The 55,709-nt window shown below is 73.7% G+C and carries 54 protein-coding genes (2 of these 54 cut by a window edge); 20 read left to right on the plus strand and 34 right to left on the minus strand.

The features are described 5' to 3' along the window. From IH45_RS0110755 to IH45_RS0110775, 5 genes are all read left to right on the plus strand, one after another. A protein-coding gene (locus tag IH45_RS0110755) for a Tat pathway signal sequence domain protein (protein ID WP_394298667.1) crosses the window boundary here: on the plus strand, window positions 1–420 show its 3' portion. It extends 372 nt beyond the left edge of the window; the window shows 420 of its 792 coding nt (coding positions 373–792); its start codon lies beyond the left edge, outside the window; its stop codon occupies window positions 418–420. A gap of 139 nt (window positions 421–559) precedes the next feature. Next, window positions 560–1,939 (plus strand): copper amine oxidase, encoded by a 1,380-nt coding sequence (locus tag IH45_RS0110760; protein ID WP_234440496.1) that lies wholly within the window; start codon window positions 560–562, stop codon window positions 1,937–1,939. A gap of 102 nt (window positions 1,940–2,041) precedes the next feature. After that, window positions 2,042–3,307: an SAV2148 family HEPN domain-containing protein gene (locus IH45_RS0110765; protein ID WP_030665129.1), complete on the plus strand. Its 1,266-nt coding sequence runs from the start codon at window positions 2,042–2,044 to the stop codon at window positions 3,305–3,307. Window positions 3,308–3,476: 169 nt separating this feature from the next. Then, a complete protein-coding gene (locus IH45_RS0110770; protein WP_030665132.1) occupies window positions 3,477–6,905 on the plus strand; it encodes an AfsR/SARP family transcriptional regulator in 3,429 nt (1,142 codons plus the stop codon). A gap of 169 nt (window positions 6,906–7,074) precedes the next feature. Further along, window positions 7,075–7,845: an exonuclease domain-containing protein gene (locus IH45_RS0110775; protein WP_030665135.1), complete on the plus strand. Its 771-nt coding sequence runs from the start codon at window positions 7,075–7,077 to the stop codon at window positions 7,843–7,845. 73 nt (window positions 7,846–7,918) lie between these two features. On the opposite strand, the gene IH45_RS0110780 is transcribed toward IH45_RS0110775, so the two are convergent. After that, entirely contained in the window at window positions 7,919–8,809 is an 891-nt protein-coding gene (locus IH45_RS0110780; protein ID WP_030665138.1) for an aminoglycoside phosphotransferase family protein, read from the minus strand. Between the two features lie 299 nt (window positions 8,810–9,108). On the opposite strand from IH45_RS0110780, the gene IH45_RS0110785 reads away from it, so the two are divergent. The 5 genes from IH45_RS0110785 (at window position 9,109) to IH45_RS0110805 (ending at window position 15,497) form a co-directional block, all read left to right on the plus strand. Further along, window positions 9,109–10,053, plus strand: a complete 945-nt coding sequence (locus tag IH45_RS0110785; RefSeq protein WP_030665141.1) for a carbohydrate ABC transporter permease — start codon at window positions 9,109–9,111, stop codon at window positions 10,051–10,053. Window positions 10,054–10,064: 11 nt separating this feature from the next. Further along, window positions 10,065–10,934 carry a carbohydrate ABC transporter permease gene (locus tag IH45_RS0110790; RefSeq protein WP_050514726.1) on the plus strand — a complete coding sequence of 290 codons (870 nt, stop codon included), beginning with the start codon at window positions 10,065–10,067 and terminating at the stop codon, window positions 10,932–10,934. After that, window positions 10,934–12,331, plus strand: a complete 1,398-nt coding sequence (locus IH45_RS0110795) for an ABC transporter substrate-binding protein (protein WP_107058612.1) — start codon at window positions 10,934–10,936, stop codon at window positions 12,329–12,331. Before IH45_RS0110790 ends, IH45_RS0110795 begins: the two co-directional genes overlap by 1 nt. A 114-nt stretch (window positions 12,332–12,445) precedes the next feature. Next, window positions 12,446–13,696, plus strand: coding sequence for a macrolide family glycosyltransferase (locus tag IH45_RS0110800; RefSeq protein ID WP_050514716.1), 1,251 nt, complete (start codon window positions 12,446–12,448; stop codon window positions 13,694–13,696). Window positions 13,697–14,258: 562 nt separating this feature from the next. Beyond that, the gene (locus tag IH45_RS0110805; protein WP_030665152.1) at window positions 14,259–15,497 is read left to right on the plus strand and encodes a S8 family peptidase; all 1,239 of its coding nucleotides are present in this window, start codon (window positions 14,259–14,261) and stop codon (window positions 15,495–15,497) included. Window positions 15,498–15,585: 88 nt separating this feature from the next. Here IH45_RS0110805 and IH45_RS0110810 read toward each other — a convergent pair whose 3' ends face one another. The 13 genes from IH45_RS0110810 to IH45_RS0110870 all read right to left on the minus strand — a co-directional run bounded on the left by IH45_RS0110810 (window position 15,586) and on the right by IH45_RS0110870 (window position 30,079). Beyond that, window positions 15,586–16,530 (minus strand): glycosyltransferase family 2 protein, encoded by a 945-nt coding sequence (locus IH45_RS0110810; protein ID WP_030665155.1) that lies wholly within the window; start codon window positions 16,528–16,530, stop codon window positions 15,586–15,588. A 134-nt stretch (window positions 16,531–16,664) separates the two neighbouring features. Further along, window positions 16,665–17,555, minus strand: coding sequence for a glycosyltransferase family 2 protein (locus IH45_RS0110815; protein ID WP_030665158.1), 891 nt, complete (start codon window positions 17,553–17,555; stop codon window positions 16,665–16,667). Window positions 17,556–17,584: 29 nt separating this feature from the next. Next, complete coding sequence (rfaE2, locus tag IH45_RS0110820; protein ID WP_030665163.1) at window positions 17,585–18,988, minus strand: D-glycero-beta-D-manno-heptose 1-phosphate adenylyltransferase; 1,404 nt, start codon at window positions 18,986–18,988, stop codon at window positions 17,585–17,587. A gap of 34 nt (window positions 18,989–19,022) precedes the next feature. Then, window positions 19,023–19,670, minus strand: a complete 648-nt coding sequence (locus IH45_RS0110825) for a D-sedoheptulose-7-phosphate isomerase (protein ID WP_030665166.1) — start codon at window positions 19,668–19,670, stop codon at window positions 19,023–19,025. Between the two features lie 115 nt (window positions 19,671–19,785). Then, on the minus strand, window positions 19,786–21,027 hold the full coding sequence (locus IH45_RS0110830; RefSeq protein ID WP_030665168.1) for a glycosyltransferase: 1,242 nt from the start codon (window positions 21,025–21,027) through the stop codon (window positions 19,786–19,788). Further along, on the minus strand, window positions 21,024–21,989 hold the full coding sequence (locus IH45_RS0110835) for a glycosyltransferase (RefSeq protein ID WP_030665171.1): 966 nt from the start codon (window positions 21,987–21,989) through the stop codon (window positions 21,024–21,026). The genes IH45_RS0110830 and IH45_RS0110835 overlap by 4 nt, the downstream gene beginning before the upstream one ends. Beyond that, window positions 21,986–23,083, minus strand: coding sequence for a glycosyltransferase family 9 protein (locus IH45_RS0110840; RefSeq protein ID WP_050514717.1), 1,098 nt, complete (start codon window positions 23,081–23,083; stop codon window positions 21,986–21,988). The genes IH45_RS0110835 and IH45_RS0110840 overlap by 4 nt, the downstream gene beginning before the upstream one ends. Further along, window positions 23,080–23,784 carry a D-glycero-alpha-D-manno-heptose-1,7-bisphosphate 7-phosphatase gene (locus IH45_RS0110845; RefSeq protein ID WP_030665176.1) on the minus strand — a complete coding sequence of 235 codons (705 nt, stop codon included), beginning with the start codon at window positions 23,782–23,784 and terminating at the stop codon, window positions 23,080–23,082. Before IH45_RS0110845 ends, IH45_RS0110840 begins: the two co-directional genes overlap by 4 nt. Window positions 23,785–23,832: 48 nt before the next feature. Then, window positions 23,833–24,885 (minus strand): glycosyltransferase family 2 protein, encoded by a 1,053-nt coding sequence (locus IH45_RS0110850; RefSeq protein WP_030665179.1) that lies wholly within the window; start codon window positions 24,883–24,885, stop codon window positions 23,833–23,835. Beyond that, complete coding sequence (locus tag IH45_RS0110855; RefSeq protein WP_030665182.1) at window positions 24,882–26,678, minus strand: carbamoyltransferase family protein; 1,797 nt, start codon at window positions 26,676–26,678, stop codon at window positions 24,882–24,884. Before IH45_RS0110855 ends, IH45_RS0110850 begins: the two co-directional genes overlap by 4 nt. 101 nt (window positions 26,679–26,779) lie before the next feature. Next, window positions 26,780–27,742 carry a UDP-glucuronic acid decarboxylase family protein gene (locus IH45_RS0110860; RefSeq protein ID WP_030665184.1) on the minus strand — a complete coding sequence of 321 codons (963 nt, stop codon included), beginning with the start codon at window positions 27,740–27,742 and terminating at the stop codon, window positions 26,780–26,782. A 244-nt stretch (window positions 27,743–27,986) separates the two neighbouring features. Next, complete coding sequence (locus IH45_RS0110865; RefSeq protein WP_030665187.1) at window positions 27,987–28,949, minus strand: polysaccharide pyruvyl transferase family protein; 963 nt, start codon at window positions 28,947–28,949, stop codon at window positions 27,987–27,989. Then, entirely contained in the window at window positions 28,946–30,079 is a 1,134-nt protein-coding gene (locus IH45_RS0110870; protein WP_234440497.1) for a glycosyltransferase family 9 protein, read from the minus strand. Before IH45_RS0110870 ends, IH45_RS0110865 begins: the two co-directional genes overlap by 4 nt. 264 nt (window positions 30,080–30,343) lie before the next feature. Here IH45_RS0110870 and IH45_RS0110875 point away from each other — a divergent pair, with 264 nt between their 5' ends. From IH45_RS0110875 to IH45_RS0110885, 3 genes are all read left to right on the plus strand, one after another. Continuing rightward, window positions 30,344–30,601, plus strand: coding sequence for a hypothetical protein (locus tag IH45_RS0110875; protein WP_030665191.1), 258 nt, complete (start codon window positions 30,344–30,346; stop codon window positions 30,599–30,601). Between the two features lie 8 nt (window positions 30,602–30,609). Further along, entirely contained in the window at window positions 30,610–30,978 is a 369-nt protein-coding gene (locus tag IH45_RS0110880; protein WP_032917182.1) for a PIN domain-containing protein, read from the plus strand. 524 nt (window positions 30,979–31,502) lie between these two features. Beyond that, the gene (locus IH45_RS0110885; protein WP_050514718.1) at window positions 31,503–32,771 is read left to right on the plus strand and encodes an MFS transporter; all 1,269 of its coding nucleotides are present in this window, start codon (window positions 31,503–31,505) and stop codon (window positions 32,769–32,771) included. Window positions 32,772–32,852: 81 nt separating this feature from the next. Here IH45_RS0110885 and IH45_RS0110890 read toward each other — a convergent pair whose 3' ends face one another. Continuing rightward, window positions 32,853–33,047: a DUF2795 domain-containing protein gene (locus IH45_RS0110890; RefSeq protein ID WP_030665199.1), complete on the minus strand. Its 195-nt coding sequence runs from the start codon at window positions 33,045–33,047 to the stop codon at window positions 32,853–32,855. Between the two features lie 221 nt (window positions 33,048–33,268). On the opposite strand from IH45_RS0110890, the gene IH45_RS0110895 reads away from it, so the two are divergent. The 3 genes from IH45_RS0110895 (at window position 33,269) to IH45_RS0110905 (ending at window position 37,211) form a co-directional block, all read left to right on the plus strand. Then, window positions 33,269–34,567, plus strand: coding sequence for an ATP-grasp domain-containing protein (locus IH45_RS0110895; RefSeq protein ID WP_030665202.1), 1,299 nt, complete (start codon window positions 33,269–33,271; stop codon window positions 34,565–34,567). A gap of 61 nt (window positions 34,568–34,628) precedes the next feature. Next, window positions 34,629–36,662, plus strand: coding sequence for a CocE/NonD family hydrolase (locus tag IH45_RS0110900; RefSeq protein WP_030665205.1), 2,034 nt, complete (start codon window positions 34,629–34,631; stop codon window positions 36,660–36,662). Between the two features lie 42 nt (window positions 36,663–36,704). After that, on the plus strand, window positions 36,705–37,211 hold the full coding sequence (locus IH45_RS0110905) for a metallophosphoesterase family protein (RefSeq protein WP_030665207.1): 507 nt from the start codon (window positions 36,705–36,707) through the stop codon (window positions 37,209–37,211). Window positions 37,212–37,229: 18 nt separating this feature from the next. Here IH45_RS0110905 and IH45_RS0110910 read toward each other — a convergent pair whose 3' ends face one another. From IH45_RS0110910 to IH45_RS0110965, 13 genes are all read right to left on the minus strand, one after another. Next, window positions 37,230–37,988 carry a sirohydrochlorin chelatase gene (locus tag IH45_RS0110910; protein WP_030665210.1) on the minus strand — a complete coding sequence of 253 codons (759 nt, stop codon included), beginning with the start codon at window positions 37,986–37,988 and terminating at the stop codon, window positions 37,230–37,232. A gap of 3 nt (window positions 37,989–37,991) precedes the next feature. Then, window positions 37,992–38,951, minus strand: a complete 960-nt coding sequence (locus IH45_RS0110915) for an ABC transporter permease (RefSeq protein WP_030665213.1) — start codon at window positions 38,949–38,951, stop codon at window positions 37,992–37,994. Further along, window positions 38,938–39,780, minus strand: a complete 843-nt coding sequence (locus IH45_RS0110920) for an ABC transporter ATP-binding protein (protein WP_030665216.1) — start codon at window positions 39,778–39,780, stop codon at window positions 38,938–38,940. The genes IH45_RS0110915 and IH45_RS0110920 overlap by 14 nt, the downstream gene beginning before the upstream one ends. A 32-nt stretch (window positions 39,781–39,812) precedes the next feature. Beyond that, on the minus strand, window positions 39,813–40,919 hold the full coding sequence (locus tag IH45_RS0110925; RefSeq protein ID WP_030665219.1) for an ABC transporter substrate-binding protein: 1,107 nt from the start codon (window positions 40,917–40,919) through the stop codon (window positions 39,813–39,815). A gap of 93 nt (window positions 40,920–41,012) precedes the next feature. After that, window positions 41,013–41,150: a hypothetical protein gene (locus IH45_RS1000000146365; RefSeq protein ID WP_078897437.1), complete on the minus strand. Its 138-nt coding sequence runs from the start codon at window positions 41,148–41,150 to the stop codon at window positions 41,013–41,015. Window position 41,151: 1 nt separating this feature from the next. Continuing rightward, window positions 41,152–42,510 carry a sulfate adenylyltransferase subunit 1 gene (locus IH45_RS0110935; protein WP_030665226.1) on the minus strand — a complete coding sequence of 453 codons (1,359 nt, stop codon included), beginning with the start codon at window positions 42,508–42,510 and terminating at the stop codon, window positions 41,152–41,154. 2 nt (window positions 42,511–42,512) lie between these two features. After that, the gene (cysD, locus tag IH45_RS0110940; protein ID WP_030665229.1) at window positions 42,513–43,466 is read right to left on the minus strand and encodes a sulfate adenylyltransferase subunit CysD; all 954 of its coding nucleotides are present in this window, start codon (window positions 43,464–43,466) and stop codon (window positions 42,513–42,515) included. After that, the gene (gene cysC, locus IH45_RS0110945) at window positions 43,463–43,996 is read right to left on the minus strand and encodes an adenylyl-sulfate kinase (RefSeq protein ID WP_030665232.1); all 534 of its coding nucleotides are present in this window, start codon (window positions 43,994–43,996) and stop codon (window positions 43,463–43,465) included. The genes cysD and cysC overlap by 4 nt, the downstream gene beginning before the upstream one ends. Window positions 43,997–44,064: 68 nt before the next feature. Next, window positions 44,065–44,772: a phosphoadenylyl-sulfate reductase gene (locus tag IH45_RS0110950; protein WP_030665236.1), complete on the minus strand. Its 708-nt coding sequence runs from the start codon at window positions 44,770–44,772 to the stop codon at window positions 44,065–44,067. Continuing rightward, a complete protein-coding gene (locus IH45_RS0110955) occupies window positions 44,769–44,966 on the minus strand; it encodes a hypothetical protein (protein WP_030665238.1) in 198 nt (65 codons plus the stop codon). Before IH45_RS0110955 ends, IH45_RS0110950 begins: the two co-directional genes overlap by 4 nt. After that, window positions 44,963–46,660, minus strand: a complete 1,698-nt coding sequence (locus IH45_RS0110960) for a nitrite/sulfite reductase (RefSeq protein WP_030665241.1) — start codon at window positions 46,658–46,660, stop codon at window positions 44,963–44,965. The genes IH45_RS0110955 and IH45_RS0110960 overlap by 4 nt, the downstream gene beginning before the upstream one ends. 193 nt (window positions 46,661–46,853) lie before the next feature. Further along, window positions 46,854–46,937, minus strand: coding sequence for a putative leader peptide (locus tag IH45_RS1000000150775; RefSeq protein ID WP_312024626.1), 84 nt, complete (start codon window positions 46,935–46,937; stop codon window positions 46,854–46,856). A gap of 161 nt (window positions 46,938–47,098) precedes the next feature. Next, entirely contained in the window at window positions 47,099–47,665 is a 567-nt protein-coding gene (locus IH45_RS0110965) for a GNAT family N-acetyltransferase (protein WP_030665245.1), read from the minus strand. Window positions 47,666–47,696: 31 nt separating this feature from the next. Here IH45_RS0110965 and IH45_RS0110970 point away from each other — a divergent pair, with 31 nt between their 5' ends. Further along, on the plus strand, window positions 47,697–47,987 hold the full coding sequence (locus tag IH45_RS0110970) for a hypothetical protein (RefSeq protein WP_030665249.1): 291 nt from the start codon (window positions 47,697–47,699) through the stop codon (window positions 47,985–47,987). Here the strand turns inward: IH45_RS0110970 and IH45_RS0110975 are convergent. From IH45_RS0110975 to IH45_RS0110985, 3 genes are all read right to left on the minus strand, one after another. After that, window positions 47,930–48,781, minus strand: coding sequence for an LLM class flavin-dependent oxidoreductase (locus tag IH45_RS0110975; RefSeq protein ID WP_030665250.1), 852 nt, complete (start codon window positions 48,779–48,781; stop codon window positions 47,930–47,932). The genes IH45_RS0110970 and IH45_RS0110975 overlap by 58 nt on opposite strands. Before the next feature lie 331 nt (window positions 48,782–49,112). Next, window positions 49,113–50,393 carry a GAF domain-containing protein gene (locus IH45_RS0110980; RefSeq protein WP_030665253.1) on the minus strand — a complete coding sequence of 427 codons (1,281 nt, stop codon included), beginning with the start codon at window positions 50,391–50,393 and terminating at the stop codon, window positions 49,113–49,115. 519 nt (window positions 50,394–50,912) lie between these two features. Next, a complete protein-coding gene (locus IH45_RS0110985; protein WP_030665256.1) occupies window positions 50,913–52,595 on the minus strand; it encodes an acyl-CoA dehydrogenase family protein in 1,683 nt (560 codons plus the stop codon). 18 nt (window positions 52,596–52,613) lie between these two features. On the opposite strand from IH45_RS0110985, the gene IH45_RS0110990 reads away from it, so the two are divergent. Next, the gene (locus tag IH45_RS0110990; protein WP_032917156.1) at window positions 52,614–53,792 is read left to right on the plus strand and encodes a YihY/virulence factor BrkB family protein; all 1,179 of its coding nucleotides are present in this window, start codon (window positions 52,614–52,616) and stop codon (window positions 53,790–53,792) included. Window positions 53,793–53,838: 46 nt separating this feature from the next. Here the strand turns inward: IH45_RS0110990 and IH45_RS0110995 are convergent, their stop codons facing one another. Beyond that, window positions 53,839–54,069, minus strand: coding sequence for a DUF7848 domain-containing protein (locus IH45_RS0110995; RefSeq protein WP_030665262.1), 231 nt, complete (start codon window positions 54,067–54,069; stop codon window positions 53,839–53,841). Continuing rightward, window positions 54,066–54,263: a hypothetical protein gene (locus IH45_RS0111000; protein WP_030665265.1), complete on the minus strand. Its 198-nt coding sequence runs from the start codon at window positions 54,261–54,263 to the stop codon at window positions 54,066–54,068. The genes IH45_RS0110995 and IH45_RS0111000 overlap by 4 nt, the downstream gene beginning before the upstream one ends. 109 nt (window positions 54,264–54,372) lie before the next feature. Here IH45_RS0111000 and IH45_RS01000000143455 point away from each other — a divergent pair, with 109 nt between their 5' ends. Beyond that, window positions 54,373–55,128, plus strand: coding sequence for a hypothetical protein (locus IH45_RS01000000143455; protein ID WP_030665267.1), 756 nt, complete (start codon window positions 54,373–54,375; stop codon window positions 55,126–55,128). 13 nt (window positions 55,129–55,141) lie between these two features. Here the strand turns inward: IH45_RS01000000143455 and IH45_RS0111010 are convergent, their stop codons facing one another. Then, a complete protein-coding gene (locus IH45_RS0111010) occupies window positions 55,142–55,486 on the minus strand; it encodes an ArsR/SmtB family transcription factor (protein ID WP_032917158.1) in 345 nt (114 codons plus the stop codon). A gap of 85 nt (window positions 55,487–55,571) precedes the next feature. Here IH45_RS0111010 and IH45_RS0111015 point away from each other — a divergent pair, with 85 nt between their 5' ends. Next, window positions 55,572–55,709 carry the beginning of an MFS transporter gene (locus IH45_RS0111015; RefSeq protein ID WP_050514719.1) on the plus strand. 1,146 nt of this gene lie beyond the right edge of the window, so 138 of the gene's 1,284 nt are visible here — the first part of the coding sequence; the start codon lies at window positions 55,572–55,574; its stop codon lies off the right edge, out of view.

Here is a 55,709-nt window from a genome sequence, read left to right on the forward strand (position 1 = left end):
CCGCCGCGCCGGGCGAACGTGTCGTTCTACGACTACCGGTCCGACGCGTACGTGACCAAGACCGTCAACCTCACCACCGGGAAGGTGGAGAAGACCGACAGCCGGCACGGCGTGCAGCCGCCGCCCGACCGGGCGGAGAGCGAGGCGGCGGCCGGTCTGCTGATCGCCGCGCCCGAGGGGGAGGGCCTGCGGAAGGACTACAAGCACGCCACCGGAAAGGACCTCACCGGCCCCGGCCAGCTGGCCGTGTCCGGCTTCGTCTACCGAGGAGCGGCGGAGGGACCGGCTCCGGAGAAGCTGCGCGCCTGTGGGCAGCACCGCTGCGTGCGGCTCTTCACGAAGGTGCGCAACGGCCAGTGGATCGACACCCGGCGCTACGTGATCGACCTCAGCGCGCGCACGGTCGGCCGGCTGGACTGAGCCGCCCGGCGGTGTCCCGGTACGGCGCCCCGGCCCGACCCGGCCTTCCCGCCGTCCGGCGGCAGCCGTGCGGCACCCCGCACCCGCGTCCTCGGAAGCCTCCGCGGCTTCCGTATCACCGTCGTACAGGAGCGTTTCCATGCACGAAAGATCCTTCCGCCGTGCCCGCGTCCACCACGGACCCGCCCGTGTGCCTGCCCGTTCCCCCGTCCTTGCCCGCCGGGCACGTGCCCGGCGCGTCGCGCTGCTCGCCGCGCCGCTGCTGCTCGGTACGGCGGCGCTGACGGCCGGACCGGCCGCCGCCCAGGCCGCGCCGGCGGCCCCCGCCCCCACCGCCGCTGGGTGCAGTACCCCGTACAGCATCACGCAGACTCTCGAAGGCGGCACCACTTGGCGCATGTGCTGGCACTACGAGGCCAACGCCGGGCTGGTCCTGGACAACGTCTCGTACCAGCCCAAGGGCGAGCCCCGGCCGATCCAGGTGCTGACCACCGCGAAGCTGGCCCAGATCCACGTCCCGTACGACGACGGGGGCAACGAGTACGACGACCTCACCGGGCAGAGCTTCGCCCAGGGTCTGCAGACGCTGGACCCGGGCGAGTGTCCCGGCGGCACCATCAAGTCGGTCAAGGTGCCGGGCGCCTGGGACCCGGAGCACCCGTACGTCAACGGCCTGTGCGTCACCACGCGCGCCCGCGGCCACGCCTACCGCCTGGGCCGCTACCCCGGCGAGACCACGAAGATCCAGCAGGTCCAGGGCAAGGACCTGCTCGTGTACACGGTCAACAAGACCGGGTGGTACGAATACATCGTCGAGTGGCGCTTCTCCGGAGACGGCACGATGAACATGCAGGTCGGCGCCACCGGCACGCTCTCGCCGGCGGACTACGACGCGGGCGACGGCCGCGGCTGGCCGATCGGCAAGGGCGCCAAGAGCTACGCCACCAGCCACAGCCACAACGTCTTCTGGCGCCTGAACTTCGGCCTGGACGGCTCGTCGGCCAACCGCGTCGAGCAGTTCGACTCGACCACCACCCCGGGGGGCGCCGGGCAGGTCCCCAAGACGAAGACGGTCCGCACGCCGGTGGCCAAGGAGCTGGCGGGGGACGCCGGGCCGGCCCGCTGGTGGCGGGTGGTCAGCAATGTCGGCAAGAACAAGGACGGCCACCCCCGGTCGTACGAGATCGTCCCCGGCCGCTCCAGCAAGTACACCGGACGCGCCTTCACCAAGCACGACGTGTACTTCACCGAGTACAACACGTGCGAACAGTTCGCCAGCAACAACCTGGCGAACTGCGGCACCGGCGCGGGCAACAGCGTCGACCGATGGGTCAACGGCCAGCCGCTCCGCCACCCCATCGCGTGGGTCAACATCGGCTACCACCACATCGCCCGGGACGAGGACCAGGAGCCCATGCCTGTCCACTGGCAGGGCTTCCAGCTCGCCCCGCGCGATGTGACCGCTATGAATCCGCTCACTCCGCCCGAGCTTTCCGGACACAACGGTCACGTCGAATAAGGGGAGTTGGCGCGGGACTCGATCCATCCTGCTGCACCGCCTCCCGGACCCGCAGTAGTCTGCCTTGATCGTTGGCACGGGGGTTCGGAAGGCGGTGTGCGGGTGAGCTCGGGCGGGCTGGAGTTGCCCCCTGGTGACGACGGCCATGAAGGCCAGGACGGTCATGAGGGACCCGACGGCGGCTCCGCCGACGTCCCGCCCGGGGCGGTGTCCCTGGCCCGGCCGATGGAGATCGGCGCGGAGCTGGACTGGGGCGCCGAGGCCTGGAGCGAGGTGCGCACGCGCGCGCGGCGGGCCGGGCGCGCCTACATCTGGCTGAACCTCGTCGAACAGCGGCTGCGGGCCGTGGTGGCGGCGGTGCTGTGCCCCGTCTACGAGCCGGTGCACGGCGACGAGTGGGTGATCGCCGCCGCCGGGCCCACCGGCCAGGAGTGGGTCCAGCGCGCTGTGGCGGTCCGCGAGGTCAGCCGCCGCAAGGGCTATCTGCTGGACCCCGCCGACGACAACATCCTCAGCTTTCTGACGCTCCCGCAGCTGCGCGAGCTGATGGTGCAGCACTGGCCCTGTTTCGAGCCGTACTTCGACGACCGGCGGGAGGTGGAGCTGGCCCTGGACGAACTGGAGGTGGCCCGCAACATCGTCTCCCGCAACCGTGCCCTGACCCCCACCGTCCTCGCCCAGGCGGAGAGGGCCTCCGCCCGGCTGCTGGACATACTGGGCTCCGGCATCGGCACCCGCACCGCCGGACGGCTGCCCATCGACGCCGTCGAGGACCTGGTCGGCGACCGGTACGCGGACGTCGTCGGCGTACACACCGACCGGGTGCGCCTCCAGCGGCAGCTGCCCGCCGAGGACCTGTTCGGCGGCGCCCGCCGCCTGGACGCCATCGGCATCGGCCTCAACCTCCTCGTGCAGAACTACTCCGGCCGCCGCATGGTCCGCCTCGCGGAGTCCGGCTGCCGCGTCCGCCTGCTCTTCCTCAACCCCGCCAGCAGCGCGGTCCGCCGCCGCGAGCGGGAACTGGGCCTGAAGAAGAGCGAGATGAGCCGCTCCATCGAGATGAACATCCTGCACATGCGGCGCGTGCGGGCCCGGCTGCACGACCCCGGCGCCTTCGAGATCCAGGTCTTCGACGAGACCCCGCGCTTCACGGCCTACCTGGTGGACGGCGACGGCCCGGACGGCGTGGCCGTCGTCCAGTCGTACCTGCGCCGCAGCCGCGGCATGGAGTCCCCGGTCCTGGTCCTGCGCGGCGGCGGCCGCGAGGTGCTGCGCCAGGGAGCGGACCGGGAGGACGATCACGGCCTTTTCGAGACGTACCGGGAGGAGTTCGAGAACGTTTGGGCGGACAGCCGGCCGGTTTCCTGAGGGGGCCGGCTGGGCCGGGGGCCTCAGGGGCAGGAGGCGTGCTTCCGTTGCGGGAGGGGTTCCGGTGTCGTCCATGGCACTGGCGTAGCAGACGGGGCGGGCATGTCACCACTGCGGCAGCCGCGCAGGTGGCGGCCGGTGCGGGCGGGTGGCCGGGTACCGTTGCGGCATGCGATTCGGCGTGCTCGGGCCGGTGGAAGTGCGGGCGGCGGACGGACGGCCCGTACGGGTACCCGAACGGAAAGTGCGGGCCCTCCTGGCCGCGCTGCTCGCCCACCAGGGGCGGGCCGTCGGCGCCGCCCGGCTCATCGACGCCCTGTGGGACGAACGGTTGCCGGCCCATCCCACCGGCGCTCTTCAGGCCAAGGTTTCGCAGCTGCGCCGCGCGCTGGAAACGGCCGAACCCGGCGGCCGCCTGCTGGTCGCCGCCCGCCCGCCCGGCTACCAGCTGGATGTCGCCGCCGACGCGGTGGACGCCGGCCGGTTCGCCGCGCTGACGGCCCGCGCGTACGAAAGCCCGGACCCGGCAGAGCGCGCCGCGCTGCTCACCGAGGCGCTGGGCCTGTGGCGCGGTCCGGCCTTCGCCGGGTTCGAGGAGGCGCCCTTCGCGCGGGCCGCGGCCGACCGCCTGGAGGAACAGCGGCTTACGGCGCTGGAGGAACGGGCCGCGGCGCGGCTGGAGCTGGGCGAGCACGGCCCGCTGACCGGCGAACTGGCAGAGCTGGTGGCCCGTCATCCACTGCGTGAACGTTTGTGCGCGCTGCACCTGCGTGCCCTGTACGGCGCGGGGCGCCAGAGCGAGGCGCTGGCCGCGTACGCCACCCTGCGCGAGCGGCTGGCGGAGGAGCTGGGTGTCGATCCGGGGCCCGAGCTGACCGCCGTCCACCAGGCGATATTGGAGCAGGACCCCGGGGTGGCGGGCGTGAGGTCCATCGGACGGGAGGTGGGACATCACCCTCCGGCCCGCTCCAGCATGATTGCCCACTCCACTGCTCACCTCACCGTTGCCCACCCCTCTGCTCACCTCACCGTTTCCCGCCCCGCCGCTGCTGCTTCCCCCACCGTTTCCCGTCCCGCCGCTGCTCCCCGCACCAATCTCCCCGCCGCTCTCACCGAACTCGTCGGGCGGGACGCCGCGGTACGTGACGTATGCGCGCTCCTGGAGGCGGGCCGGCTGGTGACGCTGACGGGGCCGGGCGGGGTGGGCAAGACGCGGCTGGCGCTGGAGGCCGCGCAGCGGCTCGCGGACGACTCCGACGGGTTCCGGGACGGCGTCCTGCTGGTTGAGCTGGCGGGGCTCGGGCGGCCGGGCGGCGCGGACGGGGACCGTACGGCGGCGTGCACGGCCGCGGAACTGGCCGAGGCGGTGCTCGCGGTGCTGGGCGTACGCGAGGGCGCGGCCTCCGGCCCGGTCGGCGAGCGCCTGGCGGGTGCGGTGCGCGACAAGCGGCTGCTTCTGCTGCTCGACAACTGCGAACACGTCGTCGACGCGGTCGCCGAGGTCACGGCGGGCCTGCTGGCAGCCGCGCCCGGCCTGCGGGTGCTGGCGACCAGCCAGGAACTGCTCGGGCTGGCAGGCGAGCGGGTCTGGCCGGTGCCGCCCCTGGAACAGGCCGACGCCATCGCCCTCTTCGCAGCGCGCGCGGCGGCCACCGCCCCCGGCTTCGCCCTGGACGCACTGGACGCACTGGATGCCCTGGACCCTCGGGGCGAGAGCAACGCGGCGGCGGTCGCGGACATCTGCCGCCGCCTCGACGGCATTCCGCTCGCGCTGGAACTGGCCGCGACCCGCGTACGGGCCCTCGGCGTGCGGGAGCTGAGCGCGCGGCTGGACGACCGGTTCCGGCTGCTGGGCGCGGGCCGCCGCGGGGCGCCGCCGCGTCAGCAGACCCTGCGCGCGATGATCGACTGGAGCTGGGAGCTGCTGTCCGCCGACGAACGGACCGTCCTGCGGCGGCTCGCCGTGCACGCTGACGGCTGCACGCTCCGGGCGGCCGAGGAGGTGTGCGCGGGCGGCGGCGTACGGTCAGGGGACGTGGCAGCTCTGCTGGCGCGGCTGGTGGACCGCTCCCTGGTGGTGGTTGCGGAGGGCCCGCGCCGCCCGCGTTACCGGCTGCTGGAGTCGGTGGCCGCGTACAGCCTCGAACGGCTCCGCGAGGCGGGCGAGTGGGAGGCGGTACGGCGGCGCCACAGCGTCCACCACACCGCGCTGGCCGAACGCGCGGAACCCTTCCTGTACGGCACAGGGCAGCGCGAATGGCTGGCACGGCTCGACGCGGAGACCGCCAACCTGCGTGCGGCCCTGGACAACGCGGTCCAGGAGGGTGCGGCGGAGCGCGCGCTGCGCCTGGTCAACGCCCTGTCCTGGTACTGGTTCCTGCGCGGCCGCCTCGGCGAGGCGGGTCGCGCGCTGGCGACGGCGCTGGACGCGGCGGCCTCCTCCTCCGTACCCGACGGGCTGCGCCTGCGGGCCATGGTCTGGCAGGTCGGCATGGCCTCGCTGGCAGGCAGCGACACCGATCCGGTGGCCCGGGCCGACGCCGTACTGAAGCAGTACGCGCCTGAGGCCGGCGACCAGGCGACCGTCGACCCGGCCGGTCACGCCTGGGCCCTGTGGTTCCTGACCTACGCCCAGGTCGGTCTGGGGGACCCGGCAGTCGCCCGCGAACGGCTGTCGCGCGCGCTGACGGCCTTCCGGGCGCTGGGCGACCGCTGGGGGACGGCAGCCGTCCTCAGCAGCCGCGCCCAGGGCCAGTACGCGGCTCCCGGCGCCGTGCGTGAAGGGCTTGCGGCGCGCCGGCGGGATGCCGAGGAAAGCGCGGTCCTCTTCCGGGAACTGGGCGACCGGTGGGGCCAGTTGCAGGCGGCCGAAGTGCTCGGGACGCTCGCCGAGATCAGCGGCGACTACGGCCGCGCCGCCCGGCTGCACCGGGACGGCCTGTGCGGCGCCGAGGAACTGGGCCTGTGGATCCAGGCGTCGTACAAGCACTCCGGCCTCGGCCGCATCGCCCTGCTGACCGGCGACCTGGAGGCGGCGCGCGAACACCACGAACGGGGACTGCGGCTGGCCGCCGAGCAGTCGCACCGGCGCGGCGAGATGTTCGCCGAGACGGGCCTGGGCATCGGCGCCCGGCGCGCGGGCCGCCTCGACGACGCCGAACGGCACCACGCGCGCTGGCTGGAGTGGTGCCGCAGCCGGGACGGCGACCCGGGTACGGCCCTGATCCTGGCCGAATTGGGCTTCACGGCCGAACTGCGCGGTGACGCCGAAGCGGCCCGCCGCCTCCACCTCGACGGCTACGAGGCGGCCCGCGCCACCGGCGACCCACGTGCGGTGGCCCTCGCCCTGGAAGGCCTGGCCGGCGCCCGATCCCTCTCCGGCCACCCCACCCACGCCGCCCGCCTCCTGGGCCACGCCACCGCCATCCGCGCAGGCGCGGGCACCCCGCTGCCACCCGCCGAACGCTGGGACGTGGACCGCATCACGGCCCGCATACGCCAAGGCCTGGGGAGCGGCACGGCCTTCACCACGGCCTTCGAAGAAGGCACCGCGATGACGGCCGAGGAACTGGTGCGAGGGGTGGACAGGGGTGCGTGAGGTGCCGTTGCCCGGCGGCTCGGTGCACGCGGTCGTACGGGTGGGGCGCACGGTACGCGGTCCCGGGACAATGCTGCACCGGTTCCCGGGCCGGGCGGGGGCGGGGCGTTGTCAGTGTCGCGTGGGAGAGTAGGGGAACACGGGGGAAGCAACACCGAAGGAGGCCGTCATGGGCTGGCATCAAGGGCTGCTCGTCAGCTTCGACTTGGAGACCACCGGCACGGACGTCGAGCACGACCGCATCGTCACCGCCGCGCTCATAAGGCTGGAGGCGGACGGCCGGGAGGCCCTGCGGGAGACCTGGCTGCTCGACCCCGGCGTACCGGTTCCCGAGGAGGCCGCGGCCATACACGGCATGACGACCGCTCACGTCCGGGCACACGGCCGGTCGGCGGCGGACGGCATAGAGGAGATCACCCGGTCCCTCGCCGGAGCGCTGGAGGCGGGCATACCGCTGGTGGTGATGAACGCGCGGTACGACCTCTCGCTGCTGGACCGCGAGTGCCGCCGGTACGGCCTGCGGACGCTCGCCGAGCGGCTCGGCCGCCGGCCCGCGCCGGTCATCGACCCCCTGGTGCTGGACAAGCACGTCGACCGCTACCGCAAGGGCAAGCGCACGCTCCAGGCCCTCTGCCTGCATTACGGCGTCCCGCTGGAGGCCGCGCACGAAGCGGGCGCGGACGCGGTGGCCGCGGCCGGCGTGGCCCGGCGGATCGGCGAGCGTCACCCGGCGGTGGCCGCACAGGCGCCGGCGGCGCTGCACGCCCTCCAGGAGAAGGCGGCGGCCGAACAGGCCGCTTCGTTCCAGCGGTATCTGCGGCGCTCCGGTGACCCGGCGGCGACAGTCGAGGCGGCCTGGCCGCTGATCCCGTACCAGCAGTCGCGCGACCGGGCCGCGGAGCGGCCGGCGCAGGCGTCGCCCTCACGCGGCGGTGTGTGAGGCGGGGGACCGGACCGGGCCGCCGGTACGTCAGGTCGGCACGCACGTGGGACCGGCACGGCAGACCGGAGCGTCAGAAGGGATACCACCGCACGGTCGTGTCGCCCTCGCGGAGGGAGGCGATACGGCGGCGGAATTCGTCGAGGGCGGCGGGGTTGCCGGGGGCGTGCTGGGAGACCCAGGCACAGCTGGCCGTCTCCCGGGAGCCGCGCAGCACCGCACAGCCCTCCCAGTCGCGCACGTCCCAGCCGTAGACCCGCACGAACGTGTCGTACGCCGCGGCGGGCAGGCCGTAGCGGTCGCGGCTGAGGGCCATCACGACGAGATCGTGTTCCCGCAGATCGGAGGAGAAGGTTTCGAGATCGACGAGCACCGGGCCCTCGGGGCCCACATGGACGTTACGGGTCAGCGCGTCACCGTGGACGGGGCCGCGCGGCAGATGCGGTTCCAGCGCGGTGGCGGCAGCGGCGAACGCGTCGCGGCGGCCCCGCAGATACTCGGCGTCCCGCGCCGAGACCGCGTCGCCGGCCAGCCGCAGCCAGCGCTCCACACCGCCCAGCAGATCCCGCCGGGGCAGGGTGAACGGCGGCTCGGGCAGCGCGTGCACCAGGCGCAGCAGGGCGGCCAGATCGGCCGGTTCGGCGGGGCGTACCGGCTCCGGCAGCCGCTCCCAGAACGTGACCGGGTGGCCGTTCACCAGCCGGGCCGTCGGCTCGGCCGCGCGTACCGCCGGCACGCCCTGCTCCGCCAGCCACACGGCGACGCCCAGTTCCCGCTCGGCGCGCTCCAGGAGTTCGGCGCTGCGCCCGACCCGTACGACCGGACCGCTGTCGCCCACGGCGAACACCGCGTTCTCGCCGAGTGACAGCAGCCGGGCGTCGGCGGCGGCTTCGGGCCGTCCGGCCGCGGCCAGGATGCCCCGGGCGTGCGCCTCCGTGAACGGGGTGGTGCTCGGTGCGGTCATGCGGGCGGCCTCCTGCGGTCCGTGATCGCCACCAGTGTCGCAGGTCCCGCCCCCGGGCAGCCGGGGGCGCCCGGTGCTTGACTGCGGCGGGTGCCGTCATGACGATGACGGCGGCCACCTGCGCCGTTCCGCCCGGCGAGGCGTGGTCCGTTCGTGGTGGTCGGTGGCGTCCTGGGCGGAATCGTTCGCGGTCGGCGGTGCCGTCCGGGTGAGCAGACGGGGGAGACGCGTTGGATCCAGAGGGTCCCGGTCGGAAGCGAGGGCGTACGGGGACGAGAGGGGGGACGGGGACGAAGGGGGTGGCGGCGCCCGGCGGGCCGTGGTCGGGGCCCGGCCGCGGCCGGGTCACGCCGGGGAGCGGACACCCGTCCGCCCGCGGTACGTGGTTCCTGGTGGCGCCCGCGCTCATCCCGATCCTCGTGCTGAGCGTGGGCCCGCTGCTGTACGGGATCGGGCTGGCGTTCACCGACGCGCAGTCGGGGCGTACGGAGTCCACGCAGTGGGTCGGCCTGCTGAACTTCTCCGACCTGCTCCAGGACACCCTGTTCTGGGACTCGTTCCGGGTCGGCCTGGTGTGGGCGGTGGGCGTCACGGTCCCGCAGTTCTTCCTCGCCCTCGGGCTGGCGCTGCTGCTCGGCCAGGACCTGCGCATGCGCTGGCTGGCCCGCGCCCTGGCGATCATCCCCTGGGCGATGCCCGAGGTGGTGGTGGGCATCATGTGGCGGCTGGTCTACCACCCGGACGCGGGCGTTCTGAACGAGACGCTGCGCAGCCTCGGACTCGGTTCGGACGAGGGGCCGGACTGGCTGAGCGGTACGGCCACCGCCCTGCTCGCCGTGGTCGTCGTCGGTGTCTGGGCGGGCATGCCGCAGACCACCGTCACACTCCTCGCCGGCCTCCAGAACGTGCCGCGCGAACTGCACGAGGCCGCCGCGATGGACGGCGCCGGGGCCTGGCGCCGCTTCCGTACGGTCACCTGGCCCGCGATCAGGCCGGTGGCGCTGGCCATCTCGGCGCTCAACTTCATCTGGAACTTCAATTCCTTCGCGCTGGTCTTCGTGCTGACCGACGGCGGCCCCGGTGGCCGCACCCGGCTGCCGATGCTGTTCGCGTACGAGGAGGCGTTCCGGTACGGACAGTTCGGTTACGCCGCCGCGATGGGGCTGGCCATGGTCGCGGTCATCGCCGTCCTGCTGGCCGTCTACCTCTCACGGCGGCTGAGGGGCGAGGAGGAGGACCGGTGAGCCACGATTTCCTGTCCCGCAAGACCCCGCCCTCCGGGCGCCGCCCCGTCACCCGCCGTACCGCCGGCCGGGCCGGGCAGTATCTGGCCCTGTTCTGCTACCTGGTCTTCCTCGCCTTCCCCTTCCTCTGGCTGGTCTCCACCGCCTTCAAACCGCCGCGCGAACTGGGCAGCCTGCACCCCACCTGGATCCCCCGGGCGCCGACGCTGGACAACTTCCGTACGGCCTTCGACGAGCAGCCGCTGCTCCAGGCCGCCGCCAACAGCCTGCTCGCCGCCGTGGTCTCGGCGCTGGTCGCGGTCGTCCTGGCGACCCCGATGGCGTACGTCCTCGCGCGCCACCGCACCCGTTTCGCGCGGGCGGCGACCGGGTGGGTCGTGGTCAGCCAGGCGTTTCCGCTGGTCCTGCTGATCATCCCGCTGTTCCTGGTGCTGAAGACCCTGCACCTCGTGGACTCCCGGGCCGGGCTGGTCCTGGTGTACGTGGTGTGGTCGCTGCCGTTCGCGCTGTGGATGCTGACCGGTTACGTACGGGCCGTACCGCCGGAGCTGGAGGAGGCCGCGGCGGTGGACGGCGCGGGCCGGCTGCGCACCCTGGTCTCGGTCACCGGGCCGCTGCTGGCGCCCGGCATCGTGGCCACGGGCCTGTTCGCGTTCATCACCGCATGGAACGAGTTCTTCTTCGCGCTCGTCCTGCTCAAGTCGCCGGAGCAGCAGACGATGCCGGTCGTGCTGACCCACTTCCTCGGGGCCGAGGGCGTCGCCGACCTCGGCCCGCTCGCCGCGGCGGCCCTGCTCGCCACGCTGCCCAGCCTGCTGCTGTTCGCCGTCATCCAGCGCCGGATCACCGGCGGCATGCTGGCCGGGGCGGTGAAGAACTGATGCGTACGCCCAGTGGCGGCGGCCCCGGATCCCGCACCGAACCCGTCAGCAGCAGCTCCGGCAGCAGCATCTCCGTCAGCAGCAGCTCCGGCAGCACCGGCCCCCGCCGCCGCACCCTCCTCGCCGCCGCCGCGGCCGTGCCCGCCGCCGCCCTGCTGCCCGGCTGCTCGGCCGGCGGTGGCCGGCGCGATGACACGGGCCGGCGCGTGCTCCGTTTCCAGTCCTTGGCCTGGCAGAAGGAGTCCGTGGACGCCAACAAGCAACTGGTCGCGGAGTGGAACCGGCTGCATCCGGACATTCCCGTCCAGTACGTGCAAGGGGCCTGGCCCACCGTCCACGACCAGCTGCTCACCTCCTTCGAGGCCGGCGAGGCGCCGGACATCATCCACGACGCCTCCGACGACCTCGCGGACTTCGCCTACGGCGGCTACCTCGCCGACCTGACCGGCCTTCTCCCGCGGCGCCTCAAGGACGACATCCCGGCCCGCAGCTGGGAGTCGGGGACCTTCGGCGGCCGGGTGTACGGCATCCCCTTCCTCCAGGAGCCGCGCGTCCTGATCGCCGACGGGGTGAAGCTGCGGCGCTCCGGGGTCCGCGTGCCGTCCGCCGACGCGCCCTGGACATGGGAGGAGTTCGGGGAGGTGGCGAAGGAGCTGACGGGCGGCGGTGGCTACGGGGTCGCCTGGCCGCTGAAGGAACCGGTCTCCGTCACGCTCAACCTCGCCCTGTCCACCGGCGGCCGGATCGTCGGGCGCCGCCCGGACGGCCGGGCGGAGGTCCGGTTCGACGCCGCCGACCAGGCGGTGCCGCGCATCATCCACGACCAGGTCAACGTCGTCCGCAGCGCGGCCCGTACGACCCTGGGCATGGGCGGCGCCGACACGCTGCCCGGTTTCTTCGCCGGCCGGTACGCGATCCTGCCGCTCGGCTTCTCCTACCGGCAGCAGATCGCCCAGCAGGCGCCGAAGGACTTCGAGTGGACGGTGCTGCCCGCGCCCCGGGGGCCCGGCGGCGCGGACCAGGGCGTCAGCCCGCAGACCCTGTCGATCGCGGCGGACTGCCCCCGCAAGGAGGAGGCGATGGCCTTCGCCGACTTCCTCCTCAGGCCGCCCAACATGGTCCGGCTCGCCCTCGGGGACTGGATGCTGCCGACCGGGCGGGAGGCCCTGAAGGCGCCGGAGCTGCACGAGGACCGGCACGGCTGGGCGACGGGCACGGCGCTCGCGGACACACTGCGGGCCGCGCCCGCGCAGTCGGTGCGCGGCTACCCGGAGTGGAAGGACAAGATCGCGACGCCGGGGTTCCAGGAGTACTACAGCGGCGCGATCGACCTGGACGAGCTGCGCCAACGCCTCGTCCACGACGGGAACCTGGTGCTGGCCCGGTATCAGCGCTGACGGCCGCGTACGGGGCCGCACGGCCCCGTACCGGCGCCGCACCCCCCCCTATTCGCACCAGTATCCTTCTGCACCGATTGCCCGAGACGCACCGTCTCGCTTACGGTTCCGGGCATGAGTCCTTTACCGTCCCCCGCCCGCACCCACCGGCCCGCCCACATCGCGATGTTCAGCATCCCCGCCCACGGGCACGTCAACCCGAGCCTGGAGGTCATCCGGGAGCTCGTCGCCCGCGGGCACCGCGTCACCTACGCCATCCCCCCGTCCTTCGCCGAGACCGTCGCCGCGACCGGGGCCGAGCCGAAGTGCTGGAACTCGACGCTGCCCACCGACGAGGACCCGGCGTCGTGGGGCGCCGACATGCTCAGCGCCATGGACCTGTTCCTCGACGACGCCATCCAGGCTCTGCCGCAGCTCGCCGCGGCCTACGAGGGCGACGAGCCGGACCTCGTCCTGCACGACACCACCGCCTATCCCGCGCAGGTCCTCGCCCACCGCTGGGGCGTGCCCGCCGTGCAGCTCGCTCCGCACATGGTCGTCTGGGAGGGCTTCGAGGCGGATATGGGCGAGCAGATGAGCGTCGATCTGCACGGCTCCGAGCGCGGCCGGGCGTACTACGGGCGCTTTTGCCGCTGGCTCGAAGAGCAGGGCATGGCAGAGGTCACCGACCCCGAACGGATCGCGACCGCACCCGCCCGCGGCATCGCCCTGATCCCGCGCGCCATGCAGCCGCACGCCGACCGCGTCGACCACACCCGGTTCGCCTTCGTCGGCGCCTGCCACGGCGACCGCAGCCACCAGGGCGACTGGCGGCGGCCGGACGGCCTGGCCGCGGACGCCAAGGTGCTCCTCGTCTCGCTCGGCTCCTCCTTCACCAAGGAGCCCGGTTTCTACCGGGAGTGCATCGAGGCGTTCGGCGGCCTGCCGGGCTGGCATGTGGTGCTTCAGGTCGGCAAGCACGTGGACGTGTCCGAACTCGGCACGATCCCGGACAACTTCGAGGTGCACCACTGGGTGCCGCAGCTCGCCGTGCTGCGGCAGGCGGACGCCTTCATCACCCATGCGGGGATGGGCGGCAGCCAGGAAGGGCTGGCCAACGGGGTGCCGATGGTGTGCGTACCGCAGGCCGTCGACCAGTTCATGAACGCGGACATCCTCCAGGGGCTCGGGGTCGCCCGGCACGTCCCGAAGGAGGAGGCCACGGCGCGGGTCCTGCGTGAAGCGGTGCTGGGCCTGGTGAACGATGCGCAGGTCGCGGCCGTTTCGGAACGGATACGGCGGGAAGTGGCGGCGGAGGGCGGCGCGCAGCGCGCGGCGGATCTCATCGAGAACGAGCTGCCCCGGGGTGAAGTGGGTGTTCTGTAACGGAATATCGCCGCATTCCCAATAAGTAGGGCGAGTGGTACAGGCTTTTCGTCGCATGGCGTACCGGAGGAAATGCGGTGCGTTAATGGCGGATTGGGCCGGGGGTGGCGCAAAGTGAGTGGCGTCACCCCCGGCGGGCACCGCGACGGGGATTGAGGCGTGCGCGGACCGGGGATTGTTGACCCGTAAAGAAATCGGTGGCGAAACCGGTGCCGTGCCATCGACCGCCTCCGTGCCGCAACGCCGGGCGGGGGCGCGGCATTCGGCCGGAGGTCGCCGTACCGAGGGTAACTGGGCGACCCTAACCGCCTCTGACCTGCGCCATGTTGCCGGAATGTAAACGGAGTTGACCCGTCGTCCGGTGGTGCGGGGGCGCATTTGACCCCTTCTGCGGTCCTTTGCAATTACGCAACGTTGTTGTCTATCTCACAACGCCCGGTCGGCCTTGAATTGGTCGCGTCAATCCGACAGGGTTTCGAGCCAGCCCGGCGGAGATCTTGTTCTCCGTCCGGGCTGTTGCGCAACGTTTTCCCCCCACACCCCGAACGAGGAGAACCCTCGAATGGCTCACGCTCACAAGCGTTCCAGCAAGAAGCGGCTCGTCACCGCGATATCCGCGGTGGTCGCGGCCGGCGGCATCGCCACCGTCACCGCGGTCACCGCGGGCGCGTCGCCCGCCGAGGGCAAGGTGTACGGCGCCGAGGCCAAGGGCGCCGTCAGCGGCAGCTACATCGTCATGCTCAAGAACTCGGTCCGCGGCGCCGCGGCGTCAGGCGAGCAGAACGCTGAGCAGAACAAGGACCTGGCCGGCAAGTACGGCGGCGAGGTCAAGCGGACCTACTCCGCCGCGCTGAACGGCTTCTCCGCCACCGGCCTCAGCGCCGAGGAGGCCCGCCGCCTGGCCGCCGACCCGGCCGTCGACAAGGTCGTGCAGAACAAGAAGTTCCACGTCAACGCCACCCAGGACAACCCGCCGTCGTGGGGCCTGGACCGCATCGACCAGGCGGACACCCAGGGCGACAAGAAGTACACCTACCCCGACAGCGCGGGTGAGGGCGTCACCGCGTACGTCATCGACACCGGCGTGCGCACCTCGCACCAGGACTTCGAGGGCCGCGCGTCCTCCGGCTTCGACGCGGTGGACGGCGACAACGACGCCACCGACGGCAACGGCCACGGCACCCATGTCGCGGGCACCATCGCCGGCAAGGCGCACGGCGTCGCCAAGAAGGCCAAGATCGTGGCCGTGCGCGTGCTGGACGACCAGGGCTCCGGCTCCACCGAGCAGGTCGTCGCCGGCATCGACTGGGTGACCAAGAACCACAAGGGCCCGTCGGTGGCCAACATGTCGCTGGGCGGCGGCGCCGACGAGGCGCTGGACGCGGCGGTGCAGAAGGCGGTCGCCTCCGGCGTCACCTTCGCCGTGGCGGCGGGCAACGAGTCCACCGACGCGGGCCAGGGCTCCCCGGCGCGGGTCAAGGAGGCCATCACCGTCGCCTCCAGCACCAACACCGACGAGCAGTCCGACTTCTCCAACTACGGCAGCGCCGTGGACCTCTACGCGCCGGGTTCGGACATCACCTCGGACTGGAACGACAGCGACCAGGGCACCAAGACCATCTCCGGTACGTCCATGGCCACCCCGCACGTCGCGGGCGCCGCCGCGGTCTACCTGGGCGCCCACAAGGACGCCAAGCCGGACGCGGTCGCCAAGGCGCTGACCGACGGCGCCACGGCCGACAAGATCAAGAACGCGAGCCAGGGCACGCCCAACAAGCTGCTGAAGGTCGGCGAGAAGTAACCTCCCCGACCGTTCGGCTCCGGCCGCCGGCCGTCGCGCTCGCCCCCACGGGGCGCGACGGCCGGCGTCGTGCTCGCCGCCGGGCGGCTCAGCCGCAGTAGCGCCGCGCCGTGGACTCCCGCTGCGGTGCCTCCAGCAGCCGCAGCCGGCCCTCCACCTCCCGCGGCACCGGGCGCCGTTCCCGCAGCACCCACGGCAGACCGCCGACCGCCTCGGCGAACGCCCGTACCGACACCGCGTCGCGGGGCACCGTCGCCACGAGCGTCCGTGTCCGGCGCACGGCGGCCGGCAGCGGTCTGCGCAGCCAGGTGAACCACAGCGTGTTGCGGATGCCCTGGCGCCGGCGCAGCGTCGCGTCGCGGTGCGGCGACGCCCGGTGGTGGACGGTCAGCCGGTCGGCGTACGCGAGCCACCAGCCGTCGGCCGCCAGGTCCGCGGCGAGCAGCTCCTCCTCGCCGCCCAGGACCAGCCGGGGCGAGAAGCCGCCCGCCGCCCGGAAGGCGTCCGCGCGCAGCACGGTCGCCGCCGCGAGGAAGGAGCCGAGCGCGGGCCCGGGCAGCCAGGAGGGCGCGGGCAGCGGCGAGTGCCGCAGCTCCTGGACGATCGGGTCCTCGAACGGTTCGCCGGGACCTCCGTCGGCCGCGGCGCCCGCCTCGGGGGCGTCCGGATGCGGATGGACCATGATGCGGGCGGTCACCGCGCCCAGCCGCCCGTGCGCGTCCAGCAGGTCGGCGGCCCCGGCCAGCGCGCCGGGCTCCCACCACGAGTCGTCGTCGCAGAACGCCAGGTACGGCGTGGCCGCCACCCGCGCTGCCAGATTGCGCCCCACCGCCCCGGTGTTGTGCGCCAGCGGGATCAGCCGCGGCGCGAGGGGGTGGCGTCGGACGGCGGACGCGCTGCCGTCCGTGGAGCCGTTGTCCACCACGATGACCGGTGGCTTTTCGGGCAGTTCGGCGAGCCGGTCCAAAGTGTGCAGCAGGTCGTCGCTGCGGTTGTGGGTGATGACGATGACGGTGGTGCGGGAATCGGTCACGGGAGGCTTCCTCGGGTCGGTGCGCGAACCCGGCTCGACGGGCGCGCCGGTGCGGCGGTCCGTTCCGTCCGGAGGCGGGCCCGCGCGGCGGTCGGTTCCGTCCGGCGGCGGGCCCGCGCGGCTACGGCTCCCGGTCACCGCGCCGTCTCCAGCGTGCGTACGCGGGCTTCCACCGGTGCGGGCAGCGGCCGGCGGCGCGCGAGTGCGGCCGGCAGGCGGCGTACGGCTTCGGCCAGGGCCCGTCGCGCCTCCGGCTCCGTACGGCCGTCGAGCGCCAGCCGTACGGTGCGCGCGAGGGCATGTCGCAGCGGGCGGCGCAGCCACGCGGTGAGCAGGACGTTGCGGTGCACCCGGGCGGCGCGGCCCGGACGCGGCGCGCCGCCCGCGCCGTCGGGCTCGTGCCGGGCGACGAGCGCGGGGCAGTAGGCGACGCCCCAGCCGGCCGCTTCCAGATCCAGGGCCAGCAGCGATTCCTCGGCACCGAAGTGGAGTACGGGGTGGTAGCCGCCGACCTCCAGGAAGGCGTCACGGCGGGCGACGGCGGCGCAGCCCAGGAAGCCGAGCACGGACGGCCCCGGCAGGTCGGGTTCGCGGCCCAGCGGGGAGGCGGCGAGCACGTCGTTGAGCGGGTCGGGTCCGGCGTCCGGACCGACCAGCGTCGCGGCGGCGGCCAGCCCCAGCCGCGGATGCGCCGCGAACACCTCGGCGGCCCGCGCCAGGGCGCCGGGCTCCCACCAGGAGTCGTCGTCGCTGAACGCCACGAGCGGCGTGCCGAGCGCGGCGGCTCCGTACGTACGGCCGACCGCGCCGAGATTGCGGCCGGGGGTGAGGACCCGTACGGAGGGGAAGCGGGCGCGGACGGCGCTCGCGGTGCCGTCCGACGAGCCGTTGTCCACGACCACGACGGGCGGCTCCTCGGGCAGCCGCGTGATCCGCTCCAGCGTCCCGAGCAGACGCTCGCGCCGGTCCCGGGTGATCATGACGATGCCCACCCGCGGGACGCGCGGGGCGACCGGCGCGGCCATGGTGCCGGACAGCCTCTCCGTCCGCGCGGTCACGACCGGACCTCCGGCCCCGGCGCGGCGGCGCGGGCCGCGCGCCGGGCCAGCGCGGTGGTGGACCTGCCGTCCAGGTACGGCAGGACGAGCGCCTGGCCGCCCCACTCGCGCAGCGTGGCCGCCTCCGGCAGCGCGTCCACCGAGTAGTCGCCGCCCTTGACCCATACGTCGGGCCGCAGCCGCCGCAGCAGTTCGACGGGGGAGTCCTCCTCGAACACCGCGACCGCGTCGACGCTGCCCAGTCCGGCCAGGACGCGGGTGCGGTCCGCCGCCCGGGTCAGCGGCCGTCCCGGCCCCTTGAGCCGGGTGACGGACGCGTCGGAATTGACGCACACGATGAGGCAGTCACCGATCCGCCGGGCGCTCTCCAGCAGGCCGACGTGCCCGGCGTGCAGCAGGTCGAAGCAGCCGCCGGTGGCGACCACCGTGCCGCCCCTGGCCTGTACGGTCCGGGCCAGCTCGAACGGGTCGGCGGGCCGTACTTCCGCCGGCCGGTCCGCCGGTGGCGCGGTGTGCCACAGGGCCCGGTTGCCGGCGCCGCCCGCCGCGACGAAGGCGGCGGCCTCGGCGACGGCCCGTTGCACGGCTTCCTCGGGCAGCGCGCCATCGGCCAGTGCGGCGGCCGCCGTGGCGGCGAAGCAGTCGCCCGCCCCGCACGGGTCGCCGTCGGCCCGGTAGGGCGCGGGCACCAGCATCGGCGAGTCACTGCCCGCCCTGGCCAGCAGCGCGCCGCGCGCGCCGAGCGTCACCGCGACGGCCGCGGCCTGCCATTCGGCGGCCAGTTGCGCACCCCGTACAGCACAGGCGTGCAGCGACCGGTCCTCGCCGGAGGTCAGCGCGCGCGCTTCGGACGCGTTGGGCGTGACCAGCCGCGCGCCCGGCACGGGCGGGTCGCCCTTCGGATGCGGGTCCCACAGCAGCGGGACGCGGTGCGCCACGTCGGCGAGCAGGTCGCGCACCGCCGCCGCGGTGCCCCGTCCGTAGTCGGCGACGAGGACCGCGCGTGCCCCGGCGAGTGCCTCGCGCACCTCGGGCCCGGGCCCGCCCGGCCGCCCGCCACCGCAGTCGTAACGCACCAGGGGGCGTCCGGACGCCATCACCCGTGTCTTCTGCGGCAGTTGACCGTCCAGGGGGATCTCCGCCAGGCGTACGACGCCGCGCAGCGACCGCCGTACCGCCTCGCTCGCCGGGTCGCTCCCCAGCGCGGTCACCAGGACCACGTCCCGCCCGGAACGCGCGGCGAGCGCCGCGGCGAGTCCGGCGCCGCCCGGCCGGCTGCGGTCGTCGGCCACGTCCACCACCGGGGCGGGCGCGTCCGGCGCCAGCCGCGAGGACTCCCCGTCGATGTCGCGGTCCAGCAGTACGTCGCCCACGACGACCAGCGGCTGACGGGTACTCACGGTCGCCTCCTGGCACCTGCGCCACGGCGGGCGTTCACAGCGCACCGTCCCGGTCCGCCACCGCGACTTCCAGCGGGACGCCCGCGGCGGACGTCGCGGGCGGCGGCGCGGCGCTGACGGCGTCGAAGTGCTCGCACAGGATGTGCACCGCGATCAGGTGCGCTTCCTGCACCGTCGCGCTGCTGGGGGCGTCCACGCACAGCGCCTCGTCGGCGGCGTCGGCCAGCGGGTTCGGCCGGGGCCCGGTCAGCGCCCATACGCGCAGTTCGGCGTCGCGCGCGGTCTCGGCGGCGGCCAGCAGGTTGTCGCTGTGGCCGGAGGTGGACAGCAGCAGGAGCACGTCACCGGGGCGGCCGTGCGCGGCCACCTGCCGGGCGAAGACCTGGTCGAAGCCGTAGTCGTTGCCGATGGCGGTGACGCTGGAGGTCTCGGCGTGCAGCGAGATCGCCGAGTAGGCGGGGCGGTCGTGCTGGTAGCGGCCGACGAGCTCGGCCGTCAGGTGCTGGGCCTGGGCGGCGCTGCCGCCGTTGCCCGCGGCGAGCAGCCGGCCGCCCACCGGCAGCACGGCGCCGAGATGGTCCCCCCACTCGGCTATCCGGCGCAGATGGTGGCAGCGCAGCTGGTGCACCGCCTTCTGGAGCGACTGGCAGTGGCGGTGCGCGTCATCGAGGGGATAGGTCATGATCGTCGGGCTCCCGAAGCGCGCCGGTGGGCGCCGGGTGCCCGCACCTCCTTCACACGTCTGCGGCGGGGTCAGGGCGTAGGACGGCAGGCCGGGGCGGGGCCGCGGGCGGCGGTCAGGCCACCTCGGTGACGGCGGGCCGCGGGCTCAGCACACCGCGGTAGACGACTTCGGTGCCGGCCGCGACCTGGTCCCAGCCGTACCGGGCCAGCACGCGCCGGCGTCCCGCGGCGCCGCAGGCGGCCCGCAGCTCGCCGTCCAGGAGCAGTTCGCCGACCGCGTGGGCCAGCGCGGCCGGGTCGCGCGGCGGCACCAGCCGCCCGCAGTCCGGGTCGGCCACGGTGTCCAGCTGTCCGCCGACGGCGGTGGCCACCACCGGTGTCCCGCAGGCCATCGCCTCCAGCGGCACGATGCCGAACGGCTCGTAGTCCGCCGGGCACAGCACCACATCGGCGGCGCGCAGCAGCGGCGGTACGTCCTCGCAGGGCACGCCCCCGATGAAGCTCACCCGGTCCGCCACCCCGGCGGCGCGGGCCAGTTCGCGCAGCCGCCGTACCTCCGGGTCCGCGTCGATCCGGTCCGCGGGCGGCCCGCCGGCGATGACGAGCCGGGCCTCGGGCAGCCGGGCCAGCGCGGCGACGGACACCTCCGCGCCCTTGCGCGGGACGAGCCGGCCGAGCTGGAGCAGCAGCGGGTGGTGCGCACTGTGGTCGGCGACCGGCCCGTCCGGTGTGAAGCGCACGGTGTCCACACCGCACGGCACCACGCTGACCTTGCCGTCGCCGATGCCCATCCGGCCCAGCTCGGTGACCTCGTCCCGGCAGGTGGCGATCACCCGGTGACAGCCCTCGCCCACCTCGACCTCGCTGGTGAGGCGGGTGCGCGGGCTGGTGTCGGCGTCGCCCTGGTGGCGCCGCTTGACGGTGCCCAGCGCGTGGTACGTGTGGGCCATCGGCAGGCCCAGTTCGCGGGCCGCCCGGAGCGCGGCCAGGCCGGACATCCAGAAGTGCGAGTGGACCAGGTCCGGCCCCCGTACCCGCCATTCGGCGGCCAGGAAGTCGCCGAACGCCGGCATGTACGGCAGCAGGGAGTCCTTGGGCACGTGCCGGGGCGGCCCGGCGGGGACGTGCCGGACCCGTACACCGGGCCGCAGCACCACCTCGTCCGGCAGGTCGTCGGCGTCCCGCCGGGTGTACACCGTCACCCGGTGCCCCCGGTCGGCCAGCGCGCCGGCCAGGCGCGCGACATGGACGTTCTGGCCGCCCGCGTCGACGCCGCCGAGCACCGCCAGCGGACTGGCGTGCTCGGACACGAGCGCGACGGACAGGCGCGGGGTGTCGCGCAGCGGGGTGGTCATCTCTGCACCTCCGTGATCAGGCGTTCCCAGTCGTGCAGGAAGCGCTTGAGCCCGTAGCGCTCCAGGGCCGCCTGGCGGGCCCGCGCGCCGTCCTCGGCCGCCGCGTCGGGGTCCTCCAGGTACGTCCGGGCGGCCCGGGCCAGGACTTCGGGCCGGTTGGAGAGCGTGCCGGTGCCGGGCCGCACCGCTTCGGCGGCCTCCGTGGTGGCCAGGGCCACCACCGGCATGCCCAGGTGCATGGCCTCCAGCAGCGACAGGCCGAGCGAGGTCCAGCGCACCGGGTGCAGGTAGAGCCGCCGCTGCGCCATCGCCGCGTGCAGTTCGGCCTGCGGGAGGTCGGCCGTCCGGCAGCGGTCCGGGGGCAGTCCCAGGTGCTCGGCGAGCCCGTCGGTGCGCATGCCGAAGACGTCCAGCGGGGCGGCGGCCGACAGGCCGGGCAGCAGGTCGGTGCCGACCGTACGGCCGCGCCGGATCGGCTCGTTGACCACGACCGCCGCGCGCTCGATCGCGCCGGTGTACTGGTGGCCGGGGTCCACGATGCCGTGCTCGATCACTTCCGTACGGGTGCCGCCGTTGTCCCAGAACAGCCGGTTGAAGTGGGTGACGTGCACCAGCGTCAGGTCGTCCCGGTCAGCGCACGGGTGGCGGGTGTGCGGCACGTCACCGTCCGGCGCGTTGTGCTCCAGGTAGACGGCGGGCACGTCCCGGCCGGGGCGGCGCCCGCCCAGCCAGCGCTCCGCCAGCCCGGCCTCGTGCGGCCGCTGGAGCACGACCAGATCGACCGGGGCGTGCCGCAGCTCCGCCGGGGTCTTCTCCACCACCGATTCGGGCCACGGGAAGGTACGGGCGCGGCCCAGCCCGTCGGGGCCCCGGTCCGGGGTGACCGGCACCAGATAGGTGTGCGGCCCCTGGACGAACGCGGTCGTCCACGATCCGTGGACATGCCAGAGCAGGATGTTCATACAGTCGCACCTCGTTCGGTGTCGTCGGGAGCCGCTACGGAACGCTCCGTACGGCCGGGCGCGAACGGCACCGGCGGCCGTCCGGGGCCGGTCAGCCGGGACACGGCCGCGAGCAGCGCGGTGTCGCTGACCGTGTCGAGACAGGGGTGTCCCGGCACCGGGCAGCGCCGGGCACGGCTGCCTGCGCACGGCGCGTCCTGGTCGCCCAGCAGGACGTGCGGCACGCCGTACGGCGCCCACAGCTGCGCGGGCACCACCGGCGCGAACAGGCAGACGACCGGCGTGCGCACGGCGGCGGCCAGATGCGCGGGGCCGGTGTTGCCGACGACCACAGCCCGCGCACCCGCCAGCACCCCGGCGAGCTGGTGCACATCGGTGCGCCCGCCCAGGTCCAGCGCGTGGCCGCCCGCGACGGCGGCGGTCAGCTCCCGTTCGCCGGGCCCGCCGGTGACGACGACGCGGTGCCCCGCCGCGCTCAGCGCGCCCGCCGCCCGCGCCGCCCGCGCGGCACTCCAGGCGCGGGCCGGGACCGCGGCGCCCGGGTGCAGCACCACGTACGGGTCGGAGCCGGTCAGGGGAGTGGTGTCGGGCGGCGGCAGGACGCCCAGGGCGCCGTCGTCGCCGGGCGGCAGGGCGAACCCGGCGTCCCGCGCGAGGTCCAGCGCCGCCTCGGCCTCGTGCCGGTGCGGCTTGCGGTGGTGCCGCAGATCCAGCAGCGCGCCGGGGTAGTCCACGCTGTCCGCCGCGACCCAGCCGACCCCGGCGAGCTTGAGCAGCAGCGCGGCCGGCAGCGGGCTCTGGTGGTACGAGACGAGCACCAGCGCCCGGTCGAACCGGCCCGCCGCCAGGGTGTCCACCAGCTCCTGCGTGACCTGCCGGTCCACCGGCGCGGGCCGCAGGCCCACCCACGGCGCATCGTGGACGACCACCTCGTCCACGCCCGGCAGCAGCCGCGCCGCGCGCTCGCCCAGCGGGCCGCACAGCAGCGCGGTGTACGACGAGCCCGCCGCCACGGCACGTACCGCCGGACCGGCCAGCAGCACATCACCCGCGCTGTCCAGCCGGACGACGAGCGTCCGCGGGGCCGAGGTCATACGGTGCCCTCCCCGGCGCTCGGGCCGTCCAGCAACAGCCGTACGGCGCCTGGCAGATCGCGTGCGTACTCACGCGCCGCTACGACCTCCTCCGACCGTGTCATCGGCGTCGGGACGAGCACTCCGCGCGCCCCGGCGGCCCGCGCCGCGCCCACGTCCGCGCCGATGTCGCCGACCACGGCGGTACGCGCGGGGCAGACGCCGAGATACGCGCAGGCGGCGAGGACCAGGCCGGGCGCGGGCTTGCGGCAGCCGCAGCGGTCCCCGGGTCCGTGCGGGCACACCGCCCACACGTCGAACGGACCGAGCCGCGCGTCGACTTCCTGCCGTACGGCCGCGACCTGATCGCCCGTCAGCAGCCCGCGCGCGACGCCGGACTGGTTGCTCACCACGCCGACCATCAGGCCGCGGGCCCGCAGCGCTTCCACGGCCGCCCGCGCACCGGGCATGGGCTCCACCAGTGACGGGTCGCCGTTGTACGGTACATCGGCCACCAGCGTCCCGTCCCGGTCGAAGAGCACCGCCTCCAGCGGGCCCGCGTCACCGGACGGCGAAGGCCCGGCGGGCACCGGGACCCGCTCGGCGGCCCGTTGCCCCGGCGCGTACAGCCACAGGCGCCCGGCCTCCTCACGCTCCGCCGCCGGATCCACGACCGCCGTCGCCCCACGCGCGCCCGGCGCGGTGTCCTGCTGCCTGTCCACGGAATACCTGCCCACGGGATACCTGTCCACGGAATTCTTGTTCACCGGCTACACCCGCTCCGGCACCGGTTCCGGCAGGGCCTGCGGCACCGCGGGCGCCGGTCGCACGCTCAGCGGCGCCACCCGACGGTGCCGCACCAGGCCGCGCAGCCAGTGCCCGGTGGCCGCCGCCGGGATCAGCGCGCTGGTCACCGCCATCGTGACCACCTCGTCCCGGGTACGGGGCCCCGGCGCGACCCGCGCCCACGCGAACTCCGCCGTACCGCCCAGCCACAGCCCGGCCAGCAACGCCGCCGCCCGCCGCCGCCCGGCCGCGGCGCAGACCAGCGAGGCGCCCGCCGCCGCCGTCACCGCCAGGTGCCACGGCAGCCGGCCGCGCGGCGCGTCCGCGTGGTGCCACCAGTCCCGGCCGTGCCGGCGGGTCATCAGCACGTCGTCGGCGTTGCCCGCCTGGAGCCGTACGGAGATCCAGCGGCCGGCCGGGCGCACCGGATGCGTGGTGCGGCGGGTGCCGGTCGCCAGCGCCCAGCCGGCGGCCAGCACCCGCAGCGCCAGATCGGCGTCCTCCCGGAAGGCGCGCCGGAAGCGTTCGTCGAAGCCGTCCACGGACTCCAGCGCGTCCCGCCGGTATGCCATGTCCGCGGTGATCCATTTGGCGGTGGCCAGCCCCGCGGTGTTGCGCTCCCAGTCCGTCGACCGGCGGTCGGCGGGCACCGGCACGGCGATGCGCGCGGTGATCCCGGCCGTACGCGGGGACGCGGCGGCGAGGTCGGCGGCCAGGTCCGTACCCCAGGTGGGGCCGGGCACCACGTCGTCGTCCAGGAAGACGACCCACGGCGTGGCGTCCGCCGCCCGCCAGCCCGCGTTACGGGCCGCCGCCGGACCGCGCGCGCAGCCCGGGACGACCTTCGTCCGGTCGTGCAGCGCCTCGGGGATCTCGGCGGGCAGCGGGGTGCAGTCGTCCAGCGCGCGGTCGTCCACCAGCACGACCTGGAGCGGCGGCGGCCCCTCCGCCGCGGCCAGCGCGCGCAGGCACGCCGTCAGGCTGGGCCGCCCGAGCGTCGGGATCACCACCACGTAATCGGTGGCCGGCGAGGTCATCGGACCGCCTCCTCACCGCTGCCCGCGACCGGCCCCGCGACCGGCAGGGACGCGGTCTCCGCCAGCCGGTCGTACGAGGCGGGCGCCAGCGTCTCCTCGTGCCCCGACGGGAACGACAGCACCTCGGCCGGGCGCCGCGCCGAGCGGTTCGCGGCGGCGAAGAACTCCTCCCGCCGCACCGCGAACGGGCCGATGGCCAGCAGGTCCACCGGCGTGGACCCGAAGCACTCCAGCGCGTCCCGCGGATCGTCGACCATCGGACGGCCCGCGGTGTTCAGGCTCGTGTTGACGACGACGGGCAGCCCCGTACGGTGCTCGAACTCGGTCAGCATCCGGGCCACCAGCGGCTCGTCGGCCGGGTCCACGGTCTGGATGCGGGCCGTGCCGTCCACGTGCACCACGGCCGGGATGCGCTCCCGCCACTCCTTGGCCACGTCGTGCACGAAGAGCATGTACGGGCTCGGCAGCTGCCCGTCGAAGATCCGGCCCGCCCGGTCCGCCAGCACCATCGGCGCCACCGGCCGGAACTGCTCACGCCCCTTGACGTCGTTGAGCCGTTCCAGATTCGCCGAGTGGCCCGGGTGCGCCATCAGGGAACGGTGGCCGAGCGCCCGCGGCCCGTACTCCGAACGCCCCTGGAACCAGGCCACAATGGAGTTCTCCGCCAGCGCCTCCGCGACGGTCGCGGCGATGTCCGGGGACCGCTCGAAGGGTACGGCCGCGGTCCGCAGCCACGCCTCCAGCTCCGCGTCGGACCAGCCGCGGCCCAGGTCGGCGCCGGGCATCGGCGCGGGCTCCTCGCCGCCGTCGGCGCTCAGCAGCAGCGCGCCGCCGAGCGCGGTGCCCGCGTCACCGGCCGCGGGCTGCACCCACACCCGGTCGAACGGCCCCTCGCGCGCGATCCGCGCGTTGGCCACGCAGTTCAGCGCCACCCCGCCGGCCAGCGTCAGCACGCTGTCGTGCGTACGGCCGTGCAGCCAGCGGGCCAGGTCCAGCAGCGTCTCCTCCAGGACCAGCTGGGCGCTGGCCGCGAGGTCGGCGTGCGCCTGGCTCCACGGCTCCTCCGGGCTGCGCGGTACGCACAGGTCGCTCCACGGCACATGCGCGGCGTGGAACCCGCCGTCACCCGTCGCGTACACGTAGCGGCGCAGTTCGGGCAGCATCCGCGGGGTGCCGTACGAGGCCAGCGCCATCACCTTGAACTCGTCCGAGGAGCGCAGGAATCCGAGGTGCGCCGTCAGCTCCTCGTAGACCAGGCCGAGCGAGTGCGGCAGCTCCTGCCCGTACAGCGGCTCCAGCTTGCCCTGGACGCGCTGCGCGGCCAGGTGCGAGGTCGCCTCGCCGCGGCCGTCGAGCACCAGCACCGAGCAGTTGTCGGCGTCCGGCGCGGCGAACGCGGCGGACGCAGCGTGCGCCATGTGGTGCGGCACGAACCGCACCCGCTGCGGGTCGAGTCCCGGCAGTGCCGTCTTGAGGAACCCGGGGGCCTCGCGCGCGTACGTCAGGCGCAGGTGGTCCCAGGGGTCGTCCAGGCCCATCTGATCGGCGGGCCGGGCGAGGCGGGGGTCGAAGGAGTACGCCACCGCGTCCAGTTCCTCGGGGCGCAGACCGGCCGTGGCCAGGCACCAGGCGGCGGCCTGGTCGGGCGTCTCCCAGGCGGAGAAGGGCACCGGCCGCTTGCCGTGTTTGCGCCGCGAGAAGCGTTCCTCCTCGGCGGCGGCGACGGTCTGCCCGTCGACGACGAGGGCGGCGGCGGGGTCGTGGAAGAGCGCGTTGATGCCGAGAATGCGCATGGGAGTTCGCTGGCCTTTCGTCGGGATGGACGGCGGCCGGCCGCCCGGTCGGGACGGCCCGGACGCCGGGGCTGCGGCCCCGGCCGGGACCGGAGCCGGGGTCAGGCCCGCTGCCGCTTGCGGAACCAGTCGACGGTGCGCGCCAGCCCCTCCCGGGCCGCCACCTCGGGCTCCCACTGGAGCTTGCCGCGGGCCAGGGTGATGTCGGGGCAGCGGACCGCGGGGTCGTCCGTGGGCCGTTCGATGAAGCGGATCTCGGAGCGGGAGCCGGTCAGTTCGGTGATCAGCCGGGCCAGTCCGAGCATGGTGATCTCGACCGGGTTGCCCAGGTTGACCGGGCCGCGCAGATCGGAGGCGGCCACCGCGAGGACGCCCCGTACGGTGTCGTCCACGTGGCACAGGGAGCGGGTCTGCCGCCCGTCCCCGGTGACCGTGAGCGGCTCGCCGGACAGGGCCTGCCGGATGAACGTCGGCACCGCGCGGCCGTCGTGCCCCCGCATCCGCGGCCCGTAGGTGTTGAACAGCCGCACGATGCCGGTGTCGGTGCCGTGGGTGCCCGCCTCGGCGGTCGTCATCGCCTCGCCGAAACGTTTCGCCTCGTCGTACACGCTCCGCGGGCCGATCGGATTGACGTTGCCCCAGTACGTCTCGCTCTGCGGATGCTGCTGCGGATCCCCGTACACCTCGGAGGTCGAGGCGAGGACGAAGCGCGCCCCGTGCGCGCGGGCCACCGCGAGCGCGTTGCGCGTGCCCAGGCTGCCGGTGTCCAGCGTGTGCAGGGGCAGCCGCAGGTAGTCGGCCGGGGAGGCGGGGGAGGCGAAGTGCAGCACGAGATCCACCTCGCGCCCGATCCGGAACGGCTCGGTGACATCGGCCTCCACGAACGCGAACCCGGGCCGGCCCTTGAGGTGGGTTATGTTCTCCCGCGCTCCGGTGCTCAGGTCGTCGATGCAGGTCACGGAGGTTCCCTGGGCCAGCAGGGCGGTACACAGATGCGAACCGACGAAACCCGCGCCGCCGGTCACCACGGCGTGTTTCCAGTTCCGGGACAGGGCGGCGTTCATGGGATCTCCCTCGACTAGGGGCTACCGGGCATCGGGTGCCTCTCCAGCCCCGGAGAAAACGTCACGCTGGGCGACACTGCGTACGCCCACGGCATCGCTTAAGCTGATAAGTCGCCGCATGGCAGTCCTCATCGCCGGATACTCTCCGACGATCATGCGCGGCCGGCCAATTCCCGTACGCCGAGAGGCAATGGACCCCGGCTCCCCGGCCCGGCCGCCGCCGCACAGCCACTCGTACGCACAGTCACCCGTACGTCCGAGCCAGCGACCGCAGCAGCCCGTCGAGCAGCCCCTCCCCGTCCGGCGGCAGCGTGTGCGGCCCGGTCTGCGCCCGCCCCTGCGGTGACAGACACCAGGCGAACAGCCGGTCCAACTCCCCTTTCCCGGCCTGCTCGCAGCGCAGTACGGCCGGCCAGCCCAGCGCCGCCGCCTGCGCGCTGACCTTCGCACCGCCCTCCACGGGATCGACGGCGAGCGCCGGGGTGCCCGCGCGCAGCGCCAGGACCATGCCGTGCAGCCGGGTGGTCACCACCACGTCCAGCCGGGCCAGCACCGCGTGCAGTTCGTCCGGCGTCGCGGGCAGCCGCCAGTCACGGGAGTCCAGCCGGGTGTCCAGCGGCAGGCGGGCCGCGTCCACGGTCCCCAGCCAGTCCGTCAGCCGCTCATTGACCTCCTCGTGCCGGCGTCGGGCGCCGTACTCGTGCTGCCCGCCGGTCAGCACCACGCCGACGAGCGGCACGCCGCGCGGCGCCGGGGCCCGCAGGCTCAGATCCTGCGCCCCGGCCCGCCGCCCGGCCAGGTCCCGGGCCAGCACCTCGTCGAACCGGGTCACCGCCGGATCGTCCGGATCGGGTACGGACACGCCGACGGCGACCCGGCGGCAGCCGGCGAACCGGTCGTGCAGCGCGAGCAGCGGGCTCGGCCCGCCGTCCGGCGTCGGCCACGAGTGCACCGGCCCACAGGCGAAGACCACGTCGGTGAAGGCCGCGGGGTCGGCGTCGTCCAGGTGCAGCGCGTCCGGCCGGAACACCGGCGACCAGGCCGTGTCATACGCGATCCCGGCCCCGCGCAGCGCATCCTGCACGGCCTCGGCCGCGAGCATGTCCCCGGCCGTCACCTCGCCGTGCAGAAAGCTGAACCAGCCGGTGAGCAGGGCGCGGCGGTCCGGCGGGGGTGCGGGGGTGCGCTCCTGCTCAGGGGCGCTCACGGCGCCGGTACCGAGACCGGCGCCGCGTTCGGCACGGCCTCCGGCTCCGGCTGCCGTACGGACTCGGTCGACCGTACGGACTCCGTGCGCCATACGGGCTGTGTCCGCCGTACGGGACCGGGCCGCCGTACCGGCTCCGGCAGCCGTGCCACCGCCGTCAGCACCTCCGCCGCGGTGATCCGCAGCAGCCGCCCGTCCGGCTGCTCGCCGTGCGCGTCGCCGGGGCGGGCCCGGTCCAGGTGGCCCGGGTGCCACAGCGCCCGGTGCCGGGGCAGCCGGGGCGGGCCCCACAGCCGGGGCGCGACCGGCCCGAAGAGCACCACGGACGGCGTGCCGAGCGCGCTGGCCAGGTGCGCGAGCCCGGTGTCGCCCACGATCACCGCACGGGCCTGCGCGACCAGCGCCGCCAGCTCCCCGAACGGCACATCCGCCGTACCGCCCAGGACCGCCGACGGCGGCAGTCCGGCCTGGACGGCGACCTGCCGGGCGAGCGGCTCCTCGCCGGCCCCGGCGGTGAGGACGACGCGGTGTCCCGCGCGGTGCAGCGCGTGCGCCACCGCGGCGAAGCGCTCCGGCGGCCAGCGGCGCGCCGCGGCGTCCGCACCCGGGTGCACCACCACCGCGCCCGGCGCGGGGGAGGGGCCCGGCGGCGCCCCGATCCGCAGATCGTCCGGGTCCGCCGGAATGCCGTACCAGGTCAGCAGACGGCACCAGCGGCTGCGCTCGTGCTCGTCCTCGCGCCACGCCGGGCCCGGCAGGCGGGGCATGGCGGGATGCGCGTAGGCGAACAGCCGGACCGGGCGCAGCGCCTGCAGCGGCAGGTGGCTGGCGGGCCCGTTGCCGTGCAGGTCCACGGCGATGTCCGGGGGCGCACCGGACCAGTCGACCGCCCGCGGCACGCCGCGGCCGGGCGCCGACGCGGGCAGCAGCCGGTCGACCACACCCGTGGCCGCGGCGGCCTCGGCCAGCCGGCCGGGCGCCGCCAGCACCAGCTCGTACTCCGGATACGCGGTACGCAGCGCCCGCAGCGCGGGCACCGCCGTCAGCAGATCCCCGAGCCCGAGCGCCCGGAGAACGAGGATGCGCGGCCGGTCGGCGCGGGGGAGCGGACTGGGGCGGGCCGAGGTCATACGGGTGCCTCCTTGGCATTCCTGCGAGGCCCTCGCGCACGGGGCCGCCGGCGAAGAGCGTTACGGGGGCGGCACCGGCTCGTACGCCGGGAACCACTGCCCTCCAATGTGCGTGCGCCACCGGCAGCTCGCGACCGCTGACGGCCCCGGGGGCTGTGTGGGCGCCGGGTGCCCGCCGAGGCGCGCTCTGTACGCGGGAGGCGTCAAGGGCTGTACGGGTACGTACCCGTACCCATAAGCTGGGTAATGGAGAGGAGCAGGATGATGCCTGATGCCAACGTTAGGATGCCGGAAGAAGCCAAGGAGCGACTGGCTGCCATAGCTGCTGGTGAGGGGCTGTCGCTGCGGGCCTACCTCGCCCGTCTCGCAGACACCCTGCTGACCCCGCAGGAGCGGGCCGAGCAGGCTGAGAAGGCTCGGGCGGCACTGCACCAGTGGACGGGTTACGACCCGAGCCCGGACGAAGAGCAGAGCCTGGATGAGGAACTCGACCGACGCATGGCCCGGGCGGTCGGCCGGTGAGCGAACCGATGCACGTCGTCCTCGATGACACAGCGATGGCCGCAGCCGGCCGGGGCAACATCATCGTTTCTCGGCTGATCCACCGGGCGCACGCCGAAGCGGACTGGTTCCTCTATGCACCAGCGTGCGCCCTGGTCGAAGCTGACCGGACCCGCCCCGGAACGGCCGAACACCTCGCCGCTCTGCCCGGCATCACCGTCCTCGACCTGGACCTTCCGGCCGCCTTGGCGGTGGCACATGAGCAAACCTGGGCGGCGGCGCATGCCCAGTACGCCGCGCAGCCGACACCTGACCGGCCGAGTGGGGCGGTCATCGCCACGGTGCTGCCCAAGCAGTGGGAGGGCCGACCGGTCCGCGTCCTCGACCTGACGCCCTGACCCGAGGGCCTGGCGCCTCTTGTGCCGGCGCCCCACCCCTCTGTGAGCAACCCCACCCACCTCCCACACCCCTTGCGCCCCAAGGCATCCAGGGGTTTTCCGCACACCACGGCCGGGGGCGGCTCTTCCCCCGCCCCCGAAGCGTCTGTGAACATGTGGGATTGCTGCGCCTGGAAGGGTCCGCCGTTTGCGGACCGGAGTGAGGCCGGCATTCCGACCGAATCGGCGCCCATCGTGCACGCAGTCGTGCTCCGTGCCCGCCGACCGCTCTCCGAGCCTGCTGGGCTCTTCACGAAGTGCTCGCCGCTGTGTCTTTTCCCGTTCGATCCGCCGCCCGTCCCGCTGCCCGCGTCCCGGCACCGGCGGAGTCCCACGAGACGATTCCCGCCCCAGAAGCCCCCGAAACAGTCGAAACCGAAAAAAATCTACGCCGACGTTTCAGCAGCTTCCGCTACCTGCTCGGCCGCAAGCCGGCCGGCCGCGGCGCCGACCACGCGCCGTGGCGGTCGCTGCGCTACCGCAGCATGCGCTGGTGGTCGGTGGCCAACCTGGTGTCCAACGCCGGCACCTGGATGCAGCTGACCGTGCAGAACCTGCTGGTGCTCCAGCTCACCGGTTCCGCGGCGGCCACCGGTCTGTCGCTGTCCGTCCAGGCGGGCCCCGGCCTGATCATGGGGCTGTTCGGCGGCGCCGCCGTCGACCGCTGGCCGCGCAAGCTGACCGCCGGGCTGAGCCAGGCCGTGCTCGGTCTGGTCGCCTTCAGCACCGCGGTCCTGGTCGCCACCGACCAGCTGAACTACGGGCTGCTGATGGCGCTGGCCGCCGTCACCGGCCTGGTCGCCACGGTGGACGGCCCGGCCACCGCCCTGCTCGGCAACGATCTCGTACGCCGGGAGGACGTCCCCTCCGCGATCGCGGTCGGCTCGCTGGTGCACAGCGTGGGCCGGCTCGGCGGTACGGCCCTGGCCGGTGTCGCCGTCGGCTTCCTGGGCACCGGCGCCGCCTACGCGGCCAACGGCTTCTCCTTCCTGTTCGTCGCGGCCGTCATCCCCTTCCTGAAGCCGGTGAGCGAGGCCCTGCGGGCGCCCGCGAAGAGCCCGAAGGCCACGGAGGAGAGCGCCGCGTCCGTGGAGGCGGCGGAACCGGAGATCGGCGACCGGGCCCGCGACGGCGTGGCGTTCTTCATGCGCCGGCCGCGGCTGGTCGCGCTGGCCGCCATCACCGGGCTCAGCGCGATCTTCGGCCGGAACTACCAGCTGACCCTGGCCGTCCTGGTCACCGGGCCGCTCGCGGCGGGCGCCGGCGCGTTCGGCACCGTCTCGTCCGTACTGGCCGCGGGCGGCATCGTCGGCGCGATCCTCGCCGCCCGGCTGCGCAACCCCTCGGTCAAGCTGGTCGGTGCGCTGGCCGCGGCCGGTGCGCTGCTCCAGGTCTTCGCCGGGCTGTCCCCGTCGCTGATCGTGCTGCTCGTGCTGGTGCTGCCGATGTCGGTGGTGGAGTCGGTCTCCGACACCGCCGGTACGACCGTGCTCCAGACGGACCCGCCGCCGAACATGCGCGGCCGGGTGCTGGGCGTGTGGCGCAGCGCGAGCACGGTGTGGGGCCTGGTGGCCCCGCCGCTGCTGGGCCTCCTGATGGAGGTGGCCGGTGCCCGCGGCGCCCTGGTGGCCGGCGGTCTGATCATCGCGGTGGCGATCGGCGCGGGCGCGCTGCTGCGCTCCCGCGAGCGGATCGCCTGGCTGACGCCCGCGCCCGCCCCCGCCGTGGCGGCGGACTACCGGTCCGTGGCCTGACGCCCGGCCGGGGCCGGTGGAACGCCCGTCCCACCGGCCCCGGCGTCGTGCGGCACCGCTGCCGGTTGCCGCACGGCGCCCCTACCGGTTCTTGAACACGGCCTTCTCCACCTCGGCCGGGTTCTCGTAGCTCTTGCTGGGGATGCCGGAGATCTTGTCGCGCATGCCGCTGTCCGCGTGGTTGCCCTCGGCACACGAGACCAGGTCGTCCTTGCTCGCCGGGTAGTGCGCGCCCTTGAGGGCCTTCTGCAGCTCGATCGGGTTGGTGTCGCTCATGGGGTCCTCCGGTTACGGGAGTGGGGGTGGGGTGCCGTCCGGCGGCCTGCAGGGCGGCCGCCCCTCCAGTACCCGGCCATTACGGGATTAATCGGACGAAAGTTCTGTCGTGAGGGATGGCCCGCCCCCGTCCCCGGCCCCTCATCACCCCATACCGCGAATTGGCGGCGGCCCCACGGGTACCCGCGTCCTCCCGCAGCGCGTGAGCCCGAGGAGGACCGGTGAGCGGGAAGAACATCTTCGTACTGGGCCTGAAGGAGGCCAATCTCCCCGCCCTGCACGACGTGCCCGGCGCGGAGCGGTACCGCTTCCACCCCCTGCTCACCCTCGGTGAGCTCCAGGGCGGCGAAGTCTGCGTACCCGATCTCCTGAAGAAGGCCTACGGCGTCCTGGACTCCTTCGAGGGCACCGTCGACGCGATCGTCGGCTACTACGACTTCCCCGTCAGCACCCTCGTACCGATCCTGAGCGAGCGCTACGGCACCCGCAGCACCAGCCTGGAGTCGGTCGTCAAGTGCGAGCACAAGTACTGGAGCCGCCTGGAGCAGGAGAAGGCCGTCGACACCCATCCGCGCTTCGGCCGCGTCGACCTCGACACGCCCGACCCGCACCCGCCCGAGGGCGTCCGCTTCCCCATGTGGCTCAAGCCCGCCCTCGCGTACTCCTCGGAACTGGCCTTCGGCGTCCACGACCAGGCGGAGTTCCGTGCGGCGGTCGCCGAGATCCGCGGGGGCATCGGCCGCGTCGGCCGCCCCTTCGAGGACATCCTCGGCCGCCTCGACCTGCCGCCCGAGATGGCGGGCGTCGGCGGCCAGGTCTGTCTCGCGGAGGAGGCGCTGTCCGGCATCCAGGTCGCGGTCGAGGGCTATGTCCACGGCGGCGAGGTCACGGTCTACGGCGTGCTGGACTCCATCGACTACCCCGGCAGCTCGTCCTTCCTGCGCCACCAGTACCCCTCGACGCTCCCCGAGCCCGTCCTGCACCGGCTGCGCGACGCCTCCGCCCGCGTCATGCGGCAGATCGGCATGCAGGAGGCGACCTTCAGCATCGAGTTCTTCTACGACCCGCACACCGACGCCGTCAACGTGCTGGAGGTCAACCCCCGGCACTCCCAGTCGCACGCCGAACTCTTCCAGTACGTCGACGGCGCGCCCAACCACCACGCCATGCTGCGCCTCGCCCTCGGCGAGGACCCGGCCATGCCGCACCGCGCGGGCCGCTACCGGACGGCCGCCAAGTGGTACTACCGGTGGTTCGCCGACGGCGTCGCGAAGCAGGTGCCCACCCATGAGGACATCGCGCGCATCGAGAGGCGGATCCCGGGCACGCGCATCCACGTGATCCCCGAGCCGGGCCAGCAGCTGTCCGACATGGCGGAGCAGGACTGCTACAGCTTCGAACTGGCCCATGTCTTCACCGGGGGCGACAGTGAAGAGGAGCTGCGCGAGAAGTACGACCACTGCGTGGCAGCTCTGGACCTGGCCTGCGAGCGGACCCGGCCCGGCGGCCGGGACGGCTGAACCGGGCGGCCGGTCCGCGTGGCGGCGCCGGCGCGCACGACAGTGAGGAGAAGGTCGCCGCATGCGTTACGTGAGCAATCTGCCCTGTGCCACGGCGGAGGAGGACCACGTCACCATCCCCGTCTCCGACGGCACCCGCCTGTCGGCGCGCATCTGGCGCCCCACGGCCTCGGACGAGGAACCGGTGCCGGCGGTGCTGGAGTACATCCCGTACCGCAAAGGGGACCTGACCGCCGTACGGGACTCGATCCACCACCCGTACATCGCCGGCCACGGCTACGCCTGTGTCCGCGTCGACCTGCGCGGCACCGGCGAGTCGGAGGGCGTGCTGAGGGACGAGTACCTGGAACAGGAGCAGGCCGACGCCGAGGACGTGCTCGCCTGGCTGGCCGACCAGCCCTGGTGCGACGGCACCACCGGCATGATGGGCCTCTCCTGGGGCGCCTTCGCCGCGCTCCAGGTCGCCGCCCGGCAGCCCCCGAGCCTGCGCGCCATCGTCATCGCGTCCTTCACCGACGACCGGTACGCCGACGACATGCACTACATGGGCGGCCAGCTGCTCTCCGACAACCTGGCGGAGGCGGGCACCATGTTCGCCTACGGCACCTGCCCGCCCGACCCGGCCGTGGTGGGCGGCCGCTGGCGCCGGATGTGGCACGAGCGGCTGGAGAACACCCGGCCGTGGGCCCTGGAGTGGCTGAGCCACCAGCGCCGCGACGCCTACTGGCGGCACGCCTCGGTCTGCGAGGACTACAGCTCCGTACGCTGCCCGGTGCTCGCCTCCAGCGGCTGGGCCGACGGCTACTCCAACGCCGTCACCCGGCTGCTGGCCAACCTCGACGTACCGCGCAAGGGCCTGATCGGCCCCTGGTCGCACAAGTTCCCCCACCTGGGCGAACCGGGCCCCGCGATCGGCTACCTCCAGGAAGTCGTGCGCTGGTGGGACCACTGGCTCAAGGGCGCCGACAACGGCGTCATGGACGGTCCGATGCTCAGCGCCTGGATGCAGGACAGCATGCCGCCGTCCACCTCCTACGAGACCCGGCCGGGCCGCTGGGTCGGCGAGCCGGACTGGCCCTCCCCGAACGTCCGGTCCGTCGCGCGCCCGCTGTTCCGGCACCGGATCGGCGCCGACGGCGAGGAGTGCGGCGACCGCGGCTGCGGCGTGCTGACCGTGCAGTCACCGCTGTCCGTCGGCCAGTTCGCCGGCAAGTGGGCCTCCTACAACGCGCCGCCGGACCTGCCGTACGACCAGCGCGAGGAGGACGGCGGCTCGCTCGTCTTCGACAGCGACCGGCTCACCGAACGGGTGGAGATCCTCGGCTCGCCCACCGTCGAACTGGACCTGTCGGTCAGCGAACCGGTCGCCATGGTCGCCGCCCGGATCTCCGACGTGGCCCCCGACGGCCGCGCCACCCGCGTCACCTACGGCGTGCTCAACCTCGCCCACCACGAGACCGTCGGCGATCCCGAGCCCCTGGAGCCCGGCCACCGCTACCGCGCGACCGTCCAGCTCAACGGCGTCGCCCAGGCGTTCCCGCCCGGCCACCGCATCCGCCTGTCGCTGTCCACCTCGTACTGGCCGCTGGCCTGGCCGCCGCCCCGGCCCGCCACGCTCAGCGTGCACGAGGGGACCAGCACCCTGACGCTGCCGGTACGGCCCACCACCGAACCCGACCGGCTGCCGCCGCGCCCGTTCGGCGAGCCGGAGGGCACCCGGCCGCTGGCCGTCACCCAGCTGACCGCGCCGGAGGAGCGCTGGGAGGTCAAGCGCGACCTGGTCGACTACAACTCCGAGCTGGAGATCGTCAAGGACCGCGGGCTGGCCCGCCTGGAGGACACCGGCATGGAGGTCGGCCGGCGCGCCTACGAGCGGTACGCGACCGTCGCCGACGACTTCACCTCCGCCACCGGCGAAACCCTGTGGACCATGCGCTTCCGGCGCGGCGACTGGGACGTACGGGTGGTCACCCACCAGAAAGTGCGGTGCGACGAGAAGGAGTTCACCGTGGACGCCACCCTGGACGGCTACGAGAACGACCGCCGCGTCTTCTCCCGCACCTGGAACGAGACGATCCCGCGTGACTGCCTCTGAGAGGCGGCTGCCGGTGGGACAGGAGAGGGGTACGGTCGGCCCGTGCGCCTGCTGCTGACGTCCGACACCCACCTGCCCAAACGCGCCAAGGCCCTGCCGCCGGAGCTGCTGGACGAGGTGGCCCGCGCCGACGTGGTCGTCCACGCCGGGGACTGGGTGGACACCGCCACGCTGGACCTCCTGGAGGACCGCTCCCGCCGGCTCGTCGGCGTGTACGGCAACAACGACGGCCCGGACCTGCGCGCCCGCCTCCCGGAGGTGGCCTACGCCGAACTCGGCGGCCTGCGCTGGGGCGTGGTCCACGAGACCGGCCAGAAACAGGGCCGCGAACGCCGCTGCGCCGAGCGGTACCCGGACCTGGACGTCCTGGTCTTCGGCCACAGCCACATCCCCTGGGACACCACCACGGAGGACGGCCGCCTCCGCCTCCTCAACCCCGGCTCACCGACCGACCGCAGGCGGCAGCCGTACTGCACGTACATGACGGCGACTGCCGCATCGGGGCGTCTCACCGATGTACAGCTGCACCGGCTGCCGCCGCGCGGCTGAGGAGAGCCCGGTCGGGCGTCAGGCGACCAGCGCCGGTACCTCCCGGCACAGCGCCTCCTCGTACCGCCGTACCAGCAGCCCCGCCACCTCCGGCGCCGGTCCCAGGACATCGGCGAGGACATCCGCCCCCGCCTCCTCGGCCCCGCGGGCGATGCGGTCCGGGAGGAAGCCGGGGGCGATGACGTACGGGGCCACGGCGACGCGTTCGGCGCCGTCGGCCCGCAGGGCCCGCACGGCGTCCGCCGTGCGGGGGAGGGAGGCGGAGGCGAACGCAGGCCGCACGGCGCACCAACCGGTGGTGCGCCGCCACTCCCGCGCGATTTCAGCGATCACTGCGATCGCCTCCGGGTCGGAGGAGCCCGCCGAGGCCAGGACGACCCCGGTCGAGCGCCGGTCGCCGGGCCGCAGCCCGGCCTCGTACAGCCGCCGCTCCAGGGCGGCCGTCAGCAGCGGCGACGGCCCGAGCACGCCGGCCTGGTGGACGGTCAGTCCGGGGAGCCGCGCACCGGCCTCCCGCAGTACGGCCGGGATGTCCGTCTTGGCGTGGAAGGCGCGGGTCAGCAGCAGCGGCAGGGCCACCACCTCCCGTACGCCGTCCGCCGCCAGCCGCTCCAGCGCCCGGGGCACGCCCGGCGCGTTGAAGTCGAGGAAGGCGACCTCGACGCGCAGGCCGGGGCGCAGCGCCCGCACCCGCGCGCACAGCGCGGTGACGGTCGCCGCGTGCCGCGGGTCGCGGCTGCCGTGGGCGATGACGAGGAGGGCCGGTCGTACGGTCATGGGTCAGCTCTTCACCAGCAGGCCGCGGCTGCGCAGCACCCGCCGCTCGATCGGCGCGAAGATCAGCAGCTCGATGCCGATGCCGACGACGAGGATGAGGAGGATGGCGGAGAGCACCCAGGACATGTCCTGGAGTTCGCGGCCCTGTTCGAGGAGCTGGCCGAGGCCGGTGCCCAGGTCGGCGGCGTTGACGATGAGTTCGGCGGCCATCAGGGAGCGCCAGGAGAAGGCCCAGCCCTGCTTGAGGCCGGCGAGGTAGCCGGGCAGCGCGGCGGGCAGCAGGACGTGCCGGACGCCGGTCAGCCCGCGGGCGCCGATCGTGCGGCCGGCGCGCAGGTAGAGCGGCGAGATCTGGTCGACGCCGGCGACCAGGCCGTTGGCGATCGAGGGGACCGCGCCGAGCAGCACCACCGCGTAGATGGTGGCGTCGCTCAGGCCGAACCAGATGATGGCGGCGGGCACCCAGGCCACCGAGGGCAGCGACTGCAGGCCGCTGAGGATCGGCCCGATCGCGGCCCGTACCGGCTTGACCCGGGCGACGATCAGGCCCAGCGGCGTACCGATCACCACCGAGGCCAGGAAGCCGAGGGCGCCGCGCGACACGCTGGTCCACACGTAGTCGAGCAGCGTGCCCTCCAGCCACTTGTCCTGGAGCGAGCGGGCCACGTCGACCGGGCTGGGCAGCAGGTAGTGGTCCTTCAGCTCGAAGTGGTAGGCGAGCTGCCACAGGCCCAGGACGAGGGCGACCGCGACGACCGGCGGCACCGCCTTGGCGCCGAGCCTGCGCAGCCAGGGCTGCCGGTCGGTGACGGTGGTGTCGAGGGCGTCCAGACCGGCTTCCAGCCCGGCCAGGTCGGCGGGGCCGCCGGGGCCGCCGGGCTCGGCGGTGGCCGGTGACGCGGCGGCCACCGGCTCGTCGGCTGCGGCGGCCCCGGCGGCCGTCCCGGTCTCAGTGCTGGCCATGGCGGCGGATCTCCCCACGGAGCTGTTCGGTGATCTCTACGGAAAGGTCGGCGACCGCCGCGTCCTCGATGCGCCGCGGCTGCGGGATGTCCACGGTCCACTCGCGGGCGATCCGGCCGGGCCGGGAGGACAGCAGCACCACCCGCTCGGCGAGCCGCACCGCCTCCCGGACGTTGTGGGTGACGAACAGGACGGACAGGCCGCCGCTGCCGGCGGTGCCGTCGTTGGACTCCTGCCAGATGCGGGTCAGTTCGTCGTGCAGGACGTCGCGGGTGATGGCGTCGAGGGCCGCGAACGGCTCGTCCATCAGGAGCAGCCGGCTGTCCTGCGCCAGGGCGCGGGCCATCGCCACCCGCTGCCGCATACCGCCGGACAGCTCGTGCACGCGCTTGCCGTACGCGCCCTTGAGCCGTACGAGTTCGAGCAGCCGCTCGGCCTCGGCACGCCGCTCCGCGCGCGGCACCCCGCGCAGGCGCAGCGCCAGTTCGATGTTGCGGCCCGCGGTGAGCCACGGGAACAGCGCGTGCTCCTGGAACATCAGGGCCGGGCGGCCGCCGGGCGTCTCGATGCTCCCCGCGGACGGGCTGTCGAGCCCGGCGACGAGGTTGAGCAGCGTCGACTTGCCGCAGCCCGACGCCCCCAGCAGACAGACGAACTCGCCCGGCGCGACATCGATGCTGATGTCGTCCAGCACGTGCTGCTGCGCGCCGGGGCGGCCGAACGACTTCGAGACATGGTCGATGCGAGCGGCGTGGGAAGCGTTGGTGCCGTCCGCGTCCGCCGTGGCGGACGGCCGGCTGCCGGGCTGGCTGAGCGTGGTGGTCGTCATCGGTGTCACCTCCTGGGGATACGTGCGGCGGACTACTCGCCGCCGAGGCCGGCGTCGTCGACGGCCGGCTTGCCCTCGGCCTTGAGCACCTTGTTGAGCAGCGTGAGGTCGTAGATGCCCTTGAGGGACGGCTTCTTCAGCAGGCCGGCCCGCACCGCGTGGTCCGCCTCCTGCTGGAGGGTGGCGGCCAGCGGGTCGTCGGTGACGTCGGTGTTGCGGAACGCCGGGTCGATGACGTCGGGCGGCAGCGCCTTGCCGGCCGCGGCGGCCAGCTTGTCGTTGAGCGCCTGCTTGGCCTCGGCCGGGTGGGTCTTGATGTACGTGTTGGTCTTGACCGAGGCGCGCAGCACCGCCTCGACGGCCTTCGGGTGCTCCTTGAGGAACTTCTGCGAGACGATCACGTTCGTGATGACGAACTTGCCGTCCTTCCACAGCTTCTTCTCGTCCAGCAGCACCCGGCCGCCCTCGGCGACCAGCTTGGACGCGGTCGGCTCGGGCACCCACGCGGCGTCGATGCTGCCCTGCCGGAAGGCGACCGGCGTGACCTTGTTCTCGGTGCGCTGCACGGTCACGTCGCCCTTGCCGGTGGTGGCGTCGACCCGATAACCCTTCTCGGCCAGGTAGTTGAGCAGCGCCACGTCCTGGGTGTTGCCCAGCTGCGGGGTGGCGATCGTCTTGCCCTTGAGGTCGTCGAGACTTTTGATCTTCTTGGGGTCGACGACGAGCGAGACGCCGCCGGACGCCGATCCCGAAATGATCTTCAGGCTCTTGCCCTTGGACGTCGTCCAGCCGTTGATCGCGGGGGACGGGCCGATCCAGCCGATGTCGATGGCGCCGGAGTTCAGCGCCTCGATCTCGGCCGGGCCCGCGTTGAACACCGACGGCGCGAACTTGGTGCCGCCCAGCTCCTTCTGGAAGAACCCCTTCTGGTCGCCGACCAGCGCGGTGGCGTGCGTGGTGTTGGCGAAGTAGCCGACCTTGACCTGGTCGAGCCCGTCGGTTTTCGGGCCTTTGGCCGCGACCGCGCCCTGGCCGTCCTGCTTGGCGCGGGAGCCGTAGCCGCAGGCGCCGAGCGTGCCCAGCAGGAGGGGGACGGTGGCGGCGGCCGCGAGGAGGCGGAGGCGTCGTACGGCAGGCACGGGAGGGGGTCCTCTCGGAGGGCCGGGCGGCGAGCGCCTAGGGCGGGCCCGGCAGAGCGGTGGAATGCAGGGAAAGGGGCGGGCGGCGGTACGTCATCGGCGCACACATCGCCCGACGCCGCCCTGGCCGCTGCCCAGGGCGCCGCTGCCGATCCGGCCGCCCTCCTTCGCGAAGGTCGAGAAGGCGTCCGCGAAGGTCGAGAGGGAGTCCAGGGCCAGGGATCCGGTCATGTCAGAAGTCCCATTCCGCGTCGTCGTCAGCTGCGGCGGTGTGCGCCGCCGCGGCCTCGGCCGCCTCGGCGAACGCGGACCCGGCCATCCCCGCGGTCAGCGTCGTGCCGTCCGCCGGGTCGATGAGCAGGAACGATCCGGTGCGCCGGGAGTCGGCGTAGGGGTCCAGGGCCAGCGGCTCGGCGGTGCGCAGCACGAGGCGGCCGATGTCGTTGGCGGCCAGCTCGCCGGGCGCCGGGTGCTGCGAGAGGTCGTCCAGCGTCAGCCGGGACGGGATGTCCTTGACGATCGCCTTGACGGTACGGGTGGTGTGCTTGAGCAGCACCCGCTGACCCGTCTTCAGCGGCCGGTCGGCGACGTGGCAGACGGTCGCCTCGACGTCCTGCGTGGCGGCGGGCGGGGCCGCGGCCGGGGCGATCAGGTCGCCGCGCGAGATGTCCAGGTCGTCGGCGAGCCGTACGGTCACCGACTGCGGCGCCCAGGCCACGTCCACCGCCTCGCCCAGCACGTCCAGCGCCTCGATGGTGCTGCTGCGGCCGGACGGCAGCACCGTCACGGCGTCGCCGACGCGCAGCACGCCGGAGGCGATCTGACCCGCGTAGCCGCGGTAGTCGGGCAGGTCGGGGGTCTGCGGGCGGATGACGTACTGCACCGGGAAGCGGGCCGGGTCCCGGGAGGGGTCGGCCACCACCGGGACGGTCTCCAGGTGCTCCAGCACGGTCGGGCCGCCGTACCAGTCCATGTTCGTGGACGGGGTCACGACGTTGTCGCCGGCCAGCGCGGAGATCGGGATCGCGGTGATCTCCGGTACGCCCAGCGAGGCGGCGTACGTGGTGAACTCCTCGGCGATCGCCGCGAACACCGGCTCCGCGTAGTCCACCAGGTCCATCTTGTTGACGGCCAGCACGACGTGCGGCACGCGCAGCAGCGCGGCGACGGCGGCGTGCCGGCGGGTCTGCTCCACGACGCCGTTGCGGGCGTCGACCAGCACCACGGCCAGCTCGGCGGTGGAGGCGCCGGTGACCATGTTGCGGGTGTACTGCACATGGCCGGGGGTGTCGGCGAGGATGAAGCGGCGCCGGGGCGTGGCGAAGTAGCGGTAGGCGACATCGATGGTGATGCCCTGCTCGCGCTCGGCGCGCAGCCCGTCGGTCAGCAGGGCGAGGTCCGGGGCCTCCTGGCCGCGGCCCAGCGAGGCCCGCTCGACCGCTTCGAGCTGGTCGGCCAGCACCGACTTCGAGTCGTGCAGCAGCCGCCCGACCAGGGTGGACTTGCCGTCGTCCACCGAGCCGGCGGTGGCGAAGCGCAGCAGTGAGGTGGCCGTGGCGGCCACGTCCACCGGGTCGACAATCGTGCTCATGGTTAGAAATACCCCTCGCGCTTGCGGTCCTCCATGGCGGCCTCGGACAGCTTGTCGTCGGCCCGCGTCGCGCCCCGCTCGGTGAGCCGGGAGGCGGCGATCTCCGCGATGACGGCCTCGATGGTCGCCGCGTCGGAGTCGACGGCACCGGTGCAGGACATGTCACCGACGGTGCGGTAGCGCACCAGCCGCGTCTCGACGGTCTCACCGTCCTTGGGGCCGCCCCACTCGCCGGGCGCCAGCCACATGCCGGCGCGCGCGAAGACCTCGCGCTCGTGCGCGTAGTAGATGGCGGGCAGTTCGATCTTCTCGCGGGCGATGTACTGCCACACGTCCAGCTCGGTCCAGTTGGACAGCGGGAAGACGCGGACGTGCTCGCCGGGGGAGTGCCGGCCGTTGTAGAGCTGCCACAGCTCGGGGCGCTGGCGGCGCGGGTCCCAGCCGCCGAACTCGTCGCGCAGCGAGAACACCCGCTCCTTGGCGCGCGCCTTCTCCTCGTCCCGGCGCCCGCCGCCGAACACCGCGTCGAAGCGGTTGGACTCGATGGCGTGCAGCAGCGGCACGGTCTGCAGCGGGTTGCGGGTGCCGTCCGGGCGCTCGCGCAGCTCGCCGCGGTCGATGAAGTCCTGTACGGAGGCGACGTGCAGCCGCAGTCCGTGCCGGGCCACCGTACGGTCGCGGTAGTCCAGCACCTCGGGGAAGTTGTGGCCGGTGTCCACGTGCAGCAGCGCGAACGGCACCGGCGCGGGCGCGAACGCCTTCAGCGCCAGGTGCAGCATGAGGATCGAGTCCTTGCCGCCGGAGAAGAGGATCACCGGCCGCTCGAACTCGCCCCCCACCTCGCGGAAGATGTGCACCGCCTCGGACTCCAGCGCGTCCAGGTGGCTGAGCGCGTACGGGTTGTCGGCGTCGCCGGGGTTCCCGGCGCCCTCGCTCACGGCAGCGGCCGTCGTCATGCCAGTCCCCTCTCGGTGAGCAGCGCGTGCAGCGCCGCCGCCGACTCCTGCACGGTGCGGCCGTGCGCCGCGAGCCGCAGATCGGGCGACTCGGGCTCCTCGTACGGGTCGTCCACGCCGGTCAGCCCGGAGATCTCGCCGGCCGCCTGCTTCGCGTACAGGCCCTTCACGTCCCGCTCGGAGCACACCTCGACGGGCGTGGCGACGTGCACCTCCAGGTACGGCGTGCCCTCGCGCTGGTGGCGCTTGCGCACCGCCTCCCGCGAGTCCGCGTACGGCGCGATCACCGGCACCAGCGCCTTGACGCCGTTGCTCGCCAGGAGTTCGGCGACGAAGCCGATGCGCTGCACGTTGGTGTGCCGGTCCTCACGGGTGAAGCCCAGCCCCGCCGAGAGGAACTCGCGGATCTCGTCGCCGTCCAGCACCTCGACGCGGTGGCCCTCGCCCCGCAGCCGCTCCGCCAGCGCGTACGCGATCGTGGTCTTGCCGGCACTGGGCAGTCCGGTCAGCCACACCGTGGCGCCCGTCATCTTTCGCTCCTGAAGGTCCTGTATGTCGGTGGTGCCCGGCGCCCGACCGCCGGACAGCTCGGGGCCGCTCATCCGTGCAGCCCGCATTCGGTCTTGTCGCGGCCGGCCCAGCGGCCGGCCCGCGCGTCCTCGCCCGCCAGTACCCGGCGGGTGCAGGGCGCGCAGCCGACCGAGGCGTAACCGTCGGCCAGCAGCGGGTTGATCAGCACGCCGTGCTCGGCCACGTACGCGTCCACGTCGTCCTGCGTCCAGCGCGCGATCGGCGCGATCTTCACCTTGCGGCGCCGCGCGTCCCAGCCGACCACCGGGGTGTCGGCGCGGGTCGGCGACTCGTCGCGGCGCAGCCCGGTCGCCCAGGCGTCGTACCCGGCCAGGCCCTCTTCCAGCGGCTTGACCTTGCGCAGCGCGCAGCACAGGTCCGGGTCCCGGTCGTGCAGCTTCGGCCCGTACTCGGCGTCCTGCTCGGCCACCGTCTGCCGCGGGGTGAGGGTGATGACGTTGACGTCCATCACCGCCTCCACCGCGTCCCGGGTACCGATGGTCTCCGGGAAGTGGTAGCCGGTGTCGAGGAAGACCACGTCGACGCCGGGGAAGGCGCGCGCGGCCAGGTGCGCGACGACCGCGTCCTCCATGGAGGAGGTGACGCAGAAGCGCTTGCCGAAGGTCTCGGCGGCCCAGGTGAGGATCTCCAGCGGGGAGGCGTCCTCCAGGTCGCTTCCGGCCCGCTCGGCGAGTGCGGCCAGTTCGTCTTCCGTACGGTGCTGAGTCACCGTCATATCCCGCTGCCCCCTTGGTGGTTGGCGTGCTGCCGGGCCCGGGCGGCGACGCCCTCGGCCAGCAGCCCGAGGAACGAGAGCCGGAACGCGCGGCTGCACGCCCCGCATTCCCACGCACCGTGCCCTTCCTCGGAAGGGCGCAGGTCCTCGTCCCCGCAGTAGGGGCAGTGGAACGGCGTGGCCCGCTCGCTCACTTCAGCGCTCCCTCGTCCGCGCGGGCGGCCCAGGTGGCGAACCGTTCGCCCGCCTCGCGCTGCTCCTGGAAGTTGGTCAGCACCCGCTCCACGTAGTCGGGCAGCTCGGCCGCGGTGACCTTCAGGCCGCGGACCTTGCGGCCGAAGCCCGCCTGGAGGCCGAGCGCGCCGCCCAGGTGCACCTGGTAGCCCTCGACCTGGTTGCCGTCCGCGTCCAGTACCAGCTGGCCCTTGAGACCGATGTCCGCGGTCTGGATGCGGGCGCAGGCGTTCGGGCAGCCGTTGAGGTTGATGCTGATGGGCTCCTCGAAGTCCGGCATCCGGCGCTCCAGTTCGTCGATGAGCGCGGCGCCGCGGCCCTTGGTCTCGACGATGGCCAGCTTGCAGAACTCGATGCCGGTGCAGGCCATCGTGCCGCGTCGGAAGGGCGAGGGCCGGACCTGGAAGTCCAGTGCTTCCAGCCCCGCGATCAGCGGCTCGACCTGGTCCTCCGCCACATCGAGGATGATCAGCTTCTGCTCGACGGTGGTGTTCAGGCGGTCCGAGCCGTGCGCCGCGGCCAGTTCGGCGACCTTGACGAGGGTGGCGCCGTCCACCCGGCCGACGCGCGGCGCGAAGCCCACGTAGAACCGGCCGTCCTTCTGGCGGTGCACGCCGATGTGGTCGCGCCAGCGGCTGCTGGGCTCGGCGGGCGCCGGGCCGTCCAGCAGCTTCCGCCCCAGGTACTCGTCCTCCAGGACCTGCCGGAACTTCTCCGGGCCCCAGTCCGCCATCAGGAACTTCAGCCGGGCGCGGTTGCGCAGCCGCCGGTAGCCGTAGTCGCGGAAGATCCCCACGACGCCGGCCCATGCGTCGGGCACCTCCGCCAGCGGCACCCACGCGCCCAGGCGTTCGCCGAGCCGCGGGTTGGTGGACAGGCCGCCGCCCACCCACAGGTCGAAGCCGGGGCCGTGCTCGGGGTGCTCGACGCCCACGAAGGCGACGTCGTTGATCTCGTGCACCACGTCCTGCACCGGCGACCCGGAGATCGCCGTCTTGAACTTGCGCGGCAGGTTGGAGAATTCCTTGCTGCCGATGAAGCGCCGCTCGATCTCCTCGATCGCGGACGAGCCGTCGATGATCTCATCGGCCGCGATGCCGGCGACCGGTGAGCCGATGATGACGCGGGGGCAGTCGCCGCACGCCTCGGTCGTCGACAGGCCCACCGACTCCAGCTTCCGCCAGATCGCCGGGACGTCCTCGATGCGGACCCAGTGCAGCTGGATGTTCTGCCGGTCGGTGATGTCCGCGGTGCCGCGCGCGTACTCCTGGGAGACCTCGCCGATGGCCCGCAGCTGCGCGACGCTCAGCCGCCCACCGTCGATGCGAACCCGCAGCATGAAGTGCTCGTCCTCCAGCTCCTCGGGCTCCAGGACCGCGGTCTTGCCGCCGTCGATCCCGGGCTTGCGCTGGGTGTACAGGCCCCACCAGCGCATCCGGCCGCGCAGGTCGTTGGGGTCGATGGAGGCGAAACCGGTCTTCGCGTAGATCGTCTCAATACGTGTCCGCACATTGAGACCGTCGTCGTCCTTCTTGAACTGCTCGTTGCCGTTCAGCGGCGTGAAGTGACCTACGGCCCACTGCCCCTCCCCGCGGTGGCGTCCGGCCTTGCGGCGGGTCGTGGCGGGGCTGGGTCGATCGGAGGTGGCGGCCATGGCGGTACGTCCTTCTGGGCGGCTCGGTGAGGGCGGGGCAGGCAGCGGCAGCCCCGCGCTGACCTGCGAAGACGCGCCTCGTCGCGGAGTGGCGCGAGGTACTGGCGCAAGGGTGTCCGGGGCAGGTCGGATCAGGGTGCCCGCGCGTCCGCGACGGTGGGGACGGCGAAAAGGAATGACGTTGCTGAGACTGTCAGCCCGCCGGACAGATGGCGCTGGACATGCGGCCGAGGTCGACGTGCCGCCGACTCACCAAGGCAATTCCAGCTGTAGACATGACGGAAGCGTGTCATGGCGCTCTTGAGCCAGTCCACCACCATCCGGAGTGTGGACAAGACTGTCCCGTTCAGTGAGACGGAGTGACGACGGTCACGCCGTGGGAGGACGGGCCTTCGCGGCCCCGTCCTCCCCTTTTCCCGTCGGAAGCCGGGCCTCCGGTCAGGCGCCCGGCCACCGGCCCGGAGCGGGCGCCTCCGGCTCCTCGGTCACCTCGGTCGCGAACACCCGGAAGCCGCGCCGGCGGTAGTTGTCCAGCGCGTGCGGACCGTCCTGGGTGCACGTGTGCACCCACACCCGCCGCGTCTTCGCCCGCTCCGGCCACCGTTCGGCCAGGTCCCAGGCGCGCGCGGTCCCGTACGCCAGCAGGTGCCCCCCGATCCGCCGGCCGCGGAACGCCGGCAGCAGCCCGAAGTAGCTGATTTCCACGACCCCGTCGGCCTGTGCGTCCAGCTCGATGTACCCGGCCGGCGTCCCCCGCTCGTACGCCACCCACGTCTCCACGCCCGGCCGCTCCAGGAACTCCCGCCACCGCTCGGCCGACCACCCCAGCCGGTCCGTCCACGCGATGTCCCCACCCACGGACGCGTACAGGAACCGGCTGAATCCGGGCGACGCCACCTCCGCACGGACGATCTCCACCCGCTGCTCCGCCGGGGGAGCGGTGGCCGGGGCGAGGTCGCCGGGGGCGGTCTGTTCGAGGTGCCAGGTCGTTACGGTGATGGTCATGGGGGCAGCACATCACAGGCCTGGGGAGGGGATGGGGGACGGGTCATACGGCATCGACCGGGCGGACACCCTTTTCGAAAGCCCCCTGCCGGACGGAACGGGGTGGCTGTCCGGCGGTGGCGGCGGGATGGGCAACACCGGCCACCTCGCCCGCCTCGACGCCGGCCGCTCGTTGCGGTGGGTCGCCGTGATGTTCCACTCCAACCCGCTCTCGGCTGACCGGGGCCGGGCCGCGCGGACGGTCCCCGCGCGGCCCGGCCGGGATCACAGCACCGCGTCCGCGATGCGGTCCACCTGGTCCGGGTCGGTGGCCCAGCAGTAGAGCATGACCTCGTCGGCGCCGATGGACCGGAAGGCGGCCACCGCGTCGCGGAGCTGCCGTTCCGTGGTGAGCAGGCCGTTCACGACGTGGTCGGTGTACTCGAACGGGCCGTAGTACGCGCGGGCCTCGCGCCGGGCCTCGTCGAGGACGGGTTCCGGGCCGAGCGCCACGTTCACCTGGGCGACCAGCCGCGGACGGCCGGGCCGCCCCGCCTCGTCCCAGGCCGCCTCCACCTTGCGGAACAGCCCGTCCATCATCGACGCGGGCAGCGCCGCGCCGAGGAAGCCGTCGCCCCAGCGGGCCACCCGCCGGATCACGGCCGGTACGAAGCCGCCGAACAGGACCTCCGGGCCGCCGGCGCGGGCCGGGGCCGGGCCGATCGGGCCGACGTCCGCGCCGTACGGCTCACCGGCCCAGACGGACCGCAGCCGGGCCATCTGGTCGTCCAGCCGCCGGCCACGGGTGCGCTTGTCGACGCCTGCGGCCGCGTAGTCGTCCTCGCGTCCGCCCAGCCCGATGCCGAGCGTGAAGCGGGCGTCGGAGAGCAGGTCGAGGGTGGCGGCCTGCTTGGCGAGCAGCGCGGTGCGGTGCAGCGGCGCGAGCAGCACCTCGGTCTGCAGCCGGACGCGGGAGGTGGCGCCGGCGAGGGCGGCCAGGGTGATCAGCGGTTCGGGGTTGCCGTACGCCAGCCGGTCGAGCAGCGCGATGCTGCGGAACGGGGCGGCGTCGGCGCGCCGGGCCCAGGTCAGCAGGGTCGCGGGGTCGCCGATGGGCAGGCCGAGGCCGACAGACATGACAGGTCCTCCAGGAGGGCAGGGTCGATCGCGAAATGTCGTGTCGCCCGCTCGCCTGGCCGCACGCGCGCTGTGGCGTGGGTCGCTCCCGTTCTGCGACGTCCTCCTGGGGAGCTGATGTTCGAAGCGGAGTCAGGTTACCGGAGGGGCGGGGGAGGTCGCACCGTATTTACGAGGCACCGGTGTTGTTTACGAGGCGCCGGTACGGGGCGGACGGTGCGCGGCCGGGAATCTCCGGCCGCCACATGTTCGGCCCGGCCCCGCGCCACGGTGGCGAGCCACGTCCCCGTGCCGTCCCTCACCCGCCCCTCACCCGCCCTTCCTCCATCCCTCACCCGTGCCGCGCCGCCACCACCGCCGGCGCCGTCGAGTACGGCAGCAGATCCACCGGGCGCGGCGGCAGGCGCAGTTCCACGTCCACCCCGTCGGCGAAGCGGTACGGGCGGTGCGCCAGCACACTCGCGAGGTGGCGCCGCAGCCGCGACAGCTCGGCCCGTACCGTCACCGTACGGCCGCGGTCCCCGAACAGGTCCTGCGCCAGGTCGGCGGCGCTGCGCCCCTGCGGCCGGTGCGCCAGCACGAACAGCACCTCGGCGTGGCGCGGGCTCAGCTCGTGTGACCAGCTGCCCGCCGGGCCGGTGACCGTGACCGCCGGCCGGGCGTGGCCGCTGAGGTCCAGCAGCACCCGGCTGGGCCGGGGCTCGTCGCCCTGCGGCGCGCCCACGCGGATCAGCCAGCCGCCGGGCAGCGGCTCCAGCGTGCACATGCCGTAGCGCGGCAGCCACAGCGGCCCGGCCTCGGGGGACTTGGGAAGCGCGACCCGGTCCGGCGGGGCCAGCCCGGTCACCGCGGCCGTCCAGCCGTCCTTGTCCACAGCCAGCGCCTGCCCGCCGAGCCGGGCCAGTACGGGCGCGGCGCTCGCCCGCAGCCGGTCCAGCCCGCCGTGGTGCCGCTCGCGCAGCTCACCCTCCGCGAGCCGGGCCACCGCGGAGACCAGCGACAGCGTCGTGGGGTGGAAGGTGTGCGCCGGGCCGCTCACGTCCACGATGCCCAGCAGCCGCCCGTCGCGCGGGTCGTGCAGCGGCGCCGCGGCGCACGTCCACTGGTGATGGGTACGGACGAAGTGCTCGGCGGTGTGCACCAGGACGGGGCGGCGGGCCGCCAGCGCGGTCCCGATGGCGTTGGTGCCGACGACCTCCTCGGTCCAGTCCGCGCCCTTCTCGAAGCCGTGCCGGTCGGCCATCCGCCGCACCGCCGCACAGCCCTCCCGCCACAGCACCCGGCCCTCGGCGTCCGCGACGACCATGATCTGCTGGGCGGCGTCGACGGCCGGCAGCAGCCCGCTGTTGAACAGCGGCAGCAGCGACGCGAGCTGCGAGCTGTGCCGCCGGTGCTCCAGCTCCTCCACCGTCAGCGGGCGCTCCCTGCGGTCCCGGTCCGGATCGACGCCGAAGCCGAGCGCCCGGCGCCAGGACTCGCAGATCACCGCACGGGGCGCGGTGGCCCCCCGGTCACCGCAGAGCGCGGCCTCACGGACCGAGGCGAGCCGGCGCGTCGTCGCGCGTATCTCCTGGGCCGACCAGATACCCATGTCGATCGGTCTGTCGCTCACGCTGTCTCTCCGTAGTGCACTGTCCGCGGTTGCCGCCCATGGTGCCGTCACCGGGCCGGTCCGAACGGGGTATTGCGTCAATTGGTTGCAACGGGCTGCAACTGTTGTGGCGTATGACAGGGGGCGAGGAAGGTGACCGGCAGTACGGAGAGGGGGCGGCGCCACGGTGAACAGCACTCCTCGCACCGTCGTGGCCACCGCGGCGCACGGCGTCCGTACGGCCCGCGCCGCGCGTCTCGCACGGCCCCACGGTGTCCCGCACCGCACAGCCGTCCGCGTCCCGGCCGCGGCACCGGCCGCCGGATGCCGTCACCTTCCGGCGGCCGCCGCCGCGGACTTCGCCGCGGCGGCCGAGGCGCCGCGCGCACGGGCGGGAACAGGCCCTGAGGGCCGGCTCTGAGAGCCGGTCCGAGTCCGGGGAGCGGTGCCGGGTCGGCGCGGCACCGCTCCCCGCAAACGCGGTGGCGGGCCTCGGACCCCACCCCCCTCTTCAGGGAACGGGGCCCGCCACCGCACTTTTCAGCCGCCCGCCCCGTCCTCCACCACCGGCCGCGCCCGTGCCACGACGGCGCGCAGGTCGAGCGTGGGCGGCAGGGTGCCGAACGAGGCCCCGTGGTCGGTGCCCAGGCGCGAGGCGCAGAACGCGTCGGCGACCTCGGCCGGTGCGTACCGGACCAGCAGCGAACCTTGCAGCACCAGCGCCATCCGCTCCGCCAGGCGCCGGGCGCGGGCCTCGATACCCTCCAGATCGGCCAGTTCGGTGAGCAGCTCCTTGATCGCGCCGTCCAGCCGGTGGTCGGCGCCCCGTGCCGTACCGATCTCCGTCAGGAACGCGTGCAGCCCCGCCGGTTCGCGGCGCAGCGCCCGCACCACGTCCAGGGCCTGGATGTTGCCGGATCCCTCCCAGACGGAGTTCAGCGGCGACTCGCGCAGCAGCCGCGGCATGCCGGACTCCTCCACGTAGCCGTTGCCGCCCAGGCACTCCAGCGCCTCGGCGGCCACCGGGGTGCAGCGTTTGGTCACCCAGTACTTGGCCGCCGGGACCGCCATCCGCAGGAACGCGCGCTCCTGCTCGGTGTCCGCGTCGTACGCCGCCGCCAGCCGCAGCGCCAGCGCCGTCGCCGCCTCGGACTCCAGCGCCAGGTCCGCCAGGACGTTGCGCATCAGCGGCTGCTCCGCCAGCGGCCTGCCGAACGCCTGCCGGTACGCGGTGTGGTGCAGCGCCTGCGCCACCGCCTGCCGCATCACCGCCGCCGAGCCGGTCACGCAGTCCAGGCGGGTCGCCGCGACCATCTCGATGATCGTCGCGATCCCGCGCCCCTCCTCGCCGACCCGCCGGGCCCAGGTCGTGCCGTCGAACTCGACCTCGGCCGACGCGTTCGAGCGGTTGCCCAGTTTGTCCTTCAGCCGCTGGATGCGGAAGGAGTTGCGGCTGCCGTCCGGCAGCACCCGCGGCAGCAGGAAACAGGTGGGCCTGTCCCCGCCCGTGCCTCCGCCCACGCCCCCCGGCGTCCGCGCCAGCACCAGGAACGCGTCCGACATCGGCGCCGAACAGAACCACTTGTGCCCGGTCAGCACATACTCCCCATCGGCGGACAGCGGCTCGGCAACGGTCGTCGCCGCCCGTACGTCACTCCCGCCCTGCTTCTCCGTCATCGCCATCCCGGCCAGCGCACCCGGCTTCTCCGCCGCCGGCCGCAGCTCCGCCTCGTACACCCGCGAGGTCAGCAGCGGCTCCCACTCGGCGGCCAGCTCGGGCTCGGCCCGCAGCGCCGGCACGGCCGCATGCGTCATCGACAGCGGGCAGCCGTGACCCGCCTCGGCCTGCGTCCACACCAGGAACCCGGCCGTGCGCCGCACATGCCCGGCCGGCCGCGACCAGGCGTCGGTGAGCCCGGACGAGACGGCGTGCCCGAGCAGGCGGTGCCACGCCGGGTGGAAGTCCACCTCGTCCACCCGGTGGCCGTAGCGGTCGTGGGTACGCAGGACGGGTGGATTGCCGTCGGCCAGCGCACCCCAGCGCTGCGCGTGCGCCGAGCCCGCCGCGCGGCCCAGCTCGCTCAGCTCGCCCCGCACCTCCTCCCGGAGAGCGGGCGGGAGATGCCGCTCGACGCCCTCGGCGAGCGCCGTGTCGGCGGTGAAGACGTCGTACCCGACCAGCGGCGGAGGCTGGTTCGTGACCGTATGAGTGGTGGCTGCCATGGCAGCTACGGTAAGGAGGTGCAGCCAGTGAAAGAAGCAGCGCAGCGGCCGTCCGGCCGTCTGCACAGGGCCCGGGTCCTGTATCGGAACGTCTCCAAACGCCGCCTCGCCTGGCTGCTGCTGAAGGACACCGTCAACTCCTGCATGGAGTACCGCGTCACCGGGCTCGCCGCCGAGGCCGCGTTCTTCTGCCTGCTGTCGCTGCCGCCGCTGCTCCTCGGCTTCATCGGCCTGCTCGGCTACATGGAGCCCTGGATCGGCCAGGAGACCATCGACCACATCCGCGAGAACATCCTCAGCGCGTCCGACACGCTGCTCTCCAGCAAGGGCGTCAACGAGATCGCCCGGCCGCTGCTCGACGACATCTTCACCGGCCGCCGCCCGGACGTCATCTCCCTCGGCTTCGCCATCGCGCTGTGGTCCGGCTCCCGCGCCGTCAACGTCTTCGTCGACACCATCACCATCATGTACGGCCTGGACGGGCGCCGCGGCATCGTCCGCACCCGGCTGCTGGCCTTCGTGCTCTACCTGGCCGCACTGGTCGTCGGCGCGGTGGCGCTGCCGCTGATGGTGGTCGGCCCGGACACCGTCGTCAGCTGGATGCCGGCGAGCGGGACCGCCATCCGCATCCTGTACTGGCCCGTCGTCCTCATCCTCTCCGTCGCGTTCCTCACCACCCTCTACCACGTGTCCGTGCCCGTCCGCTCACCCTGGCGCGAGGACATCCCCGGCGCGGTCGTCGCCCTCGCCATGTGGGTACTGGGCAGCCTCCTGCTGCGCGTCTACCTCACCCAGACCGTCGAGGGCCCCACCATCTACGGCTCCCTGGCCGCACCGGTCGCCGTCCTCCTGTGGATCGGCGTCTCCGCCTTCGCGGTCCTGGTGGGCGCCGCCATGAACGCCGCCCTCGACCGGGTCTGGCCCTCGGTCGCCACCGCCGCGGGCCGCGCCGAAAAGGAACGCCGCGCCCGCGAGGTGGCCGCGGCCCAGCGGTCGGCGCTGGCTGCTGTGGGGCTGGGCGGCGCCGCCGCGGACGACGCCCCGGACCCGGACGACGAAGAGGACGAGGACGACGGCACCGAGGACGACGACACCCCACCCCCTGCCGAATACCCCGAACGCTGGGTCGAATTTCTGCCTCCGGTCGACATGAAGACCCGGCTGTATACGTACGCGAAGCGGCGGTGGCGGCACTGAGGAGCGGGGGAGGGGCGGCGCACCGGGTGCCGCCCCGTGCAGGCGGTTACTCGCCCCGGGTCACCCGAGCATGGTCGGACGCCACACGCCGGAAAAGGTCATGGCCGGTCCGGCCGCTGTGGCGCAGGGCCCACTGCTGGGCAGCGTCCTGGTCCTCTTGCGGGCCGGACTCGGCGTCGCATCCAGCGGCGGTGCAGAAGGACTCGTAGGAGAAGCCGCCTTCCGGTGCGTGCCGGATGGTGTGAGTCACGTACCGGTAGACGAAGCGAATGCTCACCGGTGCCCCTCCGGGTGGCGTCGCAGGTAGACGTTGCAGTCGGTCACGGTGGCCAGGTCGCCGCCGGAGCGCGCCCGCTCCCGGACGTTGACGAGTTCGGCGCAGCCTGCGCAGCCGTCGACGGGAGCGGGGTCCGTCTCCAGCGGTAGCGGCAGGACGATCGGAGCGGTGGAGTGCCGCGTCGGATTGCTCATGCCGAAGAGGGTGGAACACCCTTAAGGACGAATCCGTGCCTGCTCAGGGACAGTTGGGCCGTCGAAGCGTTACGTTCGCGAGAAGGCCCAAACGTCTCGGGGAGGGGTCTTGAACACTGCTTTGCGCTCGGCTATGACAAGTGCCGGGCTGAGCCCCCGGCGCCTTGCCGTACGCGTCGGCGTCACCGGCAAGACGGTCGAGAGATGGCTGGCCGACGCGGAACTGACACCCCATGCAAGAAACCGCGAGGACGCCTGTCGGGCGTTGGGAGTGGGTGAAGAGATGATCTGGCCGCAGGCGGTCAAGGAACGCGTCAAGAGTGGGCACGACCGGGAATTGGTGCACAGTTATCCGTACCGTTCCGCTTGTCCTTCCGACGTGTGGGGCGAGCTGATCAGGGGCGCGAGCAGGGAGCTGTTCTTCGCGGGGTACACGAATTACTTCCTGTGGTCGCAGGTGCCGGCGTTCTCCGAAACGCTGCGGCGCAAGGCCGGGGCGGGGTGCCGGGTGCGGTTTCTGATCGGTGATCCGGAGGGGGAAATCACCCAGGGGCGGGAGCGTTCGGAGAATGTGACGCTGACGGTCTCCACGCGGATTCGGACCACGCTGGAGCAGCTGGACCGTATGGGGCCGGTGGAGGGTCTGGAGGTCCGGTTCAGCGCACCAGAAGACGCCGTTTATCACGTGGGACTCTCGGTGTTCCGCTTCGACGACGACGCCTTCGTGACGCCGCACCTCGCCCGCCTGGTGGGGCACGACGCGCCGCTGCTGCATTTGCGCAAGCAGGGGGACGGCGGAATGTTCGACCGGTTCGCCGAACACGCCGAGGAGTTGTGGGGGCGGGGGAGGCACCTCCCCGAGTAGGCGAAGGTGCCGGTCACCAGCCGGCGATGATCTCGCGCCCTTGCGGGACGGCGAGGTCGAGCAGCCCGGGGAAGCGGGCGTCGAGGTCGTCCCGGCGCAGTCGGTTCAGCCGCCGGGTGCCCTCGTCGCGTTGGCGGATCACGCCGGCTTCCCGCAGGGCCTTGAAGTGGCCGCTCTGCGTGGACTTGCTGACCGGCAGCGCGAACGTCGTGCACGCCAGTTCCCCGTCGGGCCCGGCGTCGGCGAGGCGGGCGACGATCGCCAGCCGGACCGGGTCGCCGAGGGCGGCCAGCACGGTGGTGAACCGCAGATGGTCGCGGGCGGGGTGGACGAGTTCGGTCGCGGTGCGGCTGGCCATGGCTGCAGGATACCCAAGCATGTTCGGGGTTCTCGAACATCTGCTATGTTCGGCGACTCCGAACATGATGCTTGGGGAGGAACGGATGTCGCTCGATCGCCGCACCGTGGAAGCTGATGGCCGGCCACCACGCGACGCACGCCGGGCCGCCGGGTATTCCGGCTCGTCGAAAGCGGTTCCGGGCCGGCGCCCCGCGCCTGGAGGGAGATGGCGATTCTGGGGC

Source organism: Streptomyces rimosus subsp. rimosus (assembly GCF_000720725.1).
Taxonomy (GTDB): domain Bacteria; phylum Actinomycetota; class Actinomycetes; order Streptomycetales; family Streptomycetaceae; genus Streptomyces; species Streptomyces rimosus_A.

What these genes read in the sequence shown, in the direction of transcription:
- IH45_RS0110795 (WP_107058612.1), top strand. Translation starts at nt 10,934, where the DNA reads ATGCGTACGCCCAGTGGCGGCGGCCCCGGATCCCGCACCGAACCCGTC.
- cysD (WP_030665229.1), bottom strand. Translation starts at nt 43,466, where the DNA reads ATGACGACGGCCGCTGCCGTGAGCGAGGGCGCCGGGAACCCCGGCGAC.
- IH45_RS0110870 (WP_234440497.1), bottom strand. Translation starts at nt 30,079, where the DNA reads ATGACCTCGGCCCGCCCCAGTCCGCTCCCCCGCGCCGACCGGCCGCGC.
- IH45_RS0110800 (WP_050514716.1), top strand. Translation starts at nt 12,446, where the DNA reads ATGAGTCCTTTACCGTCCCCCGCCCGCACCCACCGGCCCGCCCACATC.
- IH45_RS0110960 (WP_030665241.1), bottom strand. Translation starts at nt 46,660, where the DNA reads ATGGCCGCCACCTCCGATCGACCCAGCCCCGCCACGACCCGCCGCAAG.
- IH45_RS0110760 (WP_234440496.1), top strand. Translation starts at nt 560, where the DNA reads ATGCACGAAAGATCCTTCCGCCGTGCCCGCGTCCACCACGGACCCGCC.
- IH45_RS0110780 (WP_030665138.1), bottom strand. Translation starts at nt 8,809, where the DNA reads ATGACCGCACCGAGCACCACCCCGTTCACGGAGGCGCACGCCCGGGGC.
- IH45_RS0110970 (WP_030665249.1), top strand. Translation starts at nt 47,697, where the DNA reads ATGGGGGACGGGTCATACGGCATCGACCGGGCGGACACCCTTTTCGAA.
- IH45_RS0110885 (WP_050514718.1), top strand. Translation starts at nt 31,503, where the DNA reads ATGCGCTGGTGGTCGGTGGCCAACCTGGTGTCCAACGCCGGCACCTGG.
- IH45_RS0110805 (WP_030665152.1), top strand. Translation starts at nt 14,259, where the DNA reads ATGGCTCACGCTCACAAGCGTTCCAGCAAGAAGCGGCTCGTCACCGCG.
- IH45_RS0110850 (WP_030665179.1), bottom strand. Translation starts at nt 24,885, where the DNA reads ATGACCTCGCCGGCCACCGATTACGTGGTGGTGATCCCGACGCTCGGG.
- IH45_RS0110920 (WP_030665216.1), bottom strand. Translation starts at nt 39,780, where the DNA reads ATGACGACCACCACGCTCAGCCAGCCCGGCAGCCGGCCGTCCGCCACG.
- IH45_RS0110775 (WP_030665135.1), top strand. Translation starts at nt 7,075, where the DNA reads ATGGGCTGGCATCAAGGGCTGCTCGTCAGCTTCGACTTGGAGACCACC.
- IH45_RS0110815 (WP_030665158.1), bottom strand. Translation starts at nt 17,555, where the DNA reads ATGGCCGCGCCGGTCGCCCCGCGCGTCCCGCGGGTGGGCATCGTCATG.
- IH45_RS0110835 (WP_030665171.1), bottom strand. Translation starts at nt 21,989, where the DNA reads ATGAACATCCTGCTCTGGCATGTCCACGGATCGTGGACGACCGCGTTC.
- IH45_RS0110985 (WP_030665256.1), bottom strand. Translation starts at nt 52,595, where the DNA reads ATGGCAGCCACCACTCATACGGTCACGAACCAGCCTCCGCCGCTGGTC.
- IH45_RS0110875 (WP_030665191.1), top strand. Translation starts at nt 30,344, where the DNA reads ATGCCTGATGCCAACGTTAGGATGCCGGAAGAAGCCAAGGAGCGACTG.
- IH45_RS0111000 (WP_030665265.1), bottom strand. Translation starts at nt 54,263, where the DNA reads ATGAGCAATCCGACGCGGCACTCCACCGCTCCGATCGTCCTGCCGCTA.
- IH45_RS0110830 (WP_030665168.1), bottom strand. Translation starts at nt 21,027, where the DNA reads ATGACCACCCCGCTGCGCGACACCCCGCGCCTGTCCGTCGCGCTCGTG.
- IH45_RS0110935 (WP_030665226.1), bottom strand. Translation starts at nt 42,510, where the DNA reads ATGAGCACGATTGTCGACCCGGTGGACGTGGCCGCCACGGCCACCTCA.
- IH45_RS0110965 (WP_030665245.1), bottom strand. Translation starts at nt 47,665, where the DNA reads ATGACCATCACCGTAACGACCTGGCACCTCGAACAGACCGCCCCCGGC.
- IH45_RS0110840 (WP_050514717.1), bottom strand. Translation starts at nt 23,083, where the DNA reads ATGACCTCGGCCCCGCGGACGCTCGTCGTCCGGCTGGACAGCGCGGGT.
- IH45_RS1000000150775 (WP_312024626.1), bottom strand. Translation starts at nt 46,937, where the DNA reads ATGTCTACAGCTGGAATTGCCTTGGTGAGTCGGCGGCACGTCGACCTC.
- IH45_RS0110855 (WP_030665182.1), bottom strand. Translation starts at nt 26,678, where the DNA reads ATGCGCATTCTCGGCATCAACGCGCTCTTCCACGACCCCGCCGCCGCC.
- IH45_RS0110825 (WP_030665166.1), bottom strand. Translation starts at nt 19,670, where the DNA reads ATGACCTATCCCCTCGATGACGCGCACCGCCACTGCCAGTCGCTCCAG.
- IH45_RS0110975 (WP_030665250.1), bottom strand. Translation starts at nt 48,781, where the DNA reads ATGTCTGTCGGCCTCGGCCTGCCCATCGGCGACCCCGCGACCCTGCTG.
- cysC (WP_030665232.1), bottom strand. Translation starts at nt 43,996, where the DNA reads ATGACGGGCGCCACGGTGTGGCTGACCGGACTGCCCAGTGCCGGCAAG.
- IH45_RS0110860 (WP_030665184.1), bottom strand. Translation starts at nt 27,742, where the DNA reads ATGAACGCCGCCCTGTCCCGGAACTGGAAACACGCCGTGGTGACCGGC.
- IH45_RS0110915 (WP_030665213.1), bottom strand. Translation starts at nt 38,951, where the DNA reads ATGGCCAGCACTGAGACCGGGACGGCCGCCGGGGCCGCCGCAGCCGAC.
- IH45_RS0111010 (WP_032917158.1), bottom strand. Translation starts at nt 55,486, where the DNA reads ATGGCCAGCCGCACCGCGACCGAACTCGTCCACCCCGCCCGCGACCAT.
- IH45_RS0110890 (WP_030665199.1), bottom strand. Translation starts at nt 33,047, where the DNA reads ATGAGCGACACCAACCCGATCGAGCTGCAGAAGGCCCTCAAGGGCGCG.
- IH45_RS0110950 (WP_030665236.1), bottom strand. Translation starts at nt 44,772, where the DNA reads ATGACGGTGACTCAGCACCGTACGGAAGACGAACTGGCCGCACTCGCC.
- IH45_RS1000000146365 (WP_078897437.1), bottom strand. Translation starts at nt 41,150, where the DNA reads ATGACCGGATCCCTGGCCCTGGACTCCCTCTCGACCTTCGCGGACGCC.
- IH45_RS0110880 (WP_032917182.1), top strand. Translation starts at nt 30,610, where the DNA reads ATGCACGTCGTCCTCGATGACACAGCGATGGCCGCAGCCGGCCGGGGC.
- IH45_RS0110770 (WP_030665132.1), top strand. Translation starts at nt 3,477, where the DNA reads ATGCGATTCGGCGTGCTCGGGCCGGTGGAAGTGCGGGCGGCGGACGGA.
- IH45_RS0110900 (WP_030665205.1), top strand. Translation starts at nt 34,629, where the DNA reads ATGCGTTACGTGAGCAATCTGCCCTGTGCCACGGCGGAGGAGGACCAC.
- IH45_RS0110910 (WP_030665210.1), bottom strand. Translation starts at nt 37,988, where the DNA reads ATGACCGTACGACCGGCCCTCCTCGTCATCGCCCACGGCAGCCGCGAC.